General features: G+C 65.5%; 56 protein-coding genes (1 of these 56 only partly in view). 45 read left to right on the top strand and 11 right to left on the bottom strand.

What is annotated here, in order from left to right:
• The 3 genes in view from ABIB49_RS06685 to ABIB49_RS06675 are tightly spaced (at most 36 nt apart) and all read right to left on the bottom strand, a layout consistent with a single transcriptional unit that may run on beyond the window.
• Positions 1-1,469, bottom strand: the 5' portion of a protein-coding gene (locus ABIB49_RS06685) for a ferredoxin--NADP reductase (protein WP_282360431.1). The gene continues 67 nt to the left of window position 1, outside the view; only the first 1,469 of its 1,536 coding nucleotides appear in the window; it begins with the start codon at positions 1,467-1,469; its stop codon lies off the left edge, out of view.
• Positions 1,466-2,338, bottom strand: coding sequence for an FAD:protein FMN transferase (locus ABIB49_RS06680; protein WP_226774440.1), 873 nt, complete (start codon positions 2,336-2,338; stop codon positions 1,466-1,468). The genes ABIB49_RS06685 and ABIB49_RS06680 overlap by 4 nt, the downstream gene beginning before the upstream one ends.
• A gap of 36 nt (positions 2,339-2,374) precedes the next feature.
• Positions 2,375-2,812 carry an FMN-binding protein gene (locus tag ABIB49_RS06675; protein WP_354156830.1) on the bottom strand — a complete coding sequence of 146 codons (438 nt, stop codon included), beginning with the start codon at positions 2,810-2,812 and terminating at the stop codon, positions 2,375-2,377.
• 185 nt (positions 2,813-2,997) lie between these two features.
• Between ABIB49_RS06675 and argS the strand changes: the two genes are divergently transcribed.
• The 27 genes from argS (at position 2,998) to ABIB49_RS06540 (ending at position 32,322) form a co-directional block, all read left to right on the top strand.
• Entirely contained in the window at positions 2,998-4,647 is a 1,650-nt protein-coding gene (gene argS, locus ABIB49_RS06670; protein WP_226774442.1) for an arginine--tRNA ligase, read from the top strand.
• Positions 4,648-4,652: 5 nt separating this feature from the next.
• On the top strand, positions 4,653-6,155 hold the full coding sequence (gene lysA, locus ABIB49_RS06665) for a diaminopimelate decarboxylase (RefSeq protein ID WP_283479333.1): 1,503 nt from the start codon (positions 4,653-4,655) through the stop codon (positions 6,153-6,155).
• Positions 6,156-7,502, top strand: coding sequence for a homoserine dehydrogenase (locus ABIB49_RS06660; RefSeq protein ID WP_226774444.1), 1,347 nt, complete (start codon positions 6,156-6,158; stop codon positions 7,500-7,502). It abuts the gene before it with no gap.
• Complete coding sequence (gene thrC, locus ABIB49_RS06655; RefSeq protein WP_283479335.1) at positions 7,503-8,609, top strand: threonine synthase; 1,107 nt, start codon at positions 7,503-7,505, stop codon at positions 8,607-8,609. It abuts the gene before it with no gap.
• Positions 8,610-8,611: 2 nt separating this feature from the next.
• On the top strand, positions 8,612-9,598 hold the full coding sequence (thrB, locus tag ABIB49_RS06650; protein WP_226774446.1) for a homoserine kinase: 987 nt from the start codon (positions 8,612-8,614) through the stop codon (positions 9,596-9,598).
• Positions 9,599-9,638: 40 nt separating this feature from the next.
• Positions 9,639-9,854 (top strand): hypothetical protein, encoded by a 216-nt coding sequence (locus ABIB49_RS06645; protein ID WP_226774447.1) that lies wholly within the window; start codon positions 9,639-9,641, stop codon positions 9,852-9,854.
• A gap of 69 nt (positions 9,855-9,923) precedes the next feature.
• The gene (gene rho, locus ABIB49_RS06640) at positions 9,924-12,089 is read left to right on the top strand and encodes a transcription termination factor Rho (RefSeq protein WP_283479337.1); all 2,166 of its coding nucleotides are present in this window, start codon (positions 9,924-9,926) and stop codon (positions 12,087-12,089) included.
• 105 nt (positions 12,090-12,194) lie between these two features.
• Positions 12,195-13,268, top strand: coding sequence for a peptide chain release factor 1 (gene prfA / locus ABIB49_RS06635; RefSeq protein WP_226774449.1), 1,074 nt, complete (start codon positions 12,195-12,197; stop codon positions 13,266-13,268).
• Between the two features lie 17 nt (positions 13,269-13,285).
• The gene (gene prmC / locus ABIB49_RS06630) at positions 13,286-14,197 is read left to right on the top strand and encodes a peptide chain release factor N(5)-glutamine methyltransferase (RefSeq protein ID WP_354156863.1); all 912 of its coding nucleotides are present in this window, start codon (positions 13,286-13,288) and stop codon (positions 14,195-14,197) included.
• Positions 14,194-14,961 (top strand): L-threonylcarbamoyladenylate synthase, encoded by a 768-nt coding sequence (locus ABIB49_RS06625; protein ID WP_253032431.1) that lies wholly within the window; start codon positions 14,194-14,196, stop codon positions 14,959-14,961. Before prmC ends, ABIB49_RS06625 begins: the two co-directional genes overlap by 4 nt.
• Position 14,962: 1 nt before the next feature.
• Positions 14,963-15,871 (top strand): glycosyltransferase, encoded by a 909-nt coding sequence (locus tag ABIB49_RS06620; RefSeq protein WP_226774451.1) that lies wholly within the window; start codon positions 14,963-14,965, stop codon positions 15,869-15,871.
• Between the two features lie 6 nt (positions 15,872-15,877).
• Complete coding sequence (locus ABIB49_RS06615) at positions 15,878-16,834, top strand: glycosyltransferase (RefSeq protein ID WP_226774452.1); 957 nt, start codon at positions 15,878-15,880, stop codon at positions 16,832-16,834.
• Positions 16,835-17,008: 174 nt separating this feature from the next.
• Positions 17,009-18,883: a polysaccharide biosynthesis protein gene (locus ABIB49_RS06610; protein ID WP_354156829.1), complete on the top strand. Its 1,875-nt coding sequence runs from the start codon at positions 17,009-17,011 to the stop codon at positions 18,881-18,883.
• Complete coding sequence (locus ABIB49_RS06605) at positions 18,883-19,905, top strand: MraY family glycosyltransferase (protein WP_226774454.1); 1,023 nt, start codon at positions 18,883-18,885, stop codon at positions 19,903-19,905. Before ABIB49_RS06610 ends, ABIB49_RS06605 begins: the two co-directional genes overlap by 1 nt.
• Positions 19,906-20,023: 118 nt before the next feature.
• Positions 20,024-20,509 (top strand): hypothetical protein, encoded by a 486-nt coding sequence (locus ABIB49_RS06600; RefSeq protein WP_283479341.1) that lies wholly within the window; start codon positions 20,024-20,026, stop codon positions 20,507-20,509.
• Entirely contained in the window at positions 20,502-20,831 is a 330-nt protein-coding gene (locus ABIB49_RS06595) for a hypothetical protein (RefSeq protein ID WP_226774456.1), read from the top strand. Before ABIB49_RS06600 ends, ABIB49_RS06595 begins: the two co-directional genes overlap by 8 nt.
• Positions 20,832-20,922: 91 nt before the next feature.
• Positions 20,923-21,723 (top strand): F0F1 ATP synthase subunit A, encoded by an 801-nt coding sequence (gene atpB, locus ABIB49_RS06590; RefSeq protein WP_226774457.1) that lies wholly within the window; start codon positions 20,923-20,925, stop codon positions 21,721-21,723.
• 77 nt (positions 21,724-21,800) lie between these two features.
• A complete protein-coding gene (gene atpE, locus ABIB49_RS06585; RefSeq protein WP_226774458.1) occupies positions 21,801-22,004 on the top strand; it encodes an ATP synthase F0 subunit C in 204 nt (67 codons plus the stop codon).
• A gap of 57 nt (positions 22,005-22,061) precedes the next feature.
• Complete coding sequence (locus tag ABIB49_RS06580) at positions 22,062-22,610, top strand: F0F1 ATP synthase subunit B (RefSeq protein WP_226774459.1); 549 nt, start codon at positions 22,062-22,064, stop codon at positions 22,608-22,610.
• Positions 22,610-23,434, top strand: coding sequence for a F0F1 ATP synthase subunit delta (locus tag ABIB49_RS06575; protein WP_226774460.1), 825 nt, complete (start codon positions 22,610-22,612; stop codon positions 23,432-23,434). The genes ABIB49_RS06580 and ABIB49_RS06575 overlap by 1 nt, the downstream gene beginning before the upstream one ends.
• A gap of 82 nt (positions 23,435-23,516) precedes the next feature.
• Positions 23,517-25,154, top strand: a complete 1,638-nt coding sequence (gene atpA, locus ABIB49_RS06570) for a F0F1 ATP synthase subunit alpha (RefSeq protein WP_283479718.1) — start codon at positions 23,517-23,519, stop codon at positions 25,152-25,154.
• Between the two features lie 76 nt (positions 25,155-25,230).
• Positions 25,231-26,124, top strand: a complete 894-nt coding sequence (locus ABIB49_RS06565; protein ID WP_226774461.1) for a F0F1 ATP synthase subunit gamma — start codon at positions 25,231-25,233, stop codon at positions 26,122-26,124.
• A gap of 78 nt (positions 26,125-26,202) precedes the next feature.
• Positions 26,203-27,657, top strand: coding sequence for a F0F1 ATP synthase subunit beta (atpD, locus tag ABIB49_RS06560; protein WP_354156828.1), 1,455 nt, complete (start codon positions 26,203-26,205; stop codon positions 27,655-27,657).
• A gap of 1 nt (position 27,658) precedes the next feature.
• Positions 27,659-27,943 (top strand): F0F1 ATP synthase subunit epsilon, encoded by a 285-nt coding sequence (locus ABIB49_RS06555; protein ID WP_226774463.1) that lies wholly within the window; start codon positions 27,659-27,661, stop codon positions 27,941-27,943.
• Positions 27,944-27,953: 10 nt separating this feature from the next.
• Positions 27,954-28,385: a DUF2550 domain-containing protein gene (locus tag ABIB49_RS06550; protein WP_226774464.1), complete on the top strand. Its 432-nt coding sequence runs from the start codon at positions 27,954-27,956 to the stop codon at positions 28,383-28,385.
• 5 nt (positions 28,386-28,390) lie between these two features.
• Positions 28,391-29,773, top strand: a complete 1,383-nt coding sequence (locus ABIB49_RS06545; protein WP_283479342.1) for an alpha/beta hydrolase — start codon at positions 28,391-28,393, stop codon at positions 29,771-29,773.
• Positions 29,770-32,322, top strand: a complete 2,553-nt coding sequence (locus ABIB49_RS06540) for a bifunctional lysylphosphatidylglycerol flippase/synthetase MprF (protein WP_502913769.1) — start codon at positions 29,770-29,772, stop codon at positions 32,320-32,322. Before ABIB49_RS06545 ends, ABIB49_RS06540 begins: the two co-directional genes overlap by 4 nt.
• A 122-nt stretch (positions 32,323-32,444) precedes the next feature.
• Here ABIB49_RS06540 and ABIB49_RS06535 read toward each other — a convergent pair whose 3' ends face one another.
• Both ABIB49_RS06535 and nucS read right to left on the bottom strand, forming a co-directional pair.
• The gene (locus ABIB49_RS06535; RefSeq protein ID WP_069952225.1) at positions 32,445-32,648 is read right to left on the bottom strand and encodes a cold-shock protein; all 204 of its coding nucleotides are present in this window, start codon (positions 32,646-32,648) and stop codon (positions 32,445-32,447) included.
• Between the two features lie 279 nt (positions 32,649-32,927).
• Entirely contained in the window at positions 32,928-33,623 is a 696-nt protein-coding gene (gene nucS, locus ABIB49_RS06530) for an endonuclease NucS (protein ID WP_226774466.1), read from the bottom strand.
• Between the two features lie 59 nt (positions 33,624-33,682).
• On the opposite strand from nucS, the gene ABIB49_RS06525 reads away from it, so the two are divergent.
• Together ABIB49_RS06525 and ABIB49_RS06520 are read left to right on the top strand one after the other, a co-directional pair.
• Positions 33,683-34,051: an Rv1322 family protein gene (locus tag ABIB49_RS06525; protein ID WP_283479343.1), complete on the top strand. Its 369-nt coding sequence runs from the start codon at positions 33,683-33,685 to the stop codon at positions 34,049-34,051.
• Between the two features lie 34 nt (positions 34,052-34,085).
• Entirely contained in the window at positions 34,086-34,883 is a 798-nt protein-coding gene (locus tag ABIB49_RS06520) for an alpha/beta hydrolase (protein WP_226774468.1), read from the top strand.
• Between the two features lie 48 nt (positions 34,884-34,931).
• On the opposite strand, the gene ABIB49_RS06515 is transcribed toward ABIB49_RS06520, so the two are convergent.
• The gene (locus ABIB49_RS06515) at positions 34,932-36,143 is read right to left on the bottom strand and encodes an AI-2E family transporter (RefSeq protein ID WP_226774492.1); all 1,212 of its coding nucleotides are present in this window, start codon (positions 36,141-36,143) and stop codon (positions 34,932-34,934) included.
• A 281-nt stretch (positions 36,144-36,424) separates the two neighbouring features.
• Here ABIB49_RS06515 and ABIB49_RS06510 point away from each other — a divergent pair, with 281 nt between their 5' ends.
• The 7 genes from ABIB49_RS06510 (at position 36,425) to ABIB49_RS06480 (ending at position 45,278) form a co-directional block, all read left to right on the top strand.
• Positions 36,425-38,272: a hypothetical protein gene (locus ABIB49_RS06510; RefSeq protein ID WP_354156827.1), complete on the top strand. Its 1,848-nt coding sequence runs from the start codon at positions 36,425-36,427 to the stop codon at positions 38,270-38,272.
• Positions 38,273-38,359: 87 nt separating this feature from the next.
• Complete coding sequence (locus ABIB49_RS06505) at positions 38,360-39,349, top strand: tetratricopeptide repeat protein (RefSeq protein ID WP_226774470.1); 990 nt, start codon at positions 38,360-38,362, stop codon at positions 39,347-39,349.
• On the top strand, positions 39,349-40,449 hold the full coding sequence (locus ABIB49_RS06500; protein ID WP_226774471.1) for an NADH:flavin oxidoreductase/NADH oxidase: 1,101 nt from the start codon (positions 39,349-39,351) through the stop codon (positions 40,447-40,449). The genes ABIB49_RS06505 and ABIB49_RS06500 overlap by 1 nt, the downstream gene beginning before the upstream one ends.
• A 72-nt stretch (positions 40,450-40,521) precedes the next feature.
• Positions 40,522-41,328, top strand: a complete 807-nt coding sequence (locus tag ABIB49_RS06495) for an ABC transporter ATP-binding protein (RefSeq protein ID WP_226774472.1) — start codon at positions 40,522-40,524, stop codon at positions 41,326-41,328.
• Entirely contained in the window at positions 41,310-42,881 is a 1,572-nt protein-coding gene (locus tag ABIB49_RS06490; protein WP_226774473.1) for a transporter, read from the top strand. The genes ABIB49_RS06495 and ABIB49_RS06490 overlap by 19 nt, the downstream gene beginning before the upstream one ends.
• 95 nt (positions 42,882-42,976) lie before the next feature.
• Positions 42,977-43,288 (top strand): DUF3039 domain-containing protein, encoded by a 312-nt coding sequence (locus ABIB49_RS06485; protein ID WP_396021259.1) that lies wholly within the window; start codon positions 42,977-42,979, stop codon positions 43,286-43,288.
• A gap of 202 nt (positions 43,289-43,490) precedes the next feature.
• Entirely contained in the window at positions 43,491-45,278 is a 1,788-nt protein-coding gene (locus ABIB49_RS06480) for a DEAD/DEAH box helicase (protein WP_226774475.1), read from the top strand.
• A gap of 73 nt (positions 45,279-45,351) precedes the next feature.
• Here ABIB49_RS06480 and ABIB49_RS06475 read toward each other — a convergent pair whose 3' ends face one another.
• The 3 genes from ABIB49_RS06475 to ABIB49_RS06465 all read right to left on the bottom strand — a co-directional run bounded on the left by ABIB49_RS06475 (position 45,352) and on the right by ABIB49_RS06465 (position 47,810).
• Positions 45,352-45,699 carry a hypothetical protein gene (locus ABIB49_RS06475; protein WP_226774476.1) on the bottom strand — a complete coding sequence of 116 codons (348 nt, stop codon included), beginning with the start codon at positions 45,697-45,699 and terminating at the stop codon, positions 45,352-45,354.
• Positions 45,700-45,807: 108 nt separating this feature from the next.
• Positions 45,808-46,482, bottom strand: a complete 675-nt coding sequence (locus ABIB49_RS06470) for an isochorismatase family protein (protein ID WP_226774477.1) — start codon at positions 46,480-46,482, stop codon at positions 45,808-45,810.
• Positions 46,482-47,810: a nicotinate phosphoribosyltransferase gene (locus tag ABIB49_RS06465; RefSeq protein ID WP_226774478.1), complete on the bottom strand. Its 1,329-nt coding sequence runs from the start codon at positions 47,808-47,810 to the stop codon at positions 46,482-46,484. Before ABIB49_RS06465 ends, ABIB49_RS06470 begins: the two co-directional genes overlap by 1 nt.
• A 101-nt stretch (positions 47,811-47,911) precedes the next feature.
• Between ABIB49_RS06465 and clpS the strand changes: the two genes are divergently transcribed.
• The 6 genes from clpS (at position 47,912) to rdgB (ending at position 52,255) form a co-directional block, all read left to right on the top strand.
• The gene (gene clpS / locus ABIB49_RS06460; protein WP_226774479.1) at positions 47,912-48,283 is read left to right on the top strand and encodes an ATP-dependent Clp protease adapter ClpS; all 372 of its coding nucleotides are present in this window, start codon (positions 47,912-47,914) and stop codon (positions 48,281-48,283) included.
• On the top strand, positions 48,276-48,842 hold the full coding sequence (locus ABIB49_RS06455) for a DUF2017 domain-containing protein (RefSeq protein ID WP_226774480.1): 567 nt from the start codon (positions 48,276-48,278) through the stop codon (positions 48,840-48,842). Before clpS ends, ABIB49_RS06455 begins: the two co-directional genes overlap by 8 nt.
• 120 nt (positions 48,843-48,962) lie before the next feature.
• Positions 48,963-49,976, top strand: coding sequence for a glutamate racemase (gene murI, locus ABIB49_RS06450; protein WP_396021258.1), 1,014 nt, complete (start codon positions 48,963-48,965; stop codon positions 49,974-49,976).
• A complete protein-coding gene (locus tag ABIB49_RS06445) occupies positions 49,973-50,770 on the top strand; it encodes an MBL fold metallo-hydrolase (protein WP_226774482.1) in 798 nt (265 codons plus the stop codon). Before murI ends, ABIB49_RS06445 begins: the two co-directional genes overlap by 4 nt.
• A gap of 67 nt (positions 50,771-50,837) precedes the next feature.
• The gene (gene rph, locus ABIB49_RS06440; RefSeq protein ID WP_256446768.1) at positions 50,838-51,596 is read left to right on the top strand and encodes a ribonuclease PH; all 759 of its coding nucleotides are present in this window, start codon (positions 50,838-50,840) and stop codon (positions 51,594-51,596) included.
• Positions 51,593-52,255: an RdgB/HAM1 family non-canonical purine NTP pyrophosphatase gene (rdgB, locus tag ABIB49_RS06435; protein ID WP_226774483.1), complete on the top strand. Its 663-nt coding sequence runs from the start codon at positions 51,593-51,595 to the stop codon at positions 52,253-52,255. Before rph ends, rdgB begins: the two co-directional genes overlap by 4 nt.
• 117 nt (positions 52,256-52,372) lie before the next feature.
• Here rdgB and ABIB49_RS06430 read toward each other — a convergent pair whose 3' ends face one another.
• Positions 52,373-53,140 (bottom strand): VTT domain-containing protein, encoded by a 768-nt coding sequence (locus ABIB49_RS06430; RefSeq protein ID WP_226774494.1) that lies wholly within the window; start codon positions 53,138-53,140, stop codon positions 52,373-52,375.
• Between the two features lie 147 nt (positions 53,141-53,287).
• Here ABIB49_RS06430 and ABIB49_RS06425 point away from each other — a divergent pair, with 147 nt between their 5' ends.
• Positions 53,288-54,307, top strand: coding sequence for a 3'-5' exonuclease (locus tag ABIB49_RS06425; RefSeq protein ID WP_226774484.1), 1,020 nt, complete (start codon positions 53,288-53,290; stop codon positions 54,305-54,307).
• A gap of 81 nt (positions 54,308-54,388) precedes the next feature.
• Complete coding sequence (locus tag ABIB49_RS06420; protein ID WP_226774485.1) at positions 54,389-54,937, top strand: DUF4395 domain-containing protein; 549 nt, start codon at positions 54,389-54,391, stop codon at positions 54,935-54,937.
• 36 nt (positions 54,938-54,973) lie between these two features.
• Here the strand turns inward: ABIB49_RS06420 and ABIB49_RS06415 are convergent, their stop codons facing one another.
• Entirely contained in the window at positions 54,974-56,089 is a 1,116-nt protein-coding gene (locus ABIB49_RS06415) for an ADP-ribosylglycohydrolase family protein (RefSeq protein WP_226774486.1), read from the bottom strand.
• 176 nt (positions 56,090-56,265) lie between these two features.
• On the opposite strand from ABIB49_RS06415, the gene ABIB49_RS06410 reads away from it, so the two are divergent.
• The coding region (locus ABIB49_RS06410) for a cbb3-type cytochrome c oxidase subunit I (protein WP_354156826.1) at positions 56,266-57,186 on the top strand (921 nt) is incomplete at its 3' end.

Below are 57,186 nucleotides of genomic sequence, written 5' to 3'. Positions count from 1 at the left end.
GAGCGGACACTCGCCGGCGAGCCCGACACGTAGACATCCCGGTCCGCGACGTCGGGAACAAGATCTTTCAGCGAGGCACCATCGATCCGGACGGCGCCCGCGTCCTGCATAAACGCCGGCGGGGCGGACCCGTCGGCCAGGCGGGCGATAACCCGGACGCCGGTGCGTTCGAGCTCATCGGCGTAGGCGAGTTCGGCGGCACTCACGGCGAGGTACAGCAGGACCACGTCCCGCGCACCGGCGGAAGCCCCGGTGAGCTGGGCCAGATACGGGGTGATGCCGATACCGGCCGCGATCAGCAGCACCGGCGCTCCGGCCGCCCGCGGCAGCACAAAGTCGCCGCCGATGCTGGTGGCCGTCAGTTCTTGGCCGGGTTCCAGGGCCAGGAGCGACTGTTTTGCCGTGGAGAGCTGACCGCCCGTCCCGACCCCGATCGTCAGCGCGGTCGAGTCCGGCGGATTGGTCAGGCTGAAGACCCGCCGCCGGCCTTTGTGGTCGGCCTTCGAATGCGGCAGGTTCAGTTCGATGTACTGTCCCGGGGTGAAGCGGAGCGGGCGCTCCGGCTGGAAGCTGAATTCCGTCGTCGTCGGGGTCAACGGACGCGAGCCCCGGAAGCGGAGCAGCACACGGCCGCGCTGGCCGGCGGCAAAAGCGAGGGCGTTCCCTGCCAGCAGCGCCAGTTCGGGGGAATTGGCCACGAAGCCCAGGTTGTACGGGACGGCGAACAGCAGCCCGACGACGGCGGCCAGCGCCAGCTGCTGCCACCGCCGCGGCGGCAGGGTGAGCGGCTCGGTGAGCATAAAACCGACGAAGAACAGCACCGGGCGCTGTGCCAGGGTCTGCCACAGCGCCTCGCCCGGCAGCATCCCGGTGCGCAGCAGTTCCACGGCTGCAACTGACACTGCAACCAGCGTGAACACGGACGCCATCAGCAGCTTCCGGACCCGGTAGAGCACCAGCAGGACCCCGGGCAGCATCAGCCAGAGCATTGCCGGGGTGGCGGCCCACCAGGTGGCGATGTTGAGTCCGGTCAGCCCGGTGAGGAACGCCCCCGCCGCCGCCGGGTTGAAAAGGTGGCGGCCGCGCCAGGCCAGCGCGTATTTAGATACCGAGGCCAGCACGCAGGCGAGGGCGACACCGGCCAGATCCAGGTACTGCAGCCCGGCCGAGAACTGCGTCGGCCAGAACAGGAAGTACAGCAGCAGCCCGGTAATCAGCGCCGACTCGGAGTGCGGCCGCACATGGAACACTGCTGCGAGGCCCCGGTTGGAGGCATAGCTCAAGCCCAGGCAGAGGACCAGGTGGGCGGTCATCTCCGGGAGCCCGAACGTCAGCCAGCCGAGCACATCGAGCAACAGGCTGTAGCCGGCCAGCACGGCCAGGACCCACAGGACCAGCCGGTACATCGTAAATCGGCCCAGGGCTGCGTCCAGCCGTGAGCTGAGAGGTGTCGGGATTGTGGTGGTCATGGGAACAGCACCCCTTCAAAATCGGCTGAGTACTCGGCGTGGCCGTCCGAGTGGACCGTCAGCCAGGCGACGTCGAATGTCTCCTGCAAACGGGATCCCTCGACGAAAAACAGCGCAGTTGCCAGTGCATCGGCGACCATGGCCGTCGCAGCCATGGCCCAGCTGGCAACGACGGTGCGCACCGGCACCCCGGTGGTTCCGTCCAGCACGTGGTGCAGTCCGTCGCCCCAGGCCCGCCGGTTTGCAGCGGACCCGCAAAGTGCGCCGGATCCCAGACGCACGATGCCGATGGCCCGGTCAGGATCATAAGGATGCTCAAGGCCCACATCCACACCCAGGGCGCCGGCATTGAGCAAATCACCGCCGGCATCGATGAAATGTTCCTCGATCCCGGCGTCGCGAAGTACTGCGGACATCAGGTCCGCCAGCTGGCCTTTGCCGGCGGCCCCGACGTCGATCACCACCGGGGCGCTGATGGTCAACACCCTTCCCTGCCAGTTCAGCACCTCGTCCCAAACCGGGGCAGGCAAGGGCACCCCGACCGGGCGCAGGGAGTACCCGGCGTTATAGCCGAGCTGTTCGAGGCTGGCGCCGATGAGCGGTGTCATGGCACCGCCGGTGAGCGTATACAGCGTCTGATAGAGCGGCCCCAGGGTGGCTGCCTCGGCCGGCAGGACGTAGCGGCCCGGCCGCCTCGCCGCGGCAGAGATCAGGGAGTCCGGCCGGAACCGGGACCAGGCGCTGTCGTAGTCCGAGAGGGTGGCGAGCAGCCGGCGGCGGAGCGCGTCCGGAAGCGGTGCGGGTGTTGAGATCTCCCAACGGGTACCGATTCCTTCGAAACGGAAACCGGTCCAGCCCGGATGCGCCACGTTTCCTCCTGCCGGCTGCTGGCTATGACTTGCTGGTCATGACGCGGCCTCGGCCTTGATCTTCTCGACAGCCTGGTTGAAGCCGCCGCTGGTCAGCGAGGAGCCCGCCACTTTGCTGACCTTGATCGCGTCGAGCCTTTTGCCGGAAATCTGGGCCTTGATGCCACTGGCGAATTCGCCCTGGAACTTCTTGGTGTTGGGGTTGGATGGGTGGGGGGTGATCTGGACATCGGATACTGCACCGGCGGCCAGTGTCAGTGTCACGCCGACGGTCTCGGTGCCGTTGGGCGAGACATAGCTGCCGTCGGCGCTGTACGTGCCGTCCCTGTAGGCGGCGGTGCCTGCCGCGGCGGACGGTGCGGTCCCGGTCGCGGCGGTTCCGGCGGCCTGTCCGGGTGCGCAGCCCGCCGCGGAGCCCACCAGGGAGAGTCCGGCGATGCCAACGAAGACGCTTTTCCGGAACGAGGTGGTCATACGGCGGCTCATTTCTGTAGCGACGATTGGAGGCGGTGGTGACGGACGGCTGCGTGCATTGATCGGCGCCCGCCGCCGTTACCCCATGACAACGTATATTTCAGCGTAGTGGTTCATCCCGCGATCCGGGCCGGTCCAACAGTCGCCAAATTCCCGTCACACCACCGCCCCGGTAGGCTGGAACCGTGACCCCTGAAGAACTCTCCCTCGCCATATCCGCCTGCCTGAAAGACGCCGTCGCCGCCGGTGAAATCGGACTTTCCGCATCCGACGTCCCGGATGAGGTGCGCGTTGAGCGTCCGAAGAACCGGGACCACGGCGACTGGGCCACCAACATTGCCCTACAGCTGGCCAAGGCCGCGGGCACCAACCCGAGGGAGTTTGCTTCCCTGCTCAGTGCCCGGCTGACGTCCATTGCCGGGGTGTCCGCCGTCGAGATCGCCGGGCCGGGGTTCCTGAACATCACCGTGGATGCCGGCGCTGCCGGCGCCCTGGCCAAGGCCATCGTCGAAGCTGGAGCCGGTTACGGCACCAATACCGCGCTCGCCGGCCACACGATCAACATGGAATTCGTTTCCGCGAACCCCACCGGCCCGCTTCATATCGGCCATACCCGGTGGGCCGCGCTGGGCGATGCAATCGCCCGCGTCCTCCGGGCCTCCGGCGCCGATGTCACGGCCGAGTACTACGTCAACGATGCCGGCTCGCAGATGAACGTCTTTGCCGATTCAGTGCTTTCCCGGCTTCGCGGCCGCGGAGTGCCCGAAGGCGGCTACCCGGGCGAGTACATCGCGGATCTGGGCCATGAGGTACTGACCCGCCATCCGGACATCCGCGAGCTGACCGACGTCGCCGCCCTGCCGGTGATCCGGGGCGCGGCGTACAAGGCCCAGCTGCAGGACATTCAGCGGACCCTGGCCGATTTTGGGGTCGACTTCGATGTCTACTTTTCCGAACAGGAACTCCACGACGCCGGCGCCATTGGGGACGCCGTAGCGCGGCTCCGGGAACAAGGACACGTCTACGACGACGGCGGCGCGGTCTGGCTGCGCACCACCGACTTCGGTGATGACAAGGACCGCGTGATGATCCGCGCGAACGGCGAACCCACCTACTTCGCCGCCGACGCCGCTTATTACCTGTCCAAAAAGGACCGCGGCTACACCGAGAAGATCTACCTGCTCGGTGCCGACCACCACGGCTACATCAACCGGCTCAAGGCCATTGCTGCCGCTGCCGGGGACGATCCGGAGGTCAACATCGAGGTCCTGATCGGCCAGTTGGTCTCGGTCAACGGCGCCAAGCTCTCCAAACGCGCCGGGAACATCATCGAGCTCAAGGACCTCATCTCCTGGCTGGGCAAGGACGCGGTCCGTTACTCGCTGGCGCGCTTCCCTGCTGACTCACCACTGACCCTGGACCCGGAACTGCTGAAGAAACACAGCAACGAGAACCCGGTGTTCTATGTCCAGTACGCGCACGCCCGGTCCTGCGGTACGGCCCGCAATGCCGTCGCCGCCGGAGTGGACCGCAGCGCTTTCGAGGCGTCCCTGCTGGAACACGCCACCGAAAATGAGCTGCTCTCCTACCTCGGCAGTTACCCTTCGATTGTGGCCAGGGCCGCTGAACTGCGCGAGCCGCACCGCGTGGCGCGCCACCTGGAAGTCATCGCCGGCGCCTACCACCGGTGGTATGACGCCTGCCGTGTGGCGCCCCAGGGCGACGAACCGATCACCGACCTTAACCGCACCCGGCTGTGGCTCAACGACGCCACCAGCCAGGTGCTGGCCAACGGACTGGAACTGCTGGGCGTCTCGGCGCCGGAACGGATGTAACCGTTATGACCACCAACCCTTCCATCACCTCCGGTGCGGCCTCCCCGCTCGCGCCGGACTGGCTGGCCGTCCCCGCGGACCTCAACGCCCTGCACAAGCCGTTGTGGGCCGGCGGGGTGGCCCGCAATAACAGCGGGGAGCTGACCATAGACGGGCTGGCCGTCAGCGAACTGCAGCGCGAGTTCGGTACTCCGCTGTTTGTGTTGAGCGAGAGCGACTTCCGGGCCCGGGCCAGGGCTTTTTCCGATGCTTTTAATAACGCTTTCGCCGACATCTGCGGGGGAGTGGACGTCTACTACGCGGGCAAGTCCTTCCTGTGCACCGCGGTGGTCCGCTGGGTGGAGGAGGAGGGGCTGCGCTTGGACACGGCCTCCGGCGGCGAACTCGCCGTCGCGGCCCGCGCCGGGATCCCCGGCGCGGACGTCGCGCTGCACGGCAACAACAAGTCCGACGCCGAGATCCACCGTGCCCTGGACATGAAACTGGGCCGGATCGTCATCGACAGCCTGGCCGAGCTGGACCGCGTAGCGAAGATCGCAGACGCCCGCGGCGAAACGGCGAAGGTGATGCTGCGGCTGACCCCGGGCGTGCACGCCCACACCCACGAATTCATCGCCACCGCCCACGAGGACCAGAAGTTCGGTCTTTCCATGGCCGGGGATTCCACCGAACAGGCCGGGCTGTCCGCGGCCGAGGAAGCCGTGGCTGCGGCTTCGGGCTACCCGGGCATTGAACTTCTGGGCCTGCACTGCCACATTGGTTCGCAGATCTTCGAGCCGGACGGATTTGCCCTTGCCGCGGAGAAGCTGCTCGACTTCCTTGCCGCGATGCAGGAAAAGTACTCGATAGTGCTGCCCGAGCTCGACCTTGGCGGCGGCTACGGTATCGCGTACACGCCTGTGGATACGCCGCGGCCGGCCGCCGAGATCGCGCAGGCGATGGCCGCCGTCGTCCGTTCCAAATGCGAGCAGCTGGGCATTACGGCCCCGAGGATTTCGATCGAACCGGGCCGTGCGATCGTTGGCAGCACCACCTTCACCTTGTATGAAGTAGGCACCCTAAAGACGGTCCGGGTGGATGCGCCGGCCGCCCGCACCGACGTTTCCGGTGCACCGGGCGAAAACTCAGGGAAAAACGTTACGTACCCGCGACGGTATGTGTCGGTGGACGGCGGGATGAGCGACAACCCCCGCCCGGTGCTTTACGACGCGGATTACTCGGCAATCCTGGCCTCGCGCGCCACCGCCGCGGCTCCGCAACTGTCCCGCGTGGTGGGCAAACATTGCGAGAGTGGCGACATAGTTGTTAGAGATGTATACCTGCCCGAGGACGTGGCAGCCGGTGATCTGCTCGCTGTACCGGGGACCGGCGCCTACTGCTGGGCCCTGTCCAGCAACTACAACTATCTGGCCCGGCCGGGCGTTGTCGCAGTGTGCGACGGATCTGCCCGGCTCATTGTCCGCGGGGAAACCGAAGAAGATCTGCTGAACCGCGACATGGGAGTCTGAATGACTGAATTGCGAACCCTGAAAGTAGCCCTCCTGGGCTGTGGCAATGTTGGGGCCCAGGTTGCGCGGATTCTCCTTGACGACGCCGACATGCTGGCCTCGCGTTCCGGTGCCCGCCTGGAACTCGTTGGTATTGCCGTGCGCAACACCGACGCACCACGGGATGTTGAACTTCCCCGGGAACTCTTTACCACCGACGCCGGCGCTCTGGTTAAGGACGCCGACCTGGTGATCGAGCTGATGGGCGGCATCGAGCCGGCGCGCAGCCTGATCCTGGCTGCCATGCGGAACGGCGCTTGCGTCGTCACCGGCAACAAGGCACTCGTTGCCAAGGACGGCCCGACGCTTCACGAGGAAGCGGATAAGGCCGGCGTCCAGCTGTCCTATGAGGCCGCCGTCGCCGGCGCCATTCCCATCCTGCGTCCGATCCGGGACAGCCTTTCCGGCGACCGGATCACCCGCGTGCTCGGCATCGTTAACGGCACCACCAACTTCATCCTGGACCAGATGGATTCGACCGGGGCGCAATTCGCCGATGCCCTGGCCGAGGCCCAGCGCCTGGGCTATGCGGAGGCCGACCCCACCGCCGACGTTGAAGGCCACGACGCCGCCTCCAAGGCCGCGATCCTGGCTTCGCTGTCCTTCCACACGAGGTTTTCCCTCGATGATGTGTACTGCGAGGGCATCAGCTCCGTCACCGCCGCCGACATCGCCGCGGCGAAGGACGCCGGTTTTGTCATCAAGCTGCTCGCGATCGCCGAAAAGTTGACGGCCGCAGGCGGGGAAACCGGCACGGAAACCGACGCCGCAGGAACCACCGGTGTCTCGGTTCGGGTCCACCCGACGCTGCTGCCGCGCGAACACCCGCTGGCAGCAGTACGCGGTGCATTCAACGCCGTTTTTATCGAGGCCGAAAACGCCGGCGAGCTGATGTTCTACGGGCAAGGTGCCGGCGGCAAGCCCACGGCCTCCGCAGTTATGGGGGACCTTGTCTCGGCAGCCCGCAGCATCGTCCTGGGCGGCCCGGGCAGGGCCGAGACCACCACGGGGAAGGTATCGGCGCTTCCCATCACTGCCGCTGCCACCAGCTACTACATCGGCCTGGACGTCGCGGACCAGCCCGGTGTGCTGGCCAAGATCGCCCGGCTTTTCGCCGACCACGGCGTCTCCATTGAAATCATGCGGCAGACCACTCATCGCGATGCTGATTCCAACATCGAGTCGGCGGAACTCCGGATCGTCACCCACCGCGCAAGCGAGGCCGCATTGGCGGCCACCGTCGAGGCCGCCAAGGGCCTGGACGTTATCAATTCCGTTACATCCGTCCTTCGGGTAGAAGGAGTCTAAGTGGCTCACCAATGGCGCGGCGTTATCCGCGAGTACGCTGAACGTCTTCCGGTCACCGAGGCAACCGAGGTGATTACCCTGGGGGAGGGCGGCACTCCGCTCGTTTACGCCCAGCAGCTTTCTGCGCTCACCGGCTGCGAGGTCTACCTCAAGGTCGAAGGCATGAACCCAACCGGTTCGTTTAAGGACCGCGGCATGACGATGGCCATAACGGCCGCGGTGGCCGCCGGCGCCAAGGCCGTTGTGTGTGCCTCCACAGGCAACACCTCCGCGTCCGCCGCCGCTTATGCGACCGCGGCCGGGCTGAAATGCGTTGTGCTGGTGCCGGAAGGCAAGATCTCCATGGGCAAGCTCAGCCAGGCGATCGCCCACGGCGCAACCCTGTTGCAGGTCGACGGAAACTTCGACAACTGCCTCGACATCGCCCGCAAACTGGGGGAGTCCTACCCGGTTTTCCTGGTCAATTCGGTCAACCCGGCCCGGATCCAGGGCCAGAAAACCGGCGCGTTCGAGGTGGTTGACTGGCTCGGGGACGCTCCCGACTTCCATGTGCTCCCGGTGGGCAACGCCGGCAACATCACCGCGTATTGGAAGGGCTATAAAGAGTACTGCGCGCCGTTTGAATCCACCACCGCCGGCACACTTGCCGCCGTGTCCACCAGGACCCCGGTGATGTGGGGCTTCCAGGCAGCCGGCGCGGCACCCTTTGTCGCGGGCCATCCGATCACCGAGCCCGACACGATTGCGACAGCCATCCGGATCGGCAACCCCGCCTCCTGGGACAGTGCAATTGCGGCGCGCGACGAGTCCGGCGGCGTGATCGAAGCCGTGTCCGATGCGGAAATTCTGGCAGCCCACCGCTGGCTCTCCGCCCGTGAGGGTGTATTTGTGGAACCCGGCTCGGCTGCGGGCGTCGCCGGGCTGATCAAGAAGCACACCGCCGGCGAGGTGCCGGTTGGCAAGACAATTGTCATCACCGTAACCGGCCACGGCCTCAAGGATCCGCAGTGGGCGCTCCGCGCGGAGGACGGCAGCGAAGTGCAGCCCGTCAAGGTCGCCAACGACGTCGTCACCGTAGCCACAGCCCTCGGACTGGAAGAAAAATAGCCGTGGAAACCACCCTCACCGTCCCGGCAGAGTCCGCCGCCGACGCCCCGGAGATACCGGCCGGGCAGCTCGTGACGGTCCGGGTGCCGGCCACCAGTGCGAACCTTGGCCCCGGCTTCGACAGCCTGGGTTTGGCGCTGTCCCTGTTCGACACCCTGTCGGTGGAAACCCTGGACAGCGGCGAGCTGGAATTTGAGCTCAGCGGAGAAGGGGCGGAATCCCTGCCCCGTGATGCCAGCCATCTGGTGGTGAAGGCAATCACGGAGGCCCTGCACCGCCTGGGGTTCCGGCACGGCGGGCTTCGGATCACGGCAGACAATGTCAACCCGCACGGCCGCGGTTTGGGCTCCTCAGCGTCAGCCGTGGTCGCCGCCGTCACCGCCGCCAATGCGCTGGTTCCCGAAGCATCGCGCCGGGGCAAGGACTGGGTCCTGCAGCTCACCAGTGAGATGGAAGGCCACCCGGACAACGTCGCACCCGCAATTTTCGGCGGACTGGCGCTCTCATGGCAGGACAGTGACCAGTACAGCAGCACGTGCGCGGCCGTCGCTGCGGCGGTTGTTCCGGTGGTCGCCGTGCCGGACTTTGAACTATCCACCGAGACGGCGCGTGCCCTGCTGCCGGCCTCGGTGGGCCACCACGCCGCGGCGATGAATTCCGGACGTGCGGCCCTGCTGATCCACGCGCTGACGCAAAAACCGGAGTTCCTCCTTGCCGGCACCGAGGACTACCTGCACCAGAGCTATCGTGCCGAGGCCATGCGGCCCAGCGCCGACTTGATCGCGGCTTTGCGGCGGGCTGGCTTTGCGGCCGCCGTGTCCGGGGCCGGGCCCACGGTGCTGGTCCTGGCCAATGGGGTGCGGCAGGCAGAGGCTGCCGTCGCGTTCATCAACGCTTTTACGGCCGGCAACACGCCGGACGTCGGCTGGCGCGTGATGAAGCTGGCTGTGGACGTCGAAGGTGCTAAAGTGGAAGTGCACCGGCGGTAATCACGCAGGCGGTAATTCAGTTACTGTTCAAAAGACCGCGATGTTGGCCTTGTTGCCTCTCTCATCTTTCACTGCGAAATATTGCCCGGTGCCGCCTGCTTTTGGTCTGACGCAGGAATCCGCAGAAAATATCCCTGCACCCCTGAAGAGTCAGCCCGCCGTTTCTCATTTCTTTGGAACGCGCCAGGCGATGCAGTATCTGGCCGTGCTGGCCAATTTCCATCCGGCAAGGCCGAAATCCCGGCTGCAAATCTGAACTGCAGCCCAGATCAAATCATCGCGTCCAGCTCCTAGCCTGGCCGCCGTCGAGGGGGAAGGATCCTTCGTGACCGAAACCACTGAGCTGTCTTCAGCTGTGGAAACATCATCTTCTGCTGCCGGATCGTCAACGGCCGCACCCGCCAAGAGCAGTGGCCTTGCAGGCCTCAAGCTCGCCCAGTTGCAGGCTCTCGCCAGCCAGCTGGGGATTTCCGGCGGTTCCCGGATGCGGAAGGGCGATCTTGTCTCTGCAATTTCGGCTCACCGCGCCGGTACCCCGGTGTCCAAGGCGCCGGCCCGCGGCGCTGAAACGGTGAACGGCAACGGCAGCGCCCCACAGGCAGCGGCGCCGGTCGCTGCTCCGGCTGCCGCCGTCGAATCCGAGGCTCCGGTCCAGGAAAATCCGCGTGCCCGGGGACGTGGCCGCAGCCGCCGCGCCGGCAGCGACGGCGTCATCACTGCTACTGCCACCGAGGCCCCCGCCCAGACCGCTCCCGCAGCGGAGGCTCCGGCAGCTGCCGAATCCAACGCCGTCGAGTCCGGCTCGGTTGCTGCCTCGGAAGGCGCCGACCGTGCCCGCCAGCCGCGGACCCGCAACCGCCGCCGCGGCGAAGCTGCTGCCCAGGCACCCGAGCAGGCTGCAGCCCAGTCCGCACCCGTCGTCGAGGCCCCCGCCGAGCAGCGCCAGGCAGACCAGGGCAGTGAAGACGGCCAGCGCCGGGAGAACACCCGCAGCCGCGGCGGCCGCGACGAGGTTGCTGCCAGCCGCGATAACGGGGGCAACCGCGATAACAACCGGGACAACGCAGCCAACCGCGATAACGCCGGTAGCCGGGACAACGCAGCCAACCGCGATAACAACCGGGACAACGACGACAGCGATGGCGGCAGCCGGCGGAACCGCCGGAACCGGCGTGACCGCAACGACCGCAATGACCGTTCCGGCGGACAGGACAGCCGCGATAACAACGCGCGCAATGACCGTTTCCGCGACCGCAATGACCGGCGTCGGGGACGCGCCCAGGGCCCGGACGTCGACGACGTCGAGGTCACCGAGGACGACGTCCTGCTGCCGGTCGCCGGCATCCTGGACGTACTGGAGAACTACGCGTTTATCCGCACCTCCGGTTACCTGCCGGGCCCGAACGACGTATATGTCTCCCTAGCCCAGGTCAAGAAGTACAACCTGCGCAAGGGCGACGCAGTCGTCGGGGCCATCCGTGCACCGCGCGAAGGCGAGTCCCAGCAAACGAACCAGCAGCAGACCGCCCGCCAAAAGTTCAACGCGCTGGTCCGCGTCACCTCGGTCAACGGCAAGACGCCTGAGGAACTCAAGGACCGCGTTGAGTTCGCGAAGCTGGTCCCGTTGTACCCCTCCGAGCGCCTGCGCCTGGAGACGGACCCCAAGAAGATCGGCCCCCGCGTCATCGACCTGGTCGCCCCGATCGGCAAGGGCCAGCGCGGCCTGATCGTCTCGCCGCCGAAGGCCGGCAAGACGCTCATCCTGCAGTCAATTGCCAACGCCATCACCACCAACAATCCTGAGGTCCACCTCATGATGGTGCTTGTTGACGAGCGCCCCGAAGAAGTCACGGACATGCAGCGCACCGTGAAGGGCGAGGTCATCGCCTCGACCTTCGACCGCCCCGCCGACGACCACACCACGGTGGCCGAACTCTCCATCGAGCGCGCCAAGCGCCTCGTGGAAATGGGCATGGACGTTGTGGTCCTCCTGGACTCGATGACCCGTTTGGGCCGTGCCTACAACCTGGCGGCACCGGCTTCCGGCCGTATCCTCTCAGGTGGCGTCGACTCCGCCGCGCTGTACCCGCCGAAGCGGTTCTTCGGTGCCGCCCGCAACATCGAAAACGGCGGCTCGCTGACCATCCTGGCAACCGCGCTCGTCGAGACCGGTTCCAAGATGGACGAGGTCATCTTCGAAGAGTTCAAGGGCACCGGCAACATGGAACTGCGGCTGTCCCGCCAGCTCGCGGACAAGCGCATCTTCCCGGCGGTGGATGTCAACGCCTCAGGCACGCGCCGTGAGGAAAACCTGCTCTCGCCCGAGGAAGTCAAGATCATGTGGAAGCTGCGCCGGGTCCTGTCCGGACTTGAAACGCAGCAGAGCCTTGAACTGCTGACCAACAAGATCCGGGAGACCCAGAGCAACGTCGAGTTCCTGATGCAGGTGCAGAAGACGACGCTTGGTGCGAAGTCCGATAACGACAAGTAGCTGAGTCAGGGGCGGGGCCGTCGCATATTTGCGGGCCCCGCCCCTTTGTCGTTCCACCCAACGCACGGCATTACTAGACTTGTAGAAGTCGAAAGAGGTTTTGAAATGTTTGAGTCCGTACAGGGCCTGTTGGATGAGCATGATGCCATCCAGGCGCAGCTTGGGGATCCTGCTGTCTACGCTGACCAGAAGCTTGCCCGAAAGCTGGGGCGGCGCTCGGCCCAGCTGAACGGCATTGTCGAGGCGTACCACGCCTGGCACGGTATCGAGGATGACCTTGCCGCTGCCAAAGAGATGGCGGACGAAGACCCGGAGTTTGCTGCCGAGGTTCCGGTCCTGGAGGCCGGGCTGGAGACGGCGGCGGCCAAGCTTCGCCGGCTCCTGATTCCGCGGGACCCCGACGATTCCCGCAATGTGATCCTTGAGGTCAAGGGTGGTGAAGGCGGCGACGAGGCTGCCCTTTTTGCCGCCGACCTGCTGCGGATGTACACCCGGTACGCGGAAACCCGGGGGTGGAAGACCGAGATGATTTCTGCCAACGAATCCGACCTGGGCGGCTACAAGGACGTCCAGGTGGCGATCAAGGGCAACTCGAGCGACCCGGCAGAAGGTGTCTATGCGCGGCTCAAGTTCGAAGGCGGCGTGCACCGGGTGCAGCGCGTTCCCGTGACGGAATCCCAGGGGCGCATCCACACCTCCGCTGCCGGTGTGCTGGTACTTCCCGAAGTGGACGAACCCGAAGAACTTGAGATCAACCAGAACGACCTCAAGATCGACGTCTACCGTTCGTCCGGCCCCGGCGGCCAGTCCGTGAACACCACCGACTCCGCTGTCCGGATCACCCACCTTCCCACCGGCATTGTGGTGGCCATGCAAAACGAAAAGTCGCAGCTGCAGAACCGTGAAGCCGGCATGCGTGTCCTGCGTGCCCGCATCCTGGCGCACCAGCAGGAGCAGATTGATGCCGAAAACTCTGCCCAGCGCAAATCACAGATCCGCACCATGGACCGCTCGGAGCGAATCCGCACGTACAACTACCCGGAAAACCGGATAGCGGACCACCGCACCGGATACAAGGCGTACAACTTGGACCAGGTTATGAACGGCGACCTGGAACCGGTCATCCAGTCGGCCATCGAGATGGACGAACAGGCCCGCCTCGACGCTATCGGCGACTAGCCGGGCCCGGCGTGGTGATACCAGAAGGAGCCGGCCTGAGCCTTGCGGACGCCGTCCGCGAGGCCACCGCAGCGCTGGCCGCCGCGGGGGTCCCGAGTCCGCGAGCCGACGCGGAACTGCTCGCAGATCATCTGCTGGGCGTTGGCCTCGGCCGGCTCCGTGCGCTGATGCTCGGTGACAGCCCGGCACCGGTTGGCTATCAGGAGCTCATCGCCGAGCGGGCCCGGCGTATTCCGCTGCAGCACATCACGGGCGTTGCGCATTTCCGGTACCTGGAGCTGGCAGTCGGGCCGGGAGTGTTTATTCCCAGGCCGGAAACCGAAACCGTGGTGCAGCTTGTCATCGACAGACTGCAGGGACAGGCCCATCCTAAGGTGGTCGATCTGGGCACCGGGTCGGGAGCCATCGCCGGGTCGATCGCGCACGAGATTCCCGGCGCCGAGGTCCACGCCGTCGAATTCAGCGAGTTCGCGCACGCGTGGGCTGCGAGGAATCTGCTGCCGCTCGGCGTTCACTTGACCCGTGGTGATCTGCGTGATGCGCTGCCCGGGCACAACGGCACCTTCGACGTTGTGGTCTCGAACCCGCCCTACATTCCTGCCGGCGCGATCCCCAACGAACCCGAAGTAGCGCTGCACGACCCGCCCGAGGCACTCTACGGCGGGGGAGCGGACGGTATGGAGCTTCCGGCGGCGGCAGCGGCTTCCGCCGCCAGGCTCCTGCTCCCCGGGGGATATTTTGTGATGGAGCACGCCGAAGTCCAGGCCGGCTGGATCGCCGCGATGCTGGAGCGCTCCGGACGTTGGTCCCGCGTTACCACACATCGTGACCTCAACGGCAGGGACCGGGCCACGAGTGCCGTCCTTGCCGACCGGCTTCCGCCTGGTGGCCGGGGCAACTCACCCAGTGATGAAAGAATGGGCCAGTGACGACTAGCTACGATTGCACGGCGGCCGAGCAGCGCGCCGCAGGACTTGAACACGCCCAGCGGGCCATCCGGGAGCACAAGTGTGTGGTCTTCCCGACGGACACCGTGTACGGGATCGCCGCCGACGCGTTCTCACCCCTCGCGGTGACCTTGTTGCTGGCATCGAAAGGTCGCAGCCGCAAAATGCCGCCGCCGGTGCTCATCCCCAGGCTCAATGCCCTCGACGGCCTCGCGACGGACGTTCCGGCCGAGGCCCGGCGCCTGGCAGAGGCATTCTGGCCCGGCGCTCTCACCCTGATCCTGCATGCCCAGCCGTCCCTTGACTGGGACCTCGGCGACACCAGAGGCACCGTCGCACTCCGGATCCCGGCCGATGACCTCGCCCAGGACCTCCTGACGCTGACCGGTCCGCTGGCAGTGTCCTCGGCGAACCGCACGGGACAGCCGGCGGCCCAGACCGCTGTGGAGGCCGAAGCCCAGCTGGCGGAATCCGTGGAGGTCTATCTGGAGGGCGGCGCGCGGCCGGTCGAGGGGACCGATGCGCTGCCGTCCACCATTGTTGATGCCACCTCTGTGCCGCTGCGGGTGGTACGCCAGGGTGCCATCAGCCTGGAGCGGCTCCGGGAGGTTGTGCCGGAATTGCTCGGTGCCGGCGAGGAGCCGGCCGCCGTTGATGCCCCGGACACCACCACTGCCACCCCGTCACACAGCACCGCTGAGGACAGCGCTACACCCGCCGCCGACGACGATTCTCCGAGGAACTGACATGCAACCCAAAGTCGCCGTCGCGGCAGTAACTTTCGACCGCCACGAGGAACTCACCCTCCTGCTCAAGGGCCTGGCCGAACAGACGGCCCCCATCCACTCGATCGCTCTCGTGGACTCCGGCACCGTCCCGGCGACCGCGATCGTCAATGCGGGCGGGGAGAACATTAACTACCTGCGCTCCGAGGCGAACCTCGGCGGTGCCGGAGGGTTCGCTTATGCGATTCTGGCTGCGATGGCCAGCGGCGCGGAGTGGATCTGGATGATGGATGATGACGGGCACCCCGAGGATAAGAGCTGCCTCGCCGAACTGCTCAAGTGCGCCGACGAGCACCAGCTCGATATTGTGAGCCCCCTCGTCGCCGCAACGTCCGATCCCAACCGGCTCTCATTCAATTTCCGGATCAACGGGTTCCTGACCAACGACCGCTCCAGGCTCGCGTCGATGGGCTACCTTCCGGACATGGTGCATTTTTTCAACGGCGCACTGATCCGCACGGAGGTGTTCTACAAGATCGGCATCCCTGACGTGAAGTTCTTTATCCGCGGCGACGAGGTCGACTTCCTGTCGCGGGTCAAGAAAGCCGGCCTCAAATACGGCACCCTGGCCACCGTCGCCGTCCAGCACCCGGCTACCTGGACCGAGATGAAACCCGTCTTCGGCGGGTTCCTTACCCCCGTTATTCCCGAGGGCGAGTTCAAGCGGTACTGCTATTTCCGCAACCGCGGCTACCTCACCCGGAAGTACCGGAACCTGCGCTGGTTCGGCGCCGACATCGTCGGGTTCCCTTACTTCTTCCTGAAAACCGGTGACGTCAAGGGCCTCGCGCGGTGGTTCCGGGCTTACTCCACCGGCTTCCGCGGTCAGGGCTTCGGCTCGCCCGCACAGCTTATGCCGACCAACAGCTAGGCCGGCGTGGAGAAGCTGTTCGCCGTCGTTGTCACCTACAACCGTGCCGACTTACTGCAGAATCTGCTCGAGTCCTTTAGCCGACTGGGCACCCGGCCGGACCGGATCGTGGTGGTGGACAACGCCAGCAGCGATCACACCCCTGACGTTATCGCCCGAGCAATGGCCTCCGGTGCAGTGCCGATCCAGTACGAACGGCTTTCCGCGAACGCCGGCGGCTCCGGCGGCTTCTCCCGCGGTGTGGAGCTTGCCCTCGCCGCCGGTGCCGAATGGCTTTGGCTGATGGACGACGACGTCGAGGTACTCCCCGGGGCGGTCGAGGCGCTTGACAAGTTCACGCCGGACTACTCGTGCATGATAGGACGCCGCTACGATGCCGCCGGCAAGCCGTTCTTCTGGCAGCACCATTTTGTTGAATCACTCGGCGTTTTCCTGCCCGTCTCCGGGGATGTCTTCGGTACCTCGGAGGTCTTTCGGACCAACGTGGGAAATTTCGAGGGCATGCTGATCAAGGCCTCGCTGGCCCGCACCATCGGCCTGCCGGATCCGCGGTTCTTTATCACCTGGGACGACCTCATTTACGGCTGGCTCGCGGCGCAGCAGACCCCGGTGGTCTATGTAAACGCCTTTGTTATCAAAAAGGTGCGGGCCCAGCGCCAAGTGGATCTGGGCGTCCGCCACCTCAATGATTCGAGTGACCTGAGCCGCCGCTACGTGATGCGCAATCGGGGCCATGTGGCGCAGTACCTTCGTGCCTACGGCAAGTTCAACAGGCTGGGTTTTGGTGCCGGAACGGCACTGACTTATTTGAAGGAAGTTGCTCGGCTGGTGCTGGTGGAGCGCAGCATCAGGGGAGCCGGGGCGCTGTGGAACGGCTGGCGCGAATCGCGGGCCATCCTGGCCGACCGCAACTGGCAGCCGATGCCGCCGGTGCCCGGTCCAGCTCCCCGTAAGGAGGGCTGAGGCAGGTGCAGGTCCGGACGAACCCGTCCCGCCGGACCCCTAAGGACCCGGGGTTCCCATCCGGGAGCGATTAGTATCGTGGAAGAACCGGGTACTGTCCGGCAGTTGCAGGGCGGGTAATTATTGAAACAGGCGGATGGCCGCCGTGGTAGTGGAAGTCGGTTGCAATCTCTGTTGACTACGAAATCTGAAGCGCGCGAACCCGCCGCAGCACTGGAGGAGACAAAGCCTCCGCTCTGGATCTGGATCCAGCTCTTCCTGGACTCAATGTCGTGGGTCGTCGCGATCGTCCTGGCCCTGCTGCTGCGCTATGAAATGGGCATCAGGGAAGAACAGCTTGTCAGTGCCCTGATCATCATGGCCATCGCCGTAGTGGTGCAGGCACTTGCCGGCTATGCGCTGGCGCTGTACCGCGGCAGGTATCCGTTCGGAAGTTTCCAGGAAGCCAAGGCGCTGGTCTTTGTCACAGTGATTGTCGCGGCCTCCATCACGCTGAGCCTGCTGGTGCTCTATGAAGCCATCGGAATCGGCCGCAGCGTGGGGCTCATCGCCTTCCCGTTCGCCTGCCTCTTTATGGGGGCCGCCCGCTATGCCAAGAGGCTCTATGTTGAGGGCAAACACCGTCCCGGCGACAGCGCCCAGAATACCCTGATCTATGGCGCGGGTTTCCTCGGCAACTCGCTGCTGACGCGGATGCTGCAGGACGCCGAATCGCCGTATTATCCTGTTGGACTGATTGACGACGATCCCACGAAGAAGCACCTGCGGCTCTCCGGCGTGCAGGTCCTGGGCCGCGGCGACGACCTGCCGGCCATCATCCGGCGCACCCGCGCCACAGTGCTGGTACTGGCGTTTGCCAATGTGGAGGCTTCCGTGGTCCGGCGGATTTCCGACGCAGTAGCCGGAATGAATGTTCGGGTGCTGGTCCTGCCGCCTTTGCGCGACATGCTCGGCGGCGGGGCGCCCCAGGGCTTCTCCGACTTCCGCGAAGTGGCTGTCGAGGACCTGATCGGGCGGCGCCCGGTCGATATCAAAGTCGATGAGATTGCCGGCTACATCAAGAGCAAACGCGTCCTTGTCACCGGGGCCGGCGGATCCATCGGGTCCGAACTGTGCCGGCAGATCGTCCAGTTCTCGCCGGCCGAGCTGATCATGCTTGACCACGACGAAACCGGGCTGCAGCAGACCCAGATCACCATTACCGGACGGGGACTGCTTGCTGGCCGTGACACCGTCCTGGCGAGCATCCGCGACGCGGACGCGCTTCAGGAGATCTTCCAGGACCGCCGCCCGGAGGTGGTGTTCCACGCTGCCGCCCTCAAACACGCGCCGTTGCTGCAGCAGTATCCGATCGAGGCCTGGAAGACGAACGTCCTGGGCACCCTCAACGTCCTGCGTGCCGCAAAGCACGCCGGGGTATCGCACTTCGTGAATATCTCCACGGACAAGGCGGCAAACCCGACGACGGCGCTGGGCCACTCGAAGCGCGTCGCCGAAAAGCTGGCCGCGTGGATGGCGGGCCAGACCGGCCGCAAATTTGTCTCCGTCAGGTTCGGGAACGTTATGGGCAGCCGCGGCTCGATGCTGCCGCTCTTTACGGAGCAGATCCGGGTGGGCGGTCCCGTGACTGTCACCGACCCCGAGGTCACCCGCTTTTTTATGACGATTCCGGAAGCGTGCCAGCTGGTCATCCAGGCCGGCGCGATCGGACGCGGCGGAGAGGTGATGATCCTTGACATGGGGGAACCGGTGAAAATCCTGGACGTTGCCCAACGCATGATCGCGATGTCCGGCAAGAAGGTTGAGATCGTCTACACCGGGCTCCGGCCCGGCGAGAAACTCCACGAGGAACTCGTTGGAATCGGCGAGCTCGACGAACGCCCGCTGCATCCGAAGATCTCCCACACGCAGGCCCACCAGCAGGACCCGTCCGGGCTGGACCTCGACGACTGGCTGGCCCGCTGCGAGGCGGAGCAGGGTCTGGACATCGCTTCCATCCCGGACGATGAAGCGGACGAACCGGGCGAGCACACAAGGGTTGCATCCTGATGCTGATCTTCCTCACTGCCGCCGTCACCCTGCTAGCGAGCGTGCTGCTTCCGTTTGCCGTAAAGCCGTGGCTGGTGAAGATGGGCGTCGTTGACGTTCCCACGGCCCGGTCGTCCCACGGCGCAACCACCATCCGGGGCATGGGAGTGGCCGTTTCGGTGGCCACCGCCATCGGCTACGGGGCCGCCGGCCTGCTGGGAGCGGTGACGGTGGACCGTTCGGTCTTCCTGGTGGTGCTGTGCATCATCGTTGCCAGCGCAGCGGTGGGATGGATTGAAGACCTCCGTGGTCTCTCCATTCGGGGCCGGGCGGCCGCCCAGCTGGGGATTGGTGCCGCGGGTTCCGCAGCTCTGCTCCTGCTCACCGGCCAGTCCTTCTGGTGGTTGCCGCTGGCGGCGCTGGCAATTGCTGCGTACATCAACATCGCGAACTTCATGGACGGCGTCAACGGGATTTCGAGTTTCCACGGCGTCCTGGCGGGCAGCGCCTACGCGGTGGCAGGGGTCTTGGCGGAACAGCCGTGGCTTACCGCTGGTGGGGCGGTGCTGGCCATGTCCTTCCTGGGCTTCCTGCCGTGGAACTTGTCCAGGGGCTCCGTTTTCCTGGGCGACGTCGGCAGCTACCTGCTGGGTGCCTCGGTGGCTGCCTTGGCCGTGGCGGGGTTCTTCAGCGGTGTCTACGTGGAATATGTCCTGTCGCCGATCCTCGTCTATGTTGCCGACACCGGCTACACCCTGCTGCGCCGGATTAATGCCGGTGAACGCTGGTACGCGTCCCACCGGGAGCACGTCTACCAGCGGTTGACCGACGTCGGATTTTCGCACCTTCAGTCGGCAGGCACCGTCGCGGCGTGCACGGCGGCAGTGATCGTTTTCAGCTTCATCGCCGCCACGGCTACCCTGCCTGTGGTGGTGCTCTGCGTCGCCGGAAGCCTGGCCGTCCTTGGGCTTTACCTGGCGTCACCGGACCTGATCCGACACTTCGGGAGGCGCCGGAAAGTTACCAGGTCGCCGGTAACCTAAGCGGGCCGGCGCCCGCGGCGCGGCACGGGACGCCGCCATGTTCTATCTCGTGTAGAATTTAGGGGCGGGTTGACGCCGCGACTTCTACCAGCACCCGCCCCGCGACGATTGGGATCCCATGACCTCCAACGCCGATCCCGGACCCGTCTCCGGCAACGGATCTGTTGGTGCCTCCGGCCCCACACCAGCCCTGTGGCTGCGTTTGCTGGGAATAAGTTCGGCAGTCAGCGGCGGAGCCCTGCTGCTGGTGGCTGTGGCGGCAGTGCTGCTGGCTTCGACGGCAGCTGCCCTTTCCTGGCTTCTCGGCGGAGCCCTGGTCGCCGTCTTTTTCGCCATCAGCCTGCTGATCGGCCACTTCGCCGGACGTAACAACCCCTCCGGTGCGATTGGCCTTTTCGCCGCAACATACTTCATCAAGGTCGTTGGCTTTGCCGTGGTGCTTTTTGCCATCGGCACCCCCGACTGGCTTTCCCGGGGCTGGTTCCTGGCCGGCGCCGTCGTGACAGTTGTGTTGTGGCAGGCCGCCGAGATCTACGGTTTCAGCACGGCCCGGCTGCAGATCTACAACGACCCCAAGACCTCCGAGGGCGGCACCGATGTCTAGCCGCAAAGACGGACGCGCAAGCAAGCCCAAAACCCACAAAACCACTGGCGGAGCCCCCGGTGTATCCGGGAACGGCAGGGACGGCGGATACAACGCCGGAATCGCCGTCTTCAGCTACATTGTTGGCGGAATCATCGTCTGGAGTTTGATAGGGTGGGGTCTGGATAATCTGTGGGGAACCCGCTGGATTGTGCTCGCAGGCGCCCTGCTTGGAGCCGCCGGAGGTTTCTATCTTTCTCACATGCACGGCCTCACCAGCCCGGAGCATTCCGCCGGCGGGGACAATGCCGCACGTGGCCCGTCCGTGGACGAGGATCAGTAATGCCAAATAATTTCACAGGGGGAGAGGCCGGCAGCAACGCCGACTTTCCCCGACCAACGCCCAATGATGGACACTGCAGAGAGGAAACGCGTTGATCGCGCTTGCGCTCCCGGCCCAAGATTCAGGACCTTTTTCGCCTCCTGGAATTGAAGAAATGCACCTGCCGGCAATCCTGCCGTGGGGGGCGGCCGACGGATTCTCCAAGCAGATGCTGCTGGTAATCCTTTCGGTCGTTATTATCGCCACATTCTTTCTGCTAGCTGCCCGCAAGGGCCAGCTTGTCCCCGGCAAACTGCAGTTTGCGGGTGAAGCCGCTTACGGCTTCGTCCGCAATGGCATTGCCAAGGACATCATCGGCGGCAAAGATTTTATGAAGTACGTCCCGCTGTTGTTCAGCCTCTTCTTCTTTATCCTGGTGAACAACATCTACGGTGCCATTCCGGTCATCCAGCTCCCGACGTTCTCGCACGTCGGCGGCGCATATGTGATGGCCGCGATTGTGTACATTACCTGGATCGTCATCGGCGTCAGGAAAAACGGACTGCGCTACTTCAAGCTGGCCACCGTTCCCTCCGGAGTCCCGGGCTATATTCTTCCGATCGTTATCCCGATCGAGATCATCTCCAACTTCCTGGTCCGCCCGGTGACGCACAGCCTGCGTTTGTTTGCGACGATGCTGGCGGGGCACCTGATCGTGATGATTGCCGGTTCCGGCATCGAGTACCTCGTGATGAATGAAAACCTCCTGCTGAAGGGCACCTCGGTGCTCGTTCTCGCCGGCGCCATTGCGATGTACATGCTCGAAGCGCTGATTATGGTTCTGCAGGCTTACGTGTTTACGCTGCTGACCGCCATCTACATTGAAGGCGCGCTGCACGCGGACAGCCACTAGGCACCCCAAACTTCCCCTTGCGGGATGAAGCAACCCAAACAACCTGCCGCACAGACGGCATCTTGAAAGGAAGAAAAATGAACGGCTCTCTCAACCTCGTAGGTTACGGTCTGTCCGCAATCGGCGGTGGTATCGGTGTTGGTCTCGTGTTCGCCGCGTACATCAACGGTGTTGCACGCCAGCCGGAGGCACAGCGTGTGCTCCAGCCGATCGCCTTCCTCGGCCTCGCGCTGACCGAAGCCCTCGCCATCCTCGGCCTGGTCTTCGCGTTCGTTCTCTAGTCTGAACCTTAGAGCTAAGCGAACATCCAGAACCGAGTAGATAAGGACGGGTGAATTATGAATCAGCTGATCATCTCAGCCGCCGTTGAAGGCCAGTCGCCTTTGCTTCCCAATGTTTGGGAAATGGGCGTCGTCTTGGCCGGCTTTGCTGTCCTCATGTTCATTGTGGTCAAGTATGTTGTCCCGATGTTCGAGAAGACCTTCGCGGAGCGTGCCGAGGCCATCGAAGGTGGCATTGCCAAGGCTGAAAAGGCCCAGGCAGAGGCTTCTGCCGCGCTCGAAGAGTACAAGCAGCAGCTTACGGACGCCCGTGCCGAGGCCAACCGCATCCGCGAGGAAGCCCGTGCCGAAGGCGCCCAGATTCTTGCGGACCTGAAGGAGAAGGCGGCTGCCGAGTCTGCTCGTATCACGGCGCAGGCACACGCAGCCATCCAGTCCGAGCGTCAGGCGGCCGTTGTGTCGCTCCGCTCGGAGGTCGGCACGCTTGCCACGACGCTGGCTGGCCGCATCGTCGGCGAGTCCCTCGAGGACGACGCGCGTTCGGCCCGTGTGGTTGACCGTTTCCTGGCAGATCTGGAGAACCAGAACGCAGGTGCAGCTAAGTAATGGCAGGTGTATCGAGCGGATCGCTGACCGCGGCCCTGGCGGATTTGGAAGTCAAACTTCCTTTCGCCTCGCTGCAGCTGGCTAAAGAACTCTTCGGAATTCTGGGCACGGTAGACAGCTCGGCTGGCTTGCGACGCGCCCTGACTGACCCGTCCCGCAGCGGCGCGGACAAGTCGGCGCTGGTCAAGCAGCTCTTTGGCGGGAACGTCTCCGCGGAAGCTGTGGACATCGCGAGCGGACTGGCCGGCTCACGCTGGGCATCAGCCCGGGATATCGGCGATGCTCTCGAGACTCTTGCCGCTTCGGTGGTCATTGCCGTTGCTGAGAACAAGTCGGCTGCCGCTGCCTCAGGCATCAGCGGGCTGGAAGCGCTGGAGAACGACCTGTTCTCTTTCAACCAGGCCGTCGATTCCAATCATGAGGTCCAGCGTGCTGTGTCCGAACCGCAGGCCAGCGCGGCTGCCAAGGTGGCCCTCGCTGAGAAGCTTGTACCCAGTGCAAGCGAGGAAGCGAAAGTCCTGATTGGACAAGCAGTTTCGCAGCCCCGCGGCCTCAAGGCGACCAAGCTTGTTCGTCGTTTCGCGGAGCTTGCAGCAAAGCGCCAGCAGCGCTGGATTGCAACAGTCAGCGTCACCCGTCCGCTGGCGGAGACACAGACCAGCCGTCTGCAGGAGGGCCTGAACGCCCTGTACGGACGCGAGCTCAAGATCAACATGAACGTTGACCCGGCACTGATCGGTGGCATCCGGATCCAGGTAGGGGATGAAGTTGTAGACGCTTCCGTCCTCGCCCGCCTGGGCCAGCTCCACCGCCAGCTTGCTTAGCCAGCCGGACCAGCACAACTAAACGAAACCCCGGTCATCGTGAGCAACGATGATCACGAAAACAGGAGAGCAGGGACTGCAGATGGCCGAATTGACCATCAACGCCGACGACGTCCGTAATGCGTTGAACGAGTTCGCGGCGTCCTACGAACCCGGAAACGCTGAGCGCGTAGAGGTCGGCCGTGTAACAACCGCAGGTGACGGCATCGCCCGTGTTGAGGGCCTTCCCTCGGTCATGGCGAATGAGCTGCTTCGCTTCGAAGACGGCACGCTGGGCCTGGCCCAGAACCTCGACGTTCGCGAGATTGGCGTTATCGTCCTCGGCGACTTCACCGGAATCGAAGAAGGCCAGGAAGTTCACCGCACCGGACAGGTTCTGTCCGTACCGGTGGGCGACGCCTTCCTCGGCCGGGTTGTTGACCCGTTGGGCGAGCCCATCGATGACCTTGGCGAGATCAAGGCCGAAACCACCCGTGCGCTTGAACTTCAGGCGCCCGGCGTGACCCAGCGCAAATCGGTCCACGAGCCGATGCAGACCGGCCTCAAGGCGATCGACGCCATGATCCCGATCGGCCGCGGCCAGCGTCAGCTGATCATCGGTGACCGCCAGACCGGCAAGTCCGCCATTGCCATCGACACGATCATCAACCAGAAGGCCAACTGGGCTTCCGGGGATGTCAACAAGCAGGTGCGCTGCATCTATGTAGCCATCGGCCAGAAGGCATCGACGATCGCGGCCGTCCGCCAGACCCTCGAGGACAACGGTGCGCTGGAGTACACGACGATCGTGGCTTCCCCCGCATCCGACCCCGCAGGCTTCAAGTACCTGGCTCCGTACGCCGGTTCGGCCATCGGCCAGCACTGGATGTACGGCGGCAAGCACGTCCTTATCGTGTTTGATGACCTCTCCAAGCAGGCCGAGGCTTACCGTGCTGTATCCCTGCTGCTCCGCCGCCCGCCGGGACGCGAAGCCTACCCGGGCGACGTCTTCTACTTGCACTCCCGGTTGCTGGAGCGTTGTGCCAAGCTCTCCGACGAGCTCGGTGCAGGGTCGATGACCGGCCTGCCGCTCATCGAAACCAAGGCAAACGACGTCTCCGCCTACATCCCGACCAACGTGATCTCCATTACCGATGGCCAGATCTTCCTGCAGTCGGACCTCTTCAACGCCAACCAGCGTCCGGCCGTCGACGTGGGTGTCTCCGTTTCCCGCGTTGGTGGCGCCGCCCAGGTCAAGTCCATGAAGAAGGTCTCCGGTACCTTGAAGCTGGAACTGGCCCAGTACCGCGATATGCAGGCTTTCGCAATGTTCGCGTCGGACCTCGACGCCGCATCGCGCCAGCAGCTGACCCGCGGTGCGCGCCTGATGGAACTGCTCAAGCAGGGCCAGTACTCACCCTTCCCGGTCGAGAACCAGGTTGTGTCGATTTGGGCCGGTACCAACGGGCACCTCGACGACGTTCCGGTTGAGGACATCAGCCGCTTCGAGACCGAGTTCTTGGACCACCTCAAGCACAAGTCCTCCATCCTGACGACGCTGGCCCAGACCAACGTGATGAGCGATGACACCGCAGAAGCACTGAAGGCCGCGATCGTGGACTTCAAAAAGGGCTTCTTCGGCGAGGGAGACAGCCTCCTTGTTGGTGCAGGGCACGAAGAGCATGCAGCCATCGACGAGGCACAGGTCGACCAGGAAAAAATCGTCAAGCAGAAGCGCTAGTTTCGCTGGCCGGGACTGCCGGAACCCCACCGGGTTCTGGCAGTCCCGGCCACCGGGATCTTAGGAAAGGATAAGTATGGGAGCCCAGATTCGGGTCTACCGCCAGAAGATCAGCTCGACGACGTCGATGCGCAAGATCTTCAAGGCGATGGAACTGATCGCTACCTCGCGCATCGGCAAGGCCCGAGCACGCGTAGCAGCTTCACTGCCTTACGCAAACGCCATCACGCGTGCCGTTTCTGCTGTCGCAAGCCAGAGCGAAATCGACCACCCGCTGACCACCGAGCCGGAGCAGATCCGCCGGGCCGCCGTCCTGGTAATCACCTCGGACCGTGGCCTTGCAGGGTCGTACTCCGCGAGTGTGCTCAAGCAGGCGGAAGGCCTCCACGAGCTGCTCGTCGAGGAGGGCAAGGAAGTCAAGATGTACCTGGTCGGCCGCAAGGCGCAGGCGTACTTCGACTTCCGGAACCGTCCTTACGGGCGTGTCTGGACCGGCGGTACGGACGCACCGGAGTTTGCCACGGCACAGGAAATCGGCGAAGCATTGCTGGCCGACTTTGCGACGGACTACGCAGAGGGAGGCGTCGACGAAATCCACGTCGTCTACACCCGCTTCAAGTCCATGGTGACCCAGGAGCCGACGGTTGTCCGTCTTCTCCCGCTGGAGGTTGTCGAAGAGCAGGCGGCGTCCGAATCGGATCTGCTGCCGCTCTACGAATTCGAACCGGAAACGGAACAGGTTCTCGACGCTCTGCTGCCGCGCTACATCGAATCACGTATCTTCGCCGCGATGCTGCAGGCAGCAGCTTCAGAGCTTGCTGCCCGCCAGCGGGCAATGAAGTCCGCCGGCGACAATGCCACGGATCTCATCAAGAAGTTTACGCGTCTGCGCAACACCGCCCGCCAGGCTGAAATTACGCAGGAGCTTTCCGAAATCGTGGCCGGTGCCGACGCGTTGAACGCGTCCTAGCCGCACGAATCCGGATCCAGCTGTACCTGCACCAAAAGAAACTTAACCCAACGCCATCTACTGAGTGAAGTGAGAGAGATGACTGCCACAGCTACCGAACACGTAGCCGCGACGACCGGTGCTACCGGCCGTATTGCACGTGTTATTGGCCCGGTTGTCGACGTCGAATTCCCGGCTGACGCAATCCCCTCGATTTACAACGCACTCACCACTGAGATTACTCTCAACGGTGAGACCAAGACGATCACGTTTGAGGTTGCTCTGCACCTCGGCGATAACGTCATTCGCGCCATCTCGCTGCAGGCGACCGACGGACTTGTCCGCGGTACCGCTGTAGTGGACTCGGGTGCCCCCATTTCCGTGCCTGTCGGCGACGTCGTCAAGGGACACATCTTCAACGTCCTCGGCCAGCCGCTGGACGTGCCTGAGTCGGAACTCGAAATCACCGATCGCTGGCCCATCCACCGCAAGGCCCCGGCCTTCGCGACGCTCGAGGGTTCCACCGAGATGATGGAAACCGGCATTAAGGTCATTGACCTTCTCACCCCGTACATCAAGGGTGGCAAAATCGGTCTGTTCGGTGGTGCCGGCGTTGGCAAGACGGTACTGATCCAGGAAATGATCACCCGTGTTGCCCGCAACTTCGGCGGCACCTCGGTCTTCGCCGGTGTCGGCGAGCGTACCCGTGAAGGTAACGACCTCTGGGTTGAAATGGAAGAGGCGGGCGTCCTTAAGGACACCGCCCTTGTCTTCGGCCAAATGGATGAGCCGCCGGGAACGCGCCTGCGCGTTGCACTGTCCGCGCTGACCATGGCGGAGTACTTCCGCGATGTGCAGAACCAGGACGTGCTGCTCTTCATCGATAACATCTTCCGCTTCACCCAGGCAGGTTCCGAGGTTTCCACCCTCCTCGGCCGGATGCCTTCGGCCGTGGGCTACCAGCCCAACCTGGCTGACGAGATGGGTCTCCTGCAGGAGCGCATCACGTCCACCAAGGGCCACTCGATCACCTCGATGCAGGCCATCTACGTACCCGCAGATGACTACACCGACCCGGCTCCGGCCACGACCTTCGCACACCTCGACGCGACCACGGAACTGTCCCGTGAAATCGCTTCCCGTGGTCTGTACCCGGCCGTTGACCCGCTGACGTCGACGTCCCGCATCCTGGATCCGCAGTACATCGGCAACGACCACTACAACACGGCCGTCCGCGTCAAGCAGATCCTGCAGAAGAACAAGGAACTTCAGGACATCATCGCCATCCTCGGTGTTGACGAACTCTCTGAAGAAGACAAGATTGTTGTCTCGCGTGCCCGCCGCATCCAGCAGTTCCTCTCGCAGAACACCTACACCGCCAAGCAGTTCACCGGCGTCGAGGGCTCCACCGTGTCCATCAAGGACACCGTTGAAGGCTTCACCGCAATCTGCGACGGCGAGCTGGACCACATCGCAGAGCAGGCGTTCTTCAACGTCGGCGGCCTGGATGACGTCGAGCGCCAGTGGGCCAAGATCCAGGAACAGACCAAGTAATATGGCTGAGCTTGAGGTTGAGATTGTCGCAGCGGACCACTTCGTGTGGTCCGGAGCGGCCACCATGGTCAAGGCCCGCACCAGCGATGGTGAAATCGGAATCCTGCCCGGCCACTCGCCCCTGCTGGCGATACTGGCCGAAGGTGAGCTGGCCATCCAGCCGGTCTCCGGTGACCGCATTTCTGTAGTGGTCGACGGCGGCTTCTTCTCCGTCGACAACAACCGGGTCGTCATTGTTGCTGACAACGCCCAAATGGGCGACGCGGTTACTGCGGGGATCCGCTAGCACGACCTTGATGAACGATACCGTTTTTCCGTTCATCGTCCTGGCAACGGTCTTTGCGTTGCTGGTATTTGCACTGTGCCTTTCGGGGGTGCGCCGCATCACCCTGCGGCGCACCCTGGGCACAGTGGACGCCTCCATTTGCACGGCCGGAAACGGCTGGCAGATGGGGGTTTGTCGTTATCAGGACAACGACCTGGAGTGGTTCCGCCTTGCCTCGCTGAGCACGCGGCCCAAGTACACTTTCCGCCGGAGTTCGCTCGAGCTGATCGCCAGGCGCCAGCCCAGCGAATCCGAGCTCGTCGAAGTCCAGCCCGGGGCCGTGATTGTAGAGCTCCGGTACGAGGGGCAGGACGTCCTGCTCGCGATGCGGTTCGACGCCTACACCGGGCTGTCATCCTGGCTTGAGGCCGGGCCGGTCATCGGCGTCGGGACCTGGCGCTAGCGCCGATGTCTTTTCTGGAAGAACTCCGGCTAGTGGACGGGCCGGTGCTGTGGTTCGCCTGGCTTGCCGGCACCGCGGGCCTGGCCTACCTGTTCTGGCAGCCCGGGAGCAAACGCGCCCGGAGCACCGCAGCCCGTCCGTGGCTGGCTTTCCTGCTTCCGCGGGCCGCCGTTGTGCTTGTTGCGGCGGCATTGCTTGCCGCTGCGCACTGGCTGATGATTTACGCCGTTCCGGTGTTCCCTGACGAACTCCCCGCCGAGGTCCTTGCCTGGTCGTTGCCTGCGGTCACGGCCCTGCTGCTCTGGATGATGCACCTGTGGATCACCTGGCGGGCCGCGGGCCGCCGGAGCCCCGCGCCGGGCGGCACCCGGCGTCCAGCCCGCGCGACGGCTGCGTCCACGGGCGCCCTGCTCGGTGTTGTGCTGCTCTCGGCCGTGCAGGTCAACGCGTATTTTGGACTTAACCACACGGTGAGCGACCTCGCCGGCACAGCCGTGGCACGGATTCAACCGCTGGACGACGGGCTGAAACGCGTTCCCGGTGCTGCCCCCGGGGTGAGCCTGTCCGCGTGGAAACCGCCGGCGGACCTGCCCGACGCCGGTGTTATGCGGCGCGCCGCCATCCCCGGGACCCGTTCGGGCTTCCAAGGCCGCGAGGCGTACATCTATCTTCCGCCCGCGTACCGGACCTCGCCCCGGCCGGCACTTCCCGTCCTGGTGCTTTTCTCCGGCCAGCCCGGAGGACCGGCAGACTGGCTCACGGGCGGGGCGCTGCGCAGCCGCATGGACCAGTATGCGGCAGCGCACCATGGTGTTGCTCCGGTGGTGGTGGTAGCGGATCCGAACGGTTCCGCCGCAGCGAATACACTCTGCATGGACAGCCGGATCGCCCGGGCGGACACGTATCTGGCCGAGGACGTGCCGGACTGGATCAACCAGACACTGGATGTGGATCCGGACCACAAACAGTGGGCCGCCGGCGGATTCTCCTTTGGTGCGACCTGCGCGATGCAGATGGTGACGCGCCATCCGGACATCTATGGCTCAGCACTGGCGTTCTCAAGCGAAAAGGAGCCCGCGCTTGCGAAGGAGCGGGACAAGACGATTGCTGCCTCCTTTGGCGGCGACGCCGAAGCCTTCGACCGTTTGACGCCGCTGCGGCTGATGACGGACCGCCGCTTTGACGGGCACGCCATCTATTTTGGCGCCGGCGAGCGTGATCCCGAGTTCATCGGCTACATGGAGCTCCTGTCGACGGCTGCACGCGATGCCGGCTTTACCGTGGCGACCCGCCGGATACCCAAGGCCGGGCATTCCTGGGAGACCGGGTCCAGGGGCCTGCCCGCCGGGCTGGACTTTCTGGGAGACCGTTGGGGGATCACCCGGTGAGCCCGGCAGACCCGGCGCGGCGGGGTTCCGACGCCGCTTCCCTGGCTGGTCTTGTCCTGGCGGGCCTGCGGCAGTCGCTCGGCCATCTGCGCGCCATACCCTTCACCCTCGCCGTCCTCGCGGCTTTCCTCCTGGTCGGTGCGGCCACCGGAAGCTTTCTCGCCGGGCCGCCGGAATCGTTGCTGAATCTGGCTTCCGTCAGCGCCCCGGGCCTGAAATCCGGGGCCTGGTGGTCGATGTTTACCTCGATGTTCTTCGCCACGAACCTGCTGGCATATGCCGCAGCCGCTCTAATGATCCTGCTCCTGCTGGGCCTCACCGAGCGGCAGCTTGGCAGTCGACGCACGGCAGTGTTCTATTTTGCCGCACAGTTCGCTTCGGTGACGCTGTTTCTGCTGCTGACTCAACTCGCCCGGTATGCCGACGACGGCTGGCTCGGGCGAATGGTGGATGCGCGTCTTATGGGCCCGTATGCTGCCGTGCTGGCCGTCGCGCTGGCGTCAAGCGGCTTGCTGCCCACACTCTGGCAACGCCGGCTGCGCACGGCGGTGGTCGGTGTTTCACTGATGCTTGTGCTGTATGTCGGGCATGCGGAGACGGTTGTGGGGTTGGCCGGTGCCCTGTCCGGGCTGGCCGCCGGCTGGTGGATCCAGGGCGACAAGGGCACGCTGCAACGCCACCGTTCCACCGGACGTGAAACCCGGAACCTGCTCGCGCTCACCGTGGCGATTTTCGCCGTCGGGCCCATCCTCACGGCCACCGTCAGGGCTCCCACCGGGCCGCTGGCACTGCTGCGGGACGTCGTCCTGAACCCGTTGCCCACCCTGAACCAGCTGGAACAGTATTGCGGCGGCACCATCGACGTGAGCTGCCTTGAGGCCGGGCGGGCCGGTTTCGCCGGACCGCTGGGCCTGGCGCTGGCGGTGGTCCCGGTGGTGCTGCTTCTGATCTGCGCTGACGGCATGCGGCACGGACGAAGGCTGGCCCTCCGGATCGCGATCACCGTCCAGCTCGCGGTGACGGCCTTGGCGGCCGTCTACCTTTCGCTGTTCGCCCGGATCCCGCCGTACGCCGGCCGGCCGCGAACCGGTGTGATGGGCTCAAGTATTGTCCACGTGCTGCCCCTCGTGGTGGTTCCCCTGATGCTGGTTCTCCTGCTCGTGGCCAACCGGCGCCAGTTCCGGGTCGAAACCAGTCCTCGGGCACGTACGGCCCTCGCCGCCGTGGTGGGCGGAACGCTGCTGGTGCTGGCCTCCGGCTACACCGCAGTCTGGCTGTCCGACGGCGGCATGGACCGTGACGGCGGGCTCCTCGGCCTGGCCGCCGAGCTGTCCCGCCAGTATCTGCCGATTCCCATCCCCGGAATATACAGCCGCCTCTTCCAGGGCCGTGATCCCGTTGAGGCCTTCCTTTTCGCCACGTCCGGCATCATCTTCTGGGCCGTTGCGCTCACCGCTGTGTGGCTGGTCCTGCAACGCCGGCAGCACCGCACCGACGCCGGGGCAGATGACCGCGGCGTGGCCCGCAGCCTCATCCGCCAAGGCGGAGACTCCTTGTCCTGGATGGCGTTGTGGGAGCCCAACAAGTATTGGTTCGCCCCGGAGCGCCGCGGGGGAGTGGCCTACCAGCAGCACGGCAATGTCGCACTGACACTGGCAGGTCCCTTCGGCCCCGCGGCTTTCCGTGCGGAGACGGCAGCGGGTTTTATCCGTTACTGCGCCGAACACGCCCTCATTCCCTGCTTCTATTCGTGCACTGACGAGATCTGGCCACTGCTGGCGGGCCGTGGCTTCCGGCGGGTGGCGGTGGCGCAGGAAACCCGGCTGGCCGTCCGCTCGCTGGAGTTTAAGGGTAAGGACTGGCAGAACGTCCGCACTGCCCTAAACCGTGCCGCGAAGACCGGGGTGCACGCGGTATGGGGCCGTTACACGGACTTTGCGCCGGCAGTAAGGGCCCAGCTCAGCGAAGTCTCGGAGGAATGGGCCGCCCAGAAGTTCATCCCCGAGATGGGATTTACCCTCGGCGGCATCGACGAGCTTGAAGACGAGGAAGTGCTGTGCTGCCTGGCAATGGACGCCGGGGGCCAGGTGCAGGGCGTCACCAGCTGGCTTCCGGTCCACAGCGACGGGCGCCTGGTCAGCTGGACCCTGGACTTTATGCGCCGCCGTCGTGATTCCATCCCCGGTGTGATGGAATTTCTGATCGCCTCCGCGGTCCGGGAATTCCGCGACTCGGTGGAGGTGATCTCCCTGTCCGGGTCGCCGTTGGCGAAGGACACGGCTGCCATGGCTGACGTTGCCGGAGATGATTCCGGCTCCGAGTCGCTGGCACGGATTCTGGACGTTGTGGGGAAGGCGCTGGAACCCGTGTACGGCTTCAGGTCGCTGGCAACCTTTAAGTCCCGTTTTCAGCCGGAGTACCGGACGCTGTACCTGTATTACCAGGATCCCCTGCAACTGCCAGCCATGGGCAGGGCGCTCAGCCGGGCGTATCTGCCAGGCCTGTCGATGCGGCAAAGTGCGCGGCTTCTACGGAGCCTGGTGCGCTGAGTCGGCGGACTGTCCAAGTGGGGTTTGCTGCCTGCCGGCCGTGGGGGCAAAAAATGATCCCCGGCTCGGAAGCCGGGGATCATTCTGCGCGGAACCGCCGGAGGCAGTCCCCGCTGTGGGTACTAGACCAGCGTCACGCCGGTTGCCTGCGGGCCCTTGGCGCCCTGGCCGATTTCGAACTGAACGCGGGCGTTCTCGTCGAGGGTTTTGAAGCCGCCGGTCTGGATCTCCGAGTAGTGAACAAAAACATCGCCGTCGGCGTCGTCCGGGGTGATAAAGCCGAAGCCCTTTTCAGCGTTGAACCACTTGACAGTTCCCTGTGCCATGTAAATCTCCTCGTTCTGAATCTTGTTTTAAACCCGGCACACTTCGTGCCGCGCTTGGTCACTCCGCGAGAAGCATTTGAGGCTGTGGGACCGGAATACCCGGGCTTCGGCGGCAGGCGCTTCACGCTCGCAACATGTCTTGCGAGCATAAAAATACCTACACAAAGACTCCCATAAGAATTTCATGTGAGCTGCGTCAGGTCAACGGGCGAGGCCCACAATTGGCATAAATTTTGTACAAAGAATCGATGAACGCAGCCAGCGCCGAATTCCGGCCGCTTAGAAAAGCCGGGATTCGACGTCGTCGACGCCGCGCATGGCATCGTAGTCGAGGGTGACACAGTCGATGCCGCGGTCGGCCGCCAGCACCTTGGCCTGCGGCTTGATCTGCTGGGCCGCAAAGATCCCGCGGACCGGAGCCAGCAGCGGGTCGCGGTTGAGCAGTTCGAGGTAGCGGGTCAGCTGCTCGACGCCGTCGATGTCGCCGCGGCGCTTGAGCTCAATGGCCACTGTGGCGCCACCGGCGTCCCGGGCCAGGATGTCCACCGGTCCGATAGCCGTATAGTACTCGCGGCGGATAAGGGTAAATCCGGTGCCCAGGAGTTCAATCTGGTCAGCCAGAAGCCGCTGCAGGTCAGCCTCGACACCGTCCTTGATCAAGCCGGGATCCTGTCCGAGCTCGTGGGAGGTGTTGTGCAGCTGCTCATGGATGTTGATGATCAGCCGGTCATCCGTTTTGGCTGACTGGACGGTCCATTGTTCGATCACACCAATTTCGACGTCGACTTCGTCCGGGGTGGAGACCCGCAGCGACGCCGGCGGACTCATCCAGTTCAAAGGCTTGTAGGACCCGCCATCGGAATGGACCAGGACGGAACCGTCGGCCTTGACCAGCAGGAGCCGGGTCGCCAGCGGGAGATGGGCTTTGAGCCGGCCGACATAATCTACGGAGCAACGGGCTATGACTAAACGCACCCGGTCAACACTACCGCCTGCGGCGACAGGGGGCACCCGGACTGGGGCAGAATGGAACCATGCCCCGTTCCAACCGTCCCCGCCGGCCCGTCTCCGGGCGATCCGGATCAGGCAAGGCAGGGACCGGCAAAGCAACCAAGCCCGGTGTGAAGGGCGGTCCCGTGCCGGAACTGGACCTGGAGCGTGCGCGCACCGGCGTCGCGCGCCGGGAGAGTGCACCCGACGGAGAGTGGTCGGTCCGGTCCATCACCGCCGGCCGCGCCGAGAAGACCTACAATTGTCCAGGCTGCTCCACGGCGGTGCTGCCCGGTGTGGCACACCTCGTGGTGTGGTCCGAGGACCACCTCTTCGGGGCGGCCGCGGGACTCGCAGAGCGGCGGCACTGGCACACCAACTGCTGGACCTCACGCAGCTACCGCTACCGCTGACGCGGCCCCCGGTTGGTGTCGCTAAGCTGGACGCATGAGTTTTGACCCGGCGTCGTACGTCTTCAGCCAGCCTTCCGAACCGACAGCGATCCGTGCCTCCACAGTGCTTCCCGCCCACCGGGAGAACGTGGAGCTCATCACCGGCGACGGACACCGGCTCGTCGGCGAACTCGCGCTCCCCGAGTCCGGTGCGGTGAAGGCCACCCTGATCACCCTGCATCCGTTGCCGACGCACGGCGGGTTTATGGACTCGCACATCTACCGGAAAGCCTCCTACCGCCTTCCAGCCCTGGCCGGAATTGCAGTGCTCCGGTTCAACACCCGCGGCACCGGCTCGCCGAGGGGAACCAGCGAGGGCCAATTTGAGGAGGGCATCGGCGAACGCCTGGACGTCGAAGCCGCCGTGAAGTTCGCCGTGGACCGTGGCCTGCCGAACCGCTGGCTCGTGGGCTGGTCCTTTGGTACGGAGCTCGCGCTGATGTACGGGGCATCCGAACCGGTGGCCTCCGGGGTGGCCGGCGCCATCCTGCTCTCGCCGCCCCTGCACCGGGCCACGGAGGTTCACCTGAAGGAATGGGCGGCAGCCGGCAAACCGCTTAAGGTGCTGGTCCCCGCACTTGACGACTATCTCCAGCCGGTCGAGGCCGCGGAGCGTTTCGCAGTGGTGCCGCAGGCCCGCGTTATCGGCGTGGACGGTGCCAAGCACCTGTGGGTGGGGGAAAAATACGCCGGCCGGGTGCTTAACGAGATTGTCGACGAGGTGTTGCCGGGGGCAACTGCCACCCGGCTGCCGGAGGAATGGGACGGCCCGTTGGCCACGGCGCACGCCTAAGTGCACACCGGAGCCCGCCGGGCAGGTTGATGGTCGCGCACCCTTGGGTTAGTGCTTGTCCTGACGGACGATAAAAATTTCCTTGACCAGGAGCATGATGGCCGCGGCGGTGGGGATCGCTATCAGTGCACCGAGCACACCGAGGAGGCTGCCGCCGGCGATCACCGAGATGACTGCCACGGCACCGGGCACTGCCACGGCCTTCTGCATAATACGCGGGGAGATAAAGTAGGCCTCGAACTGCAGGTAGGCGAAGTAGCAGATGGCGTAGACCACTGCAGTCTGCCAGCCCGCGGTGAGCGCAATCAGCGTGACGATCACCCCGGCAATCAAGCCTCCGACCAGGGGAATGAACGCCAGCAGCGCCACCACAAAGGCCAGCAGCACGGCGAAAGGGACGCCAACGATGGACATCACGATGAATGAGTAGGCGGCGTTCAGGAGGGCGACGACCGCCTGCCCGATCACATAATTGCCCACCGATCCGGTGATTTCCTCAGACAGGGCTTCCACCCTGGCCCGGCGGGACCGTGGAGCCAGGCGATAGCCCCATTTTTTCATCGCCGGCAGGGCAGCGAGGAAGTAGAGGCTGAGTACCAGGACGATCAGCGTCCCGAAGAGGCCGTTTGCCACAGTGGTGCCGAATCCGACGACGCCGCCAAAGATTCCACCCATCGCCTCCGGGTTGTTGACGAACTTCTCCAGCTCCTGGGTGATGCGTTCCCGCACCCCGTACTGGTTGTCGATGCTGCGGAAGAAGTCGGAGTTAATGAAGTCCGTGACCCAGCGCGGTGCTTCCTCGACGATTTGGGTGACCTGCTGGACGATGGTCGGGATGAGCGTGGCAAAAAAACCCGCAATGGCAAGGGCCAGGCTGGCCACGGCGATCACGATCCCGGCGGCGCGGGGGACCCTTTTCGTCTCAAGCCAGCGCACCACCGGATCCAGTCCCAAGGCGATAAAAAGCGCCGCCACGATCCACAGGAGCAGCTGTGTTGTGTTGGAACCGATCCAGTACACAAGCAGTGCCATGCCGACGCCGACAGTCCCCAGGAAGCCGACGTACAGGGGGTGCTGGGAGGACATTCGCGGCCCGGGATCGCCGAAGCGTGTGCTCGCCTCTGTCTCGGCCAGGATCTGGTCCTGCTCCGGGGGCATCTCGAAACGAAGCCGCGGTTGTGCTCCCGGAATGGGCTGGCGCAGGCGGTGGGCCAAGGAATTCAGCACCCCAGCGAGGGCGCTGCGGCGGGGGGAAACCAGTTCGTGCGCGGGCCCCGCCGTGCTGCCGGATTCCTGTTTTTCTTCCGGTCCTGAGGGGGACGAGTCCGTGTGTCCAGTCACTGCGTTGAAGCCCTTTATTGTCTGTATTTTCCCGGCGGAGAGGCGGTGCCGGCCCCGTGTGATGATCACCGCAAACACTATCAGCAGGCTTGTTAAGCGTGCGCTGGCGGCCGCTGCCAACGCCTCCCCGGGGGTTGACAAACAGTCCGATCTGACTCCGTGGTAACAAAACGGTTACTATTAAGGCAAAGCGTCCGCTGATGATGGGTAATATTTTGCGTTTCAAGACTGCAGTTGCACTAGTGCTGCTGGGCCTCCTGACACTACTGGCCGGCATCGGGCAGAAGACCTTCTGGGCTCCGGCCGAGACCGTGACCGCCACAGCACCCGCCGGTGCCACCGCCGCGCCGCTGACGGTCTTTGACGAAAAGCTGCGCACCCTGCACGCGGGCACGGTGACTATTAACGTCAAGGGCGAAGGCAGCTTCATCCTCGCGGCCGGCCGGCCCGACGATGTCGCGGCCTGGGTGGGCAAGACTGCCCACAACACCGTCTCCGGCGTTTCGGAGGACGGCAAGGACCTGCAGTTGACGCATGCCGACGGAGAATCCACCGCGCCGTCGCCGGCTGGCTCGGACCTGTGGGCCGGCACCGAAAACGCCAGCGGCGAGCTGAAGTACAACTGGACCCCGCCGGCGGACGGTGACTGGTCCTTGCTGCTGGCGGCCGATGGCACCAAACCGGCCCCCGGTTCGATCACCATCACCTTCCCGAATGACACGTCCACCCCCTGGGCCGTTCCCTTTATGGTTCTCGGGGGACTGCTTATTCTGGCCGGCGCCGCGCTGCTGGCACTCAGGCCCAGGACCGGCGGGCGCACCGGCAGCGACGGTGCCGGCGACAGCACGGGCCCCCGCGGCGCCATGGCCAAAGCCGCGGCACGCAAAGCCAATGCACGCAAAGATGCAGCGGAATCCGCCGGTGCCACCGGGGGCGTCCCCGTGATCGGTCCGTCCGCGGGTGATCCGGAGCGCACCGATCCGAAGGGCGGCGCCGAGCAGTTCACCGCCCGGCCGGTCCCGGTGGCGCAGCGGCTCAGGCGCAGCGCAGCCGCCGTCGCGCTGCTGACCGCCACCGCTGTCGCAGGCAGCGGCACGGCCGCCCAGGCTAGCCAGACGCCGTCCCCGTCGCCGAGCACTTCGGCCGCCGGCGGGCAGGCTTCGGGTCTGCCGGTCCTGCTCGATGTGCAGTTCCGCCGCATCCTTGAACAGGTCTCCAGTGCCGTCGACGCAGGAGACGCAGCCCGGGACGCCAGCCAGCTGGCGGCGCGGGTGGCCGGACCCGAGCTCGAGGTGCGCACCCAGAACTACAAGATCCGGTCCCAGGTTGGTTCGTACGAGGCCCGGATGCCGGTCCGTGCGACCAAGCTCCTGACCACTGTCGTCACCGAGCAGCGCGCCTGGCCGCGCTCTGTGATGGCCGTTACCCAGGGCGAGGGCAATGTTGTGCCGCAGTTGCTCACCCTGACCCAGGCCTCTCCGCGGGAGAACTACAAGCTGGTCCTAAGCACGCCGCTGCAACCGGGAACGACCTTCCCGGGAATTGCCCGCGGGGGCACCGAGACGCTTGCGCCCACGGATAAATCTGGTCTGCTGTACAGCGGTGAGGAAGCCCTGGCAGGGCTGGGCGACCGGCTGAACTCCGCCGATTCTTCGTTCAAGGACAAACTCACCGAGGGTGCTTCCTCGCCCTACATTGCTGACACGCTGGCATATCAGGGCGACGTAGTGAACTCCGGCGTTAACGGCACTTTCGCTTTCACCCACAAAGTGGTGCCCGAAAGCGTTGTGGTGTTCCGGACTGCCGACGGCGGTGCCTTGGCGCTGGGACGGCTGAACTTCGCTTTTGATGGCACACCCAAGGCCGCCGGGGACAAACTGACAATCGGAGATGACGCAGCGGCGTTGGCGGGCGGCAAAGAGACCAGCACCGGAATGGTGTTGAACTTTGCCGAGTCTGTGGCTGTTTTCATTCCGCCGGCAGGATCCCAGGACCCGATGAAACTCGTGGCCGCCACCCGTGGACTTGTGGGAGCCTCCTTCAAGTAGTCCGTGCCTGGCCGGGGCCGGGTCCTTTCGCCCGGACGGTGCGACCCGCGTCGCACCGTCCGGGGCCAATGTGGCTAGAGTGGAACCATGACTTCGCCAGTTTCCCGCCCGGTCCCGCCAGCTGCCGCCAACCCGCTCAGCCTGCGGGGCGCCGTCGACCTTTCCGCACTGAAACAGCGTCCCGCGCCGCCTGCCGCCGGATCACCACAGTTGCCCGGGGCCGCCGCCGGCGGCGAGGCGGAGCCCCCGGCCCGTCCGCTCCGGGTGGACATCACCGAAGCAAACTTCCAGGAACTCGTTGAGCTTTCGGCCCAGGTCCCGGTCGTCGTTGCACTCTGGGCTTCCTATTCGCCCGGTTCCGCTGACGTTGTGGACACGCTGGAACGGATCGTGGACAGCTACGAGGGCCAGCTGGTGCTCGGCGCCGCGGACGTCGAAGCATTCCCGCAGCTCGCCCAGGCGTTCCAGGTGCAGGCAGTGCCGACCGCCGTGGCGCTGGTCAAGGGCCAGCCGGTGCCCCTTTTCCAAGGCGGTGCAGAGGAACCACAGGTCCGCAGCCTGCTGGATGAGCTGCTTAAGGTCGCCGGTGCCAACGGCGTGGCCGGACGTGTCGGCGCTGGGGGAGCAGGAGCTGCCGAACCCGAAGCTGCGCCGCTGCCTCCGCTGCACCAGAAGGCGTTCGACGCGATCGAAGCCGGGGACTTCGCTGCGGCCGCCGAAGCGTACCGCCAGGCACTGCTGGAGATGCCGGCAGACTCCGAAGCCAAGACCGGACTGGCACAGGTGGGACTGATGGACCGGCTCCAGGTGCTTTCGTCCGCGGACACCGAGGCGCTGCGCCAGAAAGCCGCCGCCGGGCCGGATAACCTCGAGGCCCAACTTGAGGTGGCGGACCTGGACGTCGCAGGCGGTCATATCGAGGACGGCCTCGGTAGGATCGTGGCGTTCATCGGCAGGAATTTCGGCCCGGAGCGGGAAACTGCACGGATCAGGCTGCTGGAACTGTTCGATGTTGTGGGTCCGGCCGACGACCGCGTGGCGAAGGCGCGCCAAAACCTCGCTCGGGTGCTTTTCTGATGGCGTCGGCGCTTTTCACTCCGCTGGAACTCCGCTCCGTGACCCTGCAACACCGCGGCTGGGTATCTCCGATGTGCCAGTACAGCTGCGAGCCGGAAACCGGGGAAGGTGTCCCCAACGACTGGCACCTGATGCATCTGGGCGCGTTCGCCACCGGCGGGGCAGCCCTGATCCTCACCGAAGCGGCGGCCGTGAATGCCGCCGGCCGGATCAGCCCGCGTGACGCCGGCCTTTACAACGACGACCAGGCAGCGGCCTGGGAACGGATCACCTCCTTTGTGCACCGGCACGGCACCGCGGAGGCGAAAATCGGCACCCAGCTTGCGCATGCCGGCCGCAAGGCATCCTCCTACTGGCCGTTCTCCGGCCACACGGGAACGGTCCCGGCGGACGACGGCGGCTGGCCCACCGTGGGACCGGGCACCGGGGCTTTTGATGGCTACGAGTCACCTTCGGCGATGACTGAGACCGAGATCGACGCCGTCATCGCGGACTTCGCCGCGGCCGCCGTCCGGGCCGTCGGAGCCGGCTTCGACACCATCGAAATACATGGCGCCCACGGTTATCTGCTGCACCAGTTCCAGAGTCCGCTCATCAACGACCGCACCGATCGCTGGGGCGGCGACGAGGCTGGGCGAAACCGGCTGACCCTCGCGGTGATAGATGCCGTCCGCGCGGTCATTCCCGACTCCATGCCCCTACTGCTCCGGATCTCTGCCTCCGATTGGGCCGAAGGCGGCATCGACGTTGCGGATTCGGTCCGTCTGGCCAAGGCAGCCGCGGAGCATGGTGTGGATCTCGTGGATGTTTCCAGCGGCGGCGCCGTGGCACACCAGCAGATCAAGGCAGGGCCCGGCTACCAGACCGGTTTCGCCGCGCGCATCCGGCGCGAAACGGGAGTCCGGACCGGCACCGTTGGCCTGCTGACCTCCGCCGGCCAAGCCGAACATGCCGTGGCGACCGGACAGGCTGACGGCGTGTTCATCGCCCGGGCAGCATTGCGTGATCCGCACTGGTGGTTGCGGGCCGCGTTCGAACTTGGCGATAACCTGGCGTGGCCCCCGCAATACGAACGTGCCATTCCCCGTCATTCCTTCTAGGGACCCGCTGGCGGCCAAGATTACGCCTCTCGGAGGATCCCTTCCGGGTACCGGGGCAGCTAGCCTAGCGTTATGAGTCTTCCCGAACCACATCCGCACGGCACTGGACACCAGCCGGGGCAGGAGGTTCCGGCGCTGTCGCTGCGCGGGCTCGCCAAGCGCTTTGGCGATAAAATCGCCGTCGACGGTATCAGCCTGGATATTCCGGCAGGCTCCTTTTACGGTATCGTCGGCCCGAACGGAGCCGGTAAGACCACCACGCTGTCGATGGCTACCGGGCTGCTGCGGCCGGACTTCGGCACGGCGCTGGTGCACGGAGTGGATGTCTGGCAACGGCCGCTGACGGCCAAAAAACTCATGGGAATCCTCCCTGACGGTGTCCGGCTCTTTGACCGGCTGACCGGCGAACAGCTGGTGAGCTATGCCGGGCTGCTGCGCGGCATGGCCAAGGATGTGGTGTCCGCACGGGTCAAGGAACTGTTGGCTGCCCTGGATCTGGGGGCCGACGCGGGAACGCTGGTGGTTGACTACTCCGCCGGGATGACCAAAAAGATCGCCCTCGCCTCCGCGCTGATCCACGCGCCCCGGCTGCTGGTCCTCGACGAGCCGTTTGAGTCGGTGGATCCGGTGTCGGCCGCCAACATCCGCGACATCCTGGACCGGTATGTGGCGTCCGGGGGCACGGTGATTATCTCCAGCCACGTGATGGACCTGGTCCAGCGGATGTGTGACCACGTGGCCGTTGTCGCCGCCGGGCGGGTCCTTGCGGCCGGGACGGTGGACGCGGTCCGCGGCGGCGGATCCCTCGAGGACCGATTCGTCCAACTGGTCGGCGGCCGCAACCACACGGAGGGGCTGGAATGGTTGCGCACCTTCTAAGGCTCAAGCTGACCCTGCTGCGCAACAGCGTCCGGCGCAGTCCCTGGCAGCTGGTGGGCCTTGGCATCGGTGCCCTGTATGCGCTGGGGCTGGTGGCCTTGGGCGTCACTGCCCTGCTGCTGCTCCGCGGCGAGGACGTGCCCCTGGCGCAGACTGTTGTTGTGCTGGGCGGCTCCGCGGCGCTGCTGGGCTGGGCGCTCATCCCGGTTGCCGTCTCAGCCGCCGACATGACCCTGGACCCGGCACGATTCACCACCTTCGCCGTGCCGATGCCGGCGTTGCTGACCGGGCTTGCCCTGGGCGGGCTGATCGGAATCCCGGGAATTGCGACCACACTGTTGGCGCTTGGCACCGTCGGGACCTGGTCCCGGAGCCTCCCCGGCGCGGTGGGCGCCCTCATCGGTGCGGTGCTTGGCGTACTCAGCTGCATTGTGCTCTCCAAGGTGGCCACCACGGCCACGGCCGGGCTGGCAGGTTCCCGCCGGTTCAAGGACGCCAGCGCCGTCGTCTTCCTGATCCCGCTGGTCCTGATGGGCCCGATTGTGGCCAGTGTCGCCGGGGGCATCGCCGGTTCCGGGCAATTCCTGACCGGACTCGCCGGAACGCTCTCATGGACCCCGGCAGGTGCGGCGTGGTCCCTTGGCGGCGAACTCGCCGCGGGGAGCTATGGTGCCGCGGCGCTGAAGTTCCTGATCGCGCTGACCACACTCGCGGGACTGGCGCTGTGCTGGAAACTCCTGCTGCAGCGGGCCCTCGTGACGCCCCCGTATGCCGGCACCGCCAAGCAGCGCGCCGCAGGGCTGGGCTTCTTCGCCCTGTTCCCGGGTACCCCGACGGGAGCAATCGCGGCGCGGTGCCTGAGCTATTGGCTCCGCGACCCAAGGTACGCCGGCACTCTCGTGGTCGTGCCGCTGCTGCCGGTGCTGCTGCTGTTCCAGGCGACCCAGACCGGGGCCTACGGACTGCTGCTCTTTATCGGCCCACTGATTGCGTTCTTGCTCGCCTGGTCCATCTCAACGGATGTCTCCTATGACAGCACCGCCTTTGCCCTGCACCTTTCGACCGGAGTCAGGGGGAGCCACGACCGGCTTGGCCGCGCCCTGGCATGCCTGGTCTTCGCCCTGCCGACGGTGCTGGCGCTCAGCGCCCTGCCCTTCCTCTTCGGCGCCGACTGGACGCTGCTGCCCGGCGTGCTCGGGCTCTCCCTCGGGGTGCTGTTCAGCGGGCTGGGCCTGTCCTCGGTGGTGTCGGCACGCTACACCGTCGCGGTGCCGCTCCCCGGCGACAGCCCGTTCAAGAAGCCGCCGGGCAATATGGCGCAGGCGATGGCCGTGCAGTTCGGCGGCATGGGGGTGCTCCTGGTGCTGATGCTCCCCGAAGTCGCCCTGGTAGCGGCGCAATTAGTCACCGGCAGCACAGTTCCCGGCTGGATCAACCTGGTCCTGGGCCCGGTCCTGGGCGCGGCGTTGTTCGCCGCAGGAGTGCGGCTCGGTGGCAAATGGCTCGACGCGCGGGGGCCTGAACTGCTGGCCCAGCTCGCCGTCAACCGGTGAGGCGGGAGCCGCAGCCGGGACCCGAACAGCGGTGCCGATGCCGTCCCGTCGCACTGCCGTCACATCCAGCGGCTAAGATGGATGTTATGAACAGCATGACCGATCCTCTCGAAAACGACCCGATGCGCGAGCTCTCCGGAACCGGGACGTCGACGGCCACGATCGAGCGCGAGGAACTGCGCCAGGACGTTGAGCCCGGGGACCGGGAACGATTTTCGCACTACGTGCGCAAGGAAAAAATCATGGAGTCCGCGCTGTCCGGCGACCCCGTGATCGCCTTGTGCGGCAAAGTGTGGACACCGGGCCGCGATCCGAAGAAGTTCCCCGTCTGCCCCGAATGCAAAGAGGTCTACGAAGGCCTCCGTCCCGGCGGCGACGGCGGCGGCAAGGGCGACGGCGGCAAGTAGTCCGGCCGGGCAGCGCGGGACCGCGGCAGCATGTACCGCGTCCGGGAGTCCGGCCGCGCGTCGGGGTCCTGTCCGTCCGGCGAATGCTGCCCGGTCCCCGCTGGCCGGTAAGTACTGACGGTTCATCCGAAAAGATTGGTGTTTTTGTGTTTTATTGGGTTTTTCCGGCAGCGGCAGCAGTGCGCGAAATGGCGGGTCCCAGGTGACAGAGACACTCTTTGGCGGACCAGTGCTGCCCCCCGCGTATCCTGAGCGGGCAGCCTGGGGAACCGCGCCGAAGCTCCGCGCCTGGCAGCAGGAAGCCCTCGACAGCTACTTCACCTCTCAACCCAGGGACTTCCTTGCGGTTGCTACGCCCGGCGCCGGCAAAACGACCTTCGCGCTGCGGGTGGCATCCATGCTGATCGAGGCCAATATCGTCAACCGAGTCACGATCGTTGCGCCCACGGACCACTTGAAGCGGCAGTGGGCGGACGCCGCCGCCAAGGTGGGCATCGCCATTGATCCGAACTTTAAGAACGCCGACGGCCAGCACGGCCGGGGCTTCATCGGCGTGGCCGTCACCTACGCCCAGGTGGCGAGCAAGCCGATGCTGCACCGCGCCAAGACCGAGGCCGCACGCACGCTGGTGATCCTGGACGAAATCCACCACGGCGGCGAGGCGTTGTCGTGGGGGGACGGGCTCCGCGAAGCCTTCGAGCCCGCGGCACGCCGGCTCTCCCTGACGGGTACGCCGTTCCGGTCAGACACCTCGCCGATCCCCTTTGTGGAATACGCCGAGGACCGCGACGGGATCCGCCGCTCCAAAGCCGACTACACCTACGGCTACGGCAAGGCGCTCCGGGACCACGTGGTCCGTCCCGTGATGTTTATGGCCTACTCCGGGCAGATGCGCTGGCGCACAAGCGGCGGCGAGGAAATGGCGGCTTCCCTCGGCGAATCGGCAGTCACCAAGGACGTTACCTCCCAGGCCTGGCGGACGGCACTGAACCCAACAGGTGAATGGATTCCGGCGGTGCTGGCCGGGGCGGACAAACGCCTCAGTGAGGTACGCCGCACCGTTCCCGACGCCGGCGGGCTGGTAATCGCGACCGACCACGACGACGCGCGCGCCTACGCCGGGCAGCTGAAGAGGATCACCGGCGAATCGCCCACGGTCATCCTCTCCGACGACACCAAGGCCTCCAGCAAGATCGAGGAGTTCACGGCGAGCGAGAAGCGCTGGATGGTGGCCGTGCGGATGGTCTCCGAAGGTGTGGACGTCCCGCGGCTCTCCGTCGGTGTCTATGCCACATCCACCGCCACCCCGCTCTTCTTCGCCCAGGCCGTTGGACGTTTTGTCCGCGCCCGGAAACGCGGCGAGACGGCGTCGGTCTTCCTGCCTTCCGTGCCGCAACTGATGGCACTGGCGAACTCCATGGAGGCGGAGCGGGACCACGCCCTGGACCGTCCGGAGAAGGAGGACGGCGACGGCCTCTTCAACCCGGAGGACTCGCTGATGGACGAGGCGAACCGCGAGGAGAAAGCCTCCGATTCGTTGACCAAGGGCAAGTTTGAGGCGCTGGATTCGCAGGCCTCGTTTGACCGCGTACTGTTCGACGGCGGCGAGTTCGGCACCGGCGGCGAGGTGGGCTCGGAGGACGAACTGGACTTCCTGGGGATTCCGGGCCTGCTCGACGCCGAGCAGGTCGGCACGCTGCTGCGCCAGCGCCAGCACGATCAGCTCAACCGCAAAAACTCACGGTCTGCGCAGGGTGCGGCGTCCGCAGCACCGGTGCCCGCCATGCCGGACCACCGCATGCTGATGGACCTGCGCACCGAGCTGGCCAAGAACGTCGCGGCCTGGTCCGCGCGCACGGGCACCCCGCACGGCGTCGTCCACACCAAGCTCCGGACGGTGTGCGGGGGCCCGGCCGTGGCGCAGGCAAACGAGGAGCAACTGCAGACCCGGTTGCGGAAACTCCAGGACTGGTTTGTCGGCCGGAAGTAGCCGCTGACGGCATAAAAAAGGACCGGGCGACCCGGTCCTTTTTTGGTGGCCCTGGGCGGCCGCAGTCCTGCCGCTACTGGCCGCCGCCGGCGCAGAGCCCGCCGAGCGTCTGACCCGCAGCCGTGTAGCCGGCCTGCATGTCCTGCAGTTTGGCGGAATCCGGGTTTTCCTTCGCTGTCTCGTCCAGGTATTCGACGATGGATTGCAGCGGAGCCTTGATCTCCCCGCCCGCGGTGGCCTCGATGGGCCGGAGCCGGTTGGCCAGGCGGATCATCCCTGCCTTGTCCTCGGCGGAGGTTGGTCCGGCGCCGACGGACTGGACCCGGGCGCAGGACTCCTGGGTGGTGTCTTGGGGTGCCGAGCAGCCGGCAGCGCCGAGCAGTGCACCGGCAGCGATCAGGACGGTCAGGGTCTTTTTCATGTTCTACTCCGGATTTTTTACGGGTCAGGCGATATTGGCAGGGATTTCGAGTCTACTTCGAGGGCATGGGATTTTCTGTCAGCGCTCCGGCCGGTGGGACGCAAGGGTTCAGGCGATGTCCACGCCGCCGAGTTCCATTTCCGCGAACGAGTCCTCAAGATCCTCGGCAATGCCCACGGTCAGGCCCCGCAGGACCGTCACTGAGTATCCGGCCTGGACGCCGTCAAGTGCAGTCGCCTTAACGCAATGGTCGGTGGCGATTCCGACGACAACAAGATCTTCGACGTCGTGGCTTTGCAGCCAGTCGTCCAGCCCGATCGCGTCCTCGCCGGGGGTGGAATCGCTGCCTGAAAAGGACCCGGCGCCGTCGGCACCACCGGCAGCGTCCCCCGAAAGGGGCATGGCTCCGGGCTTCCGGTCTCCGGTGGGCACGGCATCGTCCGGGGCCAGGAGTCCTTCGAACCCCGAGTAGGCGGCGGTGAACTGGCCCTTGCGGAAATAGGCCTGGATGTATTCCGGATCCAGGTCCGGATGCAGTTCGGCACCGCGGGTTCCGGCCACGCAGTGCCTCGGCCAGCTGTCAACGAAGTCCGGGTCATCGGAGAAGTGCTCACCCGGGTCCACATGCCAGTCCTGGGTTGCCAGGATGTGGTCAAACTGTCCGTGGTGGGCGTCAACGTATTCGCTGATGGCACCGGCGAGCTCCGCCCCGCCGGTAACGGCAAGGGAGCCTCCTTCGCAAAAATCGTTCTGGACGTCGACGATGATCAGGGCGCGGGACATCAGTTCTCCTCGTAAATGGTCGGGATGGCCGCTTCGCCGCGTTGCAGCCGGTTGACGACAGCGGGAAGCTCCTTCATGGTGTCCGCGTGGCGCTGGCGGGCACGGAGCACACCTTCCGGGCCGGTCCAGCCAGGCATAAGTTCGCCGTTTTTGATGAACTGTTGGAGCAGGGGCCGGTCATTGCCGTCGTCGTCCGGGCGGTGGCCGACCCCGATAATTTCCTGCGTGGCGGTGCCGCGCTCGTTGAGCTTGCGCAGGGCGTACTTGCGCCCGCCCTTGCTGGTTTTGTTTTTTGCCGCCTTCGCGACGGCGACGAAGCTGCCGGTGTCGTCCGTGCGGCTCACCAGCTTGTAAACCATGCTGGCTGTCGGGGCACCGGACCCGGTCACGAGTGAGGTACCGACCCCATAGGAGTCCACCGGGGCGGACTGCAGGGCAGCGATGGCGAACTCGTCCAGGTCGGAGGTGACTATGATGCGGGTCCGCTCATTGCCCAGATCGTCCAGGAACTGCCGCACCCATTGGGCCTGCGCCACGAGGTCGCCGGAGTCCAGACGCACCGCCCCGAGTTCGTCGCCGGCCAGTTCGACGGCGGTGCGAACGGCCGCCTCGACATCGTAGGTGTCCACCAGGAGCGCAGTGCCTTTGCCCATGGAGGCGATCTGCGCCTCAAAGGCCTCGCGTTCGGTGTCGTGCAGGAGGGTAAAGGAATGCGCAGCGGTGCCGACGGTCTTGAGCCCGTAGCGCAGGCCCGCGGCCAGGTTGGAGGTGCTGTCGAAGCCGGCGATAATCGCGGCGCGGGCGGCGGCAACCGCGGATTCCTCCTGGGTCCGGCGCGAGCCCATCTCCACGCAGGGCCGGCCGCCGGCCGCGGTGATCATCCGCGAGGCCGCCGAAGCGATCGCGCTGTCGTGGTTGAGGATCGAGAGGATGTAGGTCTCCAGGATGCAGGCTTCGGCGAACGTGGATTCCACAATCAGGATGGGGGAGTTGGGGAAGTAGGCGTCACCCTCCGCGTAGCCCCAGATATCACCCGAGAACGAAAATCCCGCCAGGTAGTCCAGCGTCTCCTCGTTGACCACCTTCGTCCGGCGCAGGAAGTCGATCTCGGCGCCGCCGAAGCGGAAGTCGGCGATGCCCTCCAACAGCCTGCCGGTGCCGCCCACGATGCCGTAGCGGCGTCCGTCCGGCAGCCGCCGGGCAAAGGCCTCGAACACTGACCTGCGGTGGGCGGCGCCGGAATGCAAAGCGGCCTGGAGCATGGTCAGTTCGTAATGGTCGGTGTACAGGGACGTGCGGGGACGGCCCCAGCCAGCTGATGAACTCACGAATTCACTCTAGTCCCCACCGGCTCCCGCGTCTCGCTTCGCTTTGCCGCGGGGCCCTCGCCGGCGTGGGCCCACCCACCGGCTCCCCATAGAATGGACAGATGACCCTTAGCGTTGCGCTTGGACCTGACACCCAGGAGAGCACCCACACCGGAACAGTGACGTCCACGGACGTCCTTACCGCCCCGGATATCCCGTGGAATCTGGTGATCTGGAATGATCCGGTGAACCTGATGAGCTACGTGAGCTATGTCTTCCGCAGCTACTTTGGCTATTCGGAGGCCAAAGCGAACAAACTGATGCTCGAAGTCCACAAAAAAGGACGCTCCATCGTGGCGCACGGCAGCAAGGAGCAGGTGGAGCAGCACGCCGTCGCGATGCACGGCTACGGTCTCTGGGCCACCGTGGAAAAGGCCACCGGCGGCTCCGGATCAGGCGGGGGATCAGGAAAGGGGAAGGGAAAACGTGGCTAAGGCATTTAAATTCGGCGTCAAAGGCGTCACCGGCTATCTGGAACCGGCCGAACGGGAGCTTCTGCGCAGCCTCTTCGACGACGTTGTGTCCATGCTGGAGCCGGGGGAACGTGCCGACCAGGACCCCCTTGCTGCCCTTGTCGGACTGGACACCGAGGCCCGCGAACCGTCCGACCGCGCCCTGCGCCGGCTGCTCCCGAACGTTTCGAAGGACGACGACGCCGCCTCGCTGGAGTTCCGCCGGTATACCGAACGGTCGCTGCGCGAAAGCAAAATCGGCGCGCTGAAGGCCGCGTCCCTGGGACTGGACAAGGAGGAACTGGTCCTGGCCCCCGCCGATGCACGGCACTGGTCCATGGCGCTCAACGATGTCCGTCTGGTGCTCGCCGAACGCCTGGACATCCGCGACGACGAGGACGCCGGGCACGTGCACCTGATGCAGGACTGGTCCCAGGCCGAGGACGTCGAAAGCTACCTGGCCCTGGTCTACAACTTCACCACCTGGCTGCAGGAGTCCCTGGTCCAGGCCATGCTGCAGTCGCTGGAGACGCGCCGCTGACCAGCGGCGCGGGGCATCGGCACGCGGCGCGTGCCGACGCCGCGTGTGACAAATTAGACATGAGTCGGACGACACAATGTGATGGCCGCGACCTTGGCTAAGCCCTATCCTCGAATAATCATGACTTCAGCATCGAGCATGGATCCGGCAGCGCCAGCTGTTGCGGACTCCCCAGCAGGCAACAGCACCGCCAGCCAGACCGCCAGCCGGATCGGTTCGCGCCCCATCGGGGTGTTCGATTCCGGCGTCGGCGGACTCACCGTGGCCCGGTCCATCATCGACCAACTGCCCAACGAATCCATTCTCTATGTCGGCGACACCGCCAACGGCCCCTACGGGCCGCTTCCCATCGCCGAGGTCCGGGCCAACGCCCTGGGGGTAATGGATGAGCTGGTCGATTCCGGTGTGAAGCTGCTGACCATCGCGTGCAACTCGGCGTCGGCTGCGGTGTTGCGCGATGCCCGCGAACGCTACACAGCCCGTTACGGGATCCCCGTCATAGAGGTCATCCAGCCGGCCGTGCGCCGTGCCGTGGCCGCCACCCGCAGCGGCCGCGTCGGAGTCATCGGTACTTCGGCAACCATCGGCTCCCGCGCGTATGAGGACACCTTCGCTGCCGCCCCGGACCTGCACATCACCTCCGTGGCCTGCCCGGCCTTTGTGTCCTACGTCGAAGCCGGAATCACCACCGGCCCGGAGCTGCTCGCCGTAGCCCGCGAGTATCTGGAACCGCTCAGGACCGCGGGCGTGGACACAGTTGTGCTGGGCTGCACGCACTACCCGCTGCTAACCGGCGTCATTTCCTACGTGATGGGGGAGGACGTCACCCTCGTCTCAAGTGCCGAGGAGACCGCCAAGGACGTCTACCGGGCCCTGGCCTCCCGCGGACTGGAACGGACCGACAGCACGGATCCGGTGCACAGCTTTATTGCGACCGGGGACGCCGCACAGTTCGAACACCTCGCCCGCCGCTTCCTCGGACCCGAAGTGCTCAGCGTCCGCCACGTGGACCACGTCGCTGCGCAATACCCCACAGGAAGCCTGGCCAGGATCACACCGGAGATGATTGCCGCGGCGCAGGCCGGCACGAACCGTCGCCGGATCTCCAATTTCGTTGGGGGGCCGGGGCTGTGAAGCTGACCATCGTGGGCTGTACCGGTTCCTTTCCGGGGCCGGGATCGCCGGCATCGTGCTACCTGTTGACCGCCAACGACGGCGAACGGAGCTGGAAGATCGTCTTGGACCTCGGCAGTGGCGCGCTCGGGGCCATCCAGCGGTACACCGACCTGGAGGACATTGACGGGATTTTCCTCACCCACCTGCACCCGGACCACTGTATGGACCTGTGCGGACTGCACGTCGCGGTGCGGTGGAAGCCAGGCGGCTGGGGACGCGGCAGGATTCCGGTGTGGGGGCCCGCCGCCACCGCCGACCGGATGGCCACCGCCTACGGCCTGGATCTTGACCCCGGAATGCATGAGGAATTCGATTTTAGCCACTGGGCCGAGCGCAAGCCGGTGACCATGGGGCCGTTCACCGTTACCCCGTACACCGTCAACCACCCGGTCGATGAAGGCTACGCCCTCCGCGTCGAGGTCACGGAACCGGACAAGGACGGCAACCCGGTTGCCCGTGTGCTCAGCTATTCCGGTGACACCGACGCCTGCAGCGGGCTCGAGGACGCGGCCCGGGATGCCGATCTGTTCCTGTGCGAGGCGGCGTTCGAGGAAGGGCGCGACGACGCCATTAAGGACGTGCACCTGACCGGCCGACGCGCCGGGGAGGCCGCTGTTGCCGCCGGTGCCCGGCGGCTGCTGCTGACCCATATCCCGGTCTGGACGTCCCCGACCACAGTGATGGCGGAAGCCAAGCAGGTCTTCGGACAGCACGTTGCCGTTGCTGTGGCGGGCGTGCACTACACCATCTGAGCGGGACCCGCCGTGGCGGGCGCCGGGTGTGCCCGGCAGGCCCCGTGCAGGTCGATAAGCTGGAACCATGACTTCCGAAGCCTTAACTGCCCCCGTTATCCGAGCCGATGGCCGAACCCCCGACCAGCTGCGACCGATCAGCATCACCCGCGGCTGGTCCAAACAGGCCGAGGGATCGGCCCTGATCGAGTTCGGCAACACCAGGGTGCTGTGCACTGCTTCCCTTACCCAGGGTGTTCCGCGCTGGCTCAAGGGAGAAGGCCGCGGCTGGGTCACCGCGGAGTACGCCATGCTGCCGCGCGCCACCAACACCCGCTCTGACCGCGAGTCCGTCAAGGGCAAGATCGGCGGACGCACCCACGAGATTTCCCGGCTGATCGGCCGCTCGCTGCGCTCCATCATCGACACCAAGGCGCTGGGGGAGATCACGATCGTGCTGGACTGTGACGTCCTGCAGGCCGACGGCGGGACCCGGACCGCGGCCATCACCGGCGCCTACGTGGCCCTGGCGGAGGCCATCCGCTTCGCCCGCGAGAACAAAATGATCCCCCGCACTGCCCAGCCGCTGATCGACACCATCGCAGCGGTATCCGTCGGGATCATTGACGGCGTTCCAATGCTGGATCTGCCTTACGTTGAGGACGTCCGAGCCGAGACCGACATGAACGTTGTGGTGACCGGATCCGGAAAGTTCGTTGAAGTCCAGGGCACCGCCGAAGGTGCCCCGTTCGACCGCGATGAGCTGAACAAACTGCTCGACCTCGCCCTGATGGGTACCGAGCAGCTTGCCGCTATCCAGCGTGACACCCTGGCGGAGGCCCCGTGACAGCGGCTCCGGAAGGACATCACGCCGCACCGTTGCTGGTTCTCGCAACACATAACCAGGGCAAGCTCCGGGAACTGCGTGACCTCCTGCGCGGGCAGGTGCCCGGGCTCGACGTCGACACCCAGGTGGTGGATGCGGGTGCCGTCGGTGCCCCTGACGTCGCCGAGACCGGCGTAACGTTTGCGGAAAATTCGCTGCTCAAGGCACGCGCGGTGGCGCAGGCGACCGGGCTGGTGGCAATCGCCGACGACTCCGGCCTCGCCGTCGACGTCCTCGGCGGTGCTCCCGGGATCTTCTCGGCCCGCTGGGCCGGCCGGCACGGCGACGACGCCGCGAACCTGAGGCTGCTGCTCAGCCAGCTTGCCGACGTTCCCGACGAACACCGCGGTGCCGCTTTTGTCTGTGCGGCGGCACTGGCCGTTCCCGGCCTGGCCCCCGGGGACGGCCGGGAAGTCGTGGAGTTCGGGCAGTTGGAGGGCACGCTGCTGCGTGAACCCCGCGGAACCGGCGGCTTCGGCTACGACCCGGTGCTCCGGCCGCATGGCCTGGACCGCAGCTGTGCGGAACTGAGTTCGCAGGAGAAGAACGCTATCAGCCACCGGGGGCACGCGTTCAGGGCACTGCTCCCGGCCATCGTGGAGGCGCTGGCCGGGCGGTAGTGCGGTCCGCGGAAACCGGCACTTAAATAGAGGACGGCGCCCCGCACCGCCGGGCGCCGTCCTCTGCGGCCGGGGTTTCCAGAACGGCGGCTTTCCGAACTGCCTGCCGAGCGGGAATTATGGGGTCTTGCGTTCCTCTTCGGGCTCGTGTTCTTCGATGAACTCCGCAACGACGCCGGTGCCGTATTTTTCGGCCTGGCGCCTGGCGGTGAGCCCGCGGATAACCTCAATGCCGATCGGGATCACGGAGACAAGGACAATCGCGATGAAGATGATGTCCAGGTTTTCCCGGACCCACGGGACGGTGTCGCCCAGCAGGTAACCCAGGAGCGTCACGCCGCCGCCCCACAGCACGGCGCCGATGACGTTGAAGACAAAGAACTGGCGCTTGTTCATCTGGGCCACCCCAACAATCACGGGGACGAAGGTCCTGATGATCGGCACAAATCGGGCCAGGATCAAGGCCTTGCCGCCGTGCTTCTCGAAAAAGGCATGTGCGCTTTCGACATTCTCGCGCTTAAAGAGCTTCGAGTTTTCCCGGTTGAAAATCGCCGGGCCCGCCTTGGAGCCAATCAGGTAACCGGCCTGGTTGCCGATGATCGCCGCAACGATGATCAGCGCAGCGAAGGCAACGATGTTGAACTTGATGGTCCCGGTGGCCACCAGGAGCCCGGCCGTGAAGAGCATCGAGTCTCCCGGCAGGAAGAAGCCGATCAGCAGGCCGGTTTCGGCGAAGATGATGCCACACACCAGCAGGACCACCCACGGCGCAAGGGCGGGGTCGGCCAGGAAGACCTGGGGGTTCAGCCAGTCGGGCAGGAAGGAGGCAAGCCGCGGCTGCACCGGGCCCGCGCCGCCGAACGTGGACACGGCAAAGTCACTCAAAGCTAAAGGGTTCACCAGTCAAGGATACTTGACCGCCGCCGTCGTGCGCCGACGGACGGTCGGCCAGCTGGCCCGGCCGCGGTCCGGCGGCGGCGCGGCCGTCGCAGCTGGGCCACCGGCTGGTTTTGCGGCGGTAAAGTTGGGAGCGTGGGTTTGGACTTTACGGCGATCGACTTTGAGACCGCGAACGGCTTCCGAGGTTCACCGTGCGCTGTTGGCCTGAGCAAGGTCCGCGGCGGTGTAGTGGTCGAGGAGGCCTCGTGGCTGATGCGGCCGCCGGAAAACCATGACCGCTTCGACCACCACAACGTGCGGATCCACGGCATCCGGCCTGAGCAGGTCGCAGGGTTGCCGCGTTTCGGTGAACTCTTCCCGGAAATCGGCGCGTTCATCGGCGGCGACGTCCTGGCCGCCCACAATGCCGCGTTTGACCTGGGCGTGATCCGCTCCGGCCTGGAGGTCTCCGGCTTGGCGGGGCCCGCCTATGATTACGTCTGCACCGTGATGCTTTCCCGCCGCTGCTATTCCCTGGTGTCCAATTCGCTGCCGTACGCGGCCGAGGAGGCCGGTGTTCCGCTGCTCAACCACCACGACGCCGCTGAGGACGCGCGGGCGTGCGCCGGGATCCTGATTGACATCGCCGCGCGCAACGGGGCCGGCAGTGTCGCGGAGCTGTACCTGTCCCTGGGCCTGGCGGTGTCCCGCCAGGAGGCTTTCGACCCGCTGTGCGATCCGCTCTCCAAGGCCAGCCAGTCAGCCCTCGATGCCCTCGCCGCGGGACCGGCAGCCCTGGCGCCCGCGCGGCCCTACCAGCCTGGCTGGCCGGAGGAAGGCGCCAATCCACCGCCGAACGCATCCGCCGCGGCCGGCCACCCGCTGTTCGGCCAGACCGTGGTCTTCACCGGCGAACTGGCCATTCCCCGGCCCGAGGCGAAGGTCCGTTCCGCCGAGCTGGGCGCCCGGCCCGAAAGCCGGGTCACTGCCCGCACCACCTTGCTGGTGGTCGGAGACGGTTTTGTCGCCGCCGACCTTCGCTCCGGCCGGCTGACCGGAAAGGCCAGGCGGGTGCTGGAGCTGCACGCACGCGGGCAACGGATCGAGGTCCTGTCCGAGGGCGAATTCCTGCAGATGGTGGGCGGGCACGTGGCCTCCGCCGCGAGTGCCTGAGACCCGCCGGGACAGGGCCCTGGCGGTCATACTGCGCAACAAACTTTTCGTCCGGAGCGGGTGCGCTCCTAGCCTTGGACGATGAGCAAACTAACCTCGGCACCGGCCGCGCCGCCGGCACCCGCCCGGGCGTCGCGCGGCTCCGTCGACTGGCGCACGGTTTTTGCGTTTCCGAACCCGGTGAATGAATACGCAGCCCGGGTCACTGCCGCACTGGTGGTGTTGCTTTCGCTGGTTACCCTGCTGACCGGCTTCGGCTGGGGTCTGGCCGTGATTGCCGCCGGGTTCTGGCTGCGTGTCCTTTTCGGTCCGCGGATTTCACCGCTCGCCCAACTTTCCGTCCGGGTCCTGACGCCCCGGCTGGGGAAAAGCCGATTGGTCCCCGGCCCGCCGAAGCGTTTCGCCCAGGGCATCGGTGCGGTCCTGTCCACGGCTGCGGCACTCCTGCTCGCCGCCGGACTTGCACCGGCGGCGTGGATCCTGCTGGCGCTCCTGATTATTGCGGCGTCCCTGGAAGCGTTTGCCGGTTACTGCCTGGGCTGCGCCGTTTTCGGCTTCCTGCAGCGCCGCGGCCTGATTCCCGAGGACGTGTGCGAGGCCTGCAACAACATTTCGCTCCGCCGGGCCTAACGCAGGTGGTCCGTGCGGACCGCAGCCGGGGCCCGGTCAGGGGCCGGTGACAGCGGCCAGCCTGGTCGCCATGCCGCGGATGACCTCCGGAGCCTCCAGTGCCTCAAGCCACTGCGCGGGAAGGCAATCCTCGCCGTAGAACGCCCCCAGGATATTGCCGGCAATCGATGCGGTGGAGTCGCTGTCCCCGCTGTGGTTAACCGCGACGGCGATTGCCGTGCGGAAGTGCTCCGCCGGGCTTCCGGCAGGCGACGTCGGATCCGGTTCGGTGGCGAGCACCGCGTACAGCGCAATGGCAAGTGCTTCCTCTGCCACCCGGCCCGCACCAAGAGTCCGGACCAGCTCCTCCGGCTCCAGCCGTGCACGGGCGGTGCCAAGCCGCAGTGCGGTGCCAAGCCGGGCCATAACGTCGGGATCAACCTGTTCGTCCTTGCGCAGCGGGCTGTTCGCAAAGAGTCCGAGGGCGTCTTCGGCTGCCTCGCGCAGGCTCCGGCCGGAGACCAGCGCATGGATAACAAGGCTGAAGATGCCGGCGCTCTGCCGCGCCGCGGGGTGCCCATGGGTCAGCGAGGCTGCGTCGGCGCTGAGCTTGTAGACGTCGCCGGCGGCAATGTAGGGGATCAAACCGAACGGGGCCGAGCGCATCACCGTGCCGCAACCCTTGGACTCCGGGTTGACGGGACGGAAATACGTTCCCATTTCTCCCGTCGCGAGTCCGCTCAGGCAGGCATCGTTGGGGGAGCGCCGCTGTTTGAGGACGGCGTGGGTATCGATCCATCGCGGCGGCTGGAACGGGGCGGCTTCCGGAACCGGCACTCCCTGGCTGGCGAGCCAGCGCAGGTAGGCGAGCCACAGGCAGGCGTTTGTGTCCGCGCCCACACCGGAGTTGGCCCACTCCAGCGCTTCCAGCAGCCCGTCCACGGTGTACAGCGTGAGTTGCGTGTCGTCGGAAAAGTGGCTGACCCCGTCGAGTGCCGCAAACCCGCGCAGCCCCTCCGCCCCGAATTTTCCGCGGATGGTGGAGATGTCGTCGGATTCGACGGCGTACCCGAGTGAATCACCCAGCGCGCCGCCCAGCAGGCAGCCGTGGATCCGGGATGCGTGCGACGGGGCGGGTTCTGGTGCTGGGGTCGTTGCGGGCTCGGTACTCATGAGCAAGAATTTTACCCGGTTGCGGGGCCGGGCCGCGGCGCTGCCATAGATTCGCCGCCACCAGAGCGGCTGCGCCCTTGCGGGGAGAACCGCGGGTGGCTACGGTCGGGATAAACGCTTTATCGGTGTCCGTGCCGGCGTGCCAGCACGGACGGTTGCAGCTACGGGAGGCCGAAATGGCTCTAGACCAGATGAGCGCCGTTGCGGTTGGCACGCCGCCGGTGCCCAGCGGCAAGGGACGCATTGTCGTCAACTGGATCACCTCGACTGACCATAAGACCATCGGGTACATGTACCTGATTGCCTCTTTTGTGTTCTTTTGCTTCGGCGGTGTGATGGCGCTGTTGATCCGTGCCGAGCTGTTCGAACCGGGTATGCAGATCCTGCAGACCAAGGAGCAGTACAACCAGCTCTTCACGATGCACGGCACGGTGATGCTGCTGATGTTCGCGACGCCGCTGTTCGCGGGCTTCGCGAACGTGATTATGCCGCTGCAGATCGGTGCCCCCGACGTCGCCTTCCCGCGGCTGAACGCGCTGGCCTTCTGGTTTTTCCTCTTCGGCTCCACTATCGCCGTGTCCGGGTTCATCACTCCGCAGGGTGCGGCGTCGTTTGGCTGGTTTGCTTATGCGCCGTTGTCCAACACGACCTTCAGCCCCGGTGTGGGCGGTGACCTCTGGGTCTTTGGCCTGGCGCTGTCCGGTTTCGGTACCATCCTTGGCGCGGTGAACTTCATCACCACGGTTATTTGCATGCGTGCCCCGGGTATGACCATGTGGCGGATGCCGATTTTCACCTGGAACATCCTGGTGACGGCGATCCTGGTGCTGATGGCGTTCCCGCCGCTGGCCGCGGCGTTGTTCGCGCTCGGTGCTGACCGCCGCTTCGGGGCGCATATTTTTGATCCGGAGAACGGCGGCGCGGTCCTCTGGCAGCACCTGTTCTGGTTCTTCGGCCACCCCGAGGTTTACATCATTGCCCTGCCGTTCTTCGGCATCGTCACGGAGATTTTCCCGGTCTTCAGCCGCAAGCCGATCTTCGGCTACAAGGGCCTGGTCTATGCAACGATTTCCATTGCCGCGCTGTCCGTGACCGTG

Source organism: Arthrobacter sp. UYCu512 (assembly GCF_040547075.1).
Taxonomy (GTDB): domain Bacteria; phylum Actinomycetota; class Actinomycetes; order Actinomycetales; family Micrococcaceae; genus Arthrobacter.
This window is presented reverse-complemented; position numbering and strand designations above follow the sequence as displayed.

What these genes read in the sequence shown, in the direction of transcription:
- ABIB49_RS06675 (WP_354156830.1), bottom strand. Translation starts at nt 2,812, where the DNA reads ATGACCACCTCGTTCCGGAAAAGCGTCTTCGTTGGCATCGCCGGACTC.
- lysA (WP_283479333.1), top strand. Translation starts at nt 4,653, where the DNA reads ATGACCACCAACCCTTCCATCACCTCCGGTGCGGCCTCCCCGCTCGCG.
- ABIB49_RS06660 (WP_226774444.1), top strand. Translation starts at nt 6,156, where the DNA reads ATGACTGAATTGCGAACCCTGAAAGTAGCCCTCCTGGGCTGTGGCAAT.
- ABIB49_RS06645 (WP_226774447.1), top strand. Translation starts at nt 9,639, where the DNA reads ATGTTGGCCTTGTTGCCTCTCTCATCTTTCACTGCGAAATATTGCCCG.
- prfA (WP_226774449.1), top strand. Translation starts at nt 12,195, where the DNA reads ATGTTTGAGTCCGTACAGGGCCTGTTGGATGAGCATGATGCCATCCAG.
- ABIB49_RS06620 (WP_226774451.1), top strand. Translation starts at nt 14,963, where the DNA reads ATGCAACCCAAAGTCGCCGTCGCGGCAGTAACTTTCGACCGCCACGAG.
- ABIB49_RS06605 (WP_226774454.1), top strand. Translation starts at nt 18,883, where the DNA reads ATGCTGATCTTCCTCACTGCCGCCGTCACCCTGCTAGCGAGCGTGCTG.
- ABIB49_RS06600 (WP_283479341.1), top strand. Translation starts at nt 20,024, where the DNA reads ATGACCTCCAACGCCGATCCCGGACCCGTCTCCGGCAACGGATCTGTT.
- ABIB49_RS06595 (WP_226774456.1), top strand. Translation starts at nt 20,502, where the DNA reads ATGTCTAGCCGCAAAGACGGACGCGCAAGCAAGCCCAAAACCCACAAA.
- atpE (WP_226774458.1), top strand. Translation starts at nt 21,801, where the DNA reads ATGAACGGCTCTCTCAACCTCGTAGGTTACGGTCTGTCCGCAATCGGC.
- ABIB49_RS06580 (WP_226774459.1), top strand. Translation starts at nt 22,062, where the DNA reads ATGAATCAGCTGATCATCTCAGCCGCCGTTGAAGGCCAGTCGCCTTTG.
- ABIB49_RS06575 (WP_226774460.1), top strand. Translation starts at nt 22,610, where the DNA reads ATGGCAGGTGTATCGAGCGGATCGCTGACCGCGGCCCTGGCGGATTTG.
- atpA (WP_283479718.1), top strand. Translation starts at nt 23,517, where the DNA reads ATGGCCGAATTGACCATCAACGCCGACGACGTCCGTAATGCGTTGAAC.
- ABIB49_RS06565 (WP_226774461.1), top strand. Translation starts at nt 25,231, where the DNA reads ATGGGAGCCCAGATTCGGGTCTACCGCCAGAAGATCAGCTCGACGACG.
- atpD (WP_354156828.1), top strand. Translation starts at nt 26,203, where the DNA reads ATGACTGCCACAGCTACCGAACACGTAGCCGCGACGACCGGTGCTACC.
- ABIB49_RS06555 (WP_226774463.1), top strand. Translation starts at nt 27,659, where the DNA reads ATGGCTGAGCTTGAGGTTGAGATTGTCGCAGCGGACCACTTCGTGTGG.
- ABIB49_RS06550 (WP_226774464.1), top strand. Translation starts at nt 27,954, where the DNA reads ATGAACGATACCGTTTTTCCGTTCATCGTCCTGGCAACGGTCTTTGCG.
- ABIB49_RS06545 (WP_283479342.1), top strand. Translation starts at nt 28,391, where the DNA reads ATGTCTTTTCTGGAAGAACTCCGGCTAGTGGACGGGCCGGTGCTGTGG.
- ABIB49_RS06535 (WP_069952225.1), bottom strand. Translation starts at nt 32,648, where the DNA reads ATGGCACAGGGAACTGTCAAGTGGTTCAACGCTGAAAAGGGCTTCGGC.
- ABIB49_RS06525 (WP_283479343.1), top strand. Translation starts at nt 33,683, where the DNA reads ATGCCCCGTTCCAACCGTCCCCGCCGGCCCGTCTCCGGGCGATCCGGA.
- ABIB49_RS06520 (WP_226774468.1), top strand. Translation starts at nt 34,086, where the DNA reads ATGAGTTTTGACCCGGCGTCGTACGTCTTCAGCCAGCCTTCCGAACCG.
- ABIB49_RS06510 (WP_354156827.1), top strand. Translation starts at nt 36,425, where the DNA reads ATGATGGGTAATATTTTGCGTTTCAAGACTGCAGTTGCACTAGTGCTG.
- ABIB49_RS06505 (WP_226774470.1), top strand. Translation starts at nt 38,360, where the DNA reads ATGACTTCGCCAGTTTCCCGCCCGGTCCCGCCAGCTGCCGCCAACCCG.
- ABIB49_RS06500 (WP_226774471.1), top strand. Translation starts at nt 39,349, where the DNA reads ATGGCGTCGGCGCTTTTCACTCCGCTGGAACTCCGCTCCGTGACCCTG.
- ABIB49_RS06495 (WP_226774472.1), top strand. Translation starts at nt 40,522, where the DNA reads ATGAGTCTTCCCGAACCACATCCGCACGGCACTGGACACCAGCCGGGG.
- ABIB49_RS06490 (WP_226774473.1), top strand. Translation starts at nt 41,310, where the DNA reads ATGGTTGCGCACCTTCTAAGGCTCAAGCTGACCCTGCTGCGCAACAGC.
- ABIB49_RS06485 (WP_396021259.1), top strand. Translation starts at nt 42,977, where the DNA reads ATGACCGATCCTCTCGAAAACGACCCGATGCGCGAGCTCTCCGGAACC.
- ABIB49_RS06475 (WP_226774476.1), bottom strand. Translation starts at nt 45,699, where the DNA reads ATGAAAAAGACCCTGACCGTCCTGATCGCTGCCGGTGCACTGCTCGGC.
- ABIB49_RS06470 (WP_226774477.1), bottom strand. Translation starts at nt 46,482, where the DNA reads ATGTCCCGCGCCCTGATCATCGTCGACGTCCAGAACGATTTTTGCGAA.
- clpS (WP_226774479.1), top strand. Translation starts at nt 47,912, where the DNA reads ATGACCCTTAGCGTTGCGCTTGGACCTGACACCCAGGAGAGCACCCAC.
- murI (WP_396021258.1), top strand. Translation starts at nt 48,963, where the DNA reads ATGACTTCAGCATCGAGCATGGATCCGGCAGCGCCAGCTGTTGCGGAC.
- rph (WP_256446768.1), top strand. Translation starts at nt 50,838, where the DNA reads ATGACTTCCGAAGCCTTAACTGCCCCCGTTATCCGAGCCGATGGCCGA.
- ABIB49_RS06420 (WP_226774485.1), top strand. Translation starts at nt 54,389, where the DNA reads ATGAGCAAACTAACCTCGGCACCGGCCGCGCCGCCGGCACCCGCCCGG.
- ABIB49_RS06415 (WP_226774486.1), bottom strand. Translation starts at nt 56,089, where the DNA reads ATGAGTACCGAGCCCGCAACGACCCCAGCACCAGAACCCGCCCCGTCG.